Genomic DNA, 57671 nt, shown 5'->3' with positions numbered 1-57671 from the left:
GCGGGAGCCAGATCAGATTCCACGGCCGTCCAGCGTTGATGCCGGTCCTCCAGGGTCGCAGTGGTTGCCGCGTGCGCGTCCTCCACGGTAGCGTCCCGTTCCGCCAGCCGAAGTCGGTTGGCATCGACCCAATAATAGCCGAGCCATCGGGACAGGCGTTCGCCCAGTGCGGCGCGGAAACCCGGATATTTAGCCGCATCCGCGAACGCAGTAATGAAGATGTTCTCGTCGCGGAGAGACCCATTGTAGCGCAGCCAGATCTGCTCGGCGAAATCCAGAAACAGCTCAGGCGCTCCTGGTATCAACCGCTCCAGTGTAGCAAAATCGCGCCGCCCGAAATTCTGCTGGAAGAACCAGTCGCGCAGCAACAGCATGAAGGTGTCGCTGGAAGCGCTCTGGCGCACGAGAGAGGCCGTGACTGCCCAGCGCAGGATATCGACGCCCCTGTCGGTGCCGCGCAGCGGCTCCATGAACTGCGCCAGTCGGTCTGCGCGTCCGGCCCCGGCCTGATCCAGATCGGTGATAAGCGCGAGGGCCAGCGCCAAAGGCACGCGGTCCTTCCTGAGGCGAAAGCGATGAGCGCTCCCGGGAACCCGATCGACCCAATTGCCTGAAATGATCTCGCTGAGCGCCGTTCGGAGGGCGGGCTCGCCGGCTCCACTTTCCGACCCAAGCGCCTCGATCATGTCCTTGCGGGTCAGGTGCAGTTCGGCATCGGCGCCGTCCTCGATAGCCGAGCGGAGCCTGCTACCTTCCTGAGCAAGGAATTGATGGAAATCGTCAGAACTCGGCGCGAGATTTGAACCATGGAGGTTAAGCCGGTGTCGCCAGTCTTCGTAGATCAGGCGCTCGATCGTTATATCGCCGCTTGCCTGAAGATGTTCGCGCTGCTGGATGGCCAACTGGCAATAGCGTGGAATCGCCATCAGCTTGAGGAGCTCTTCACTCAGCTCCGAGCGGGGAACGCGGTGGCGCGCCAGCATTTCGTCGAGTTCGGTCTCCGTGAAATCCTCGACCGTCACCGGCCATGCCTGGGGAAGTAGGTTGGCGAGGGACTTGAGGTCATCCTCCCAATATTCTGTCCGACAGGTAAGGGCGATCGCGACATGGCCCTCAAGGCCACCCGCCTGCAACGGCTGTATGACCTTCTGCCAGTCGGTAAAATTGACCTCCTGGTTGAGGCCATCGATCACCAGCAGAATGCGCGGCGCCTGAGCCGGTGCGCGGGTCCAGAGCTGTATCCTGCGCTCCCAAAAATCTTCGTCATGGCCCGGGACGCGCTGCGCGATGAGTTTGGCGAGGAACCGGTGCGGGGGCATGAGGGGCGGGGCGACAAGACCACGCGCAGGGACCACGATCGTGAGCGGAAGCGCATCAGGCGACGCCGCCATTTTCTCCTGCCACCAGGCGAGGAAACTCCAGGTCTTGCCAACGCCCTCGGCACCCAGCACTGCGAGGGGGAGGGGGGGCCGCATCGCCCACCACTGCTCGAATGCGGCACTGGGACCTGCGCGCGCGACGCGGATCGTGCCAGGTGCATCGAGACCGCCGTAGCATTGAAGCTGCGCGATCGCGACGCGATCATCCTCGAAAGCATCCTTGAGCCAGCGCGCGCCCGCGATCCTCGTCGACGCATAGCCGACGTCGTCCCGCCGGAACGGCTCGAAGACGCGGGCGCAGTCTGCCGCGAAGTCATCGTCCCCCGCGACCGCGGCAAGATAGCCGGTGATCGCCGGATCATCGCCGAGATGCGCTTCGACCGCCTTGGGGGCGGACGCAGCCAAGAGCGCGAGCGAACTGGGTCGATCCTCGCGACCCGACGGGTCGAGAACCTCGACCTGTATGCCGCGCTCGGCGCCGACTTCGCGAAACTTGACGAGGTCCGTCCGGGTGATGTGGGTCGTCGTCGCGAGGATCCAGAGGTCCAATGCATCGATATTCACGGCAGCGTCTGAAATCTTGCGCTGGACCTCGGCGACCGAAACGTCGCTTCTGGAGCCGTATTTCTTGCCTTCAAAGCCGATCGCCAGGCCATTGGCGGGTGCGTCGTTCGCACCATCCATCCCATGCTGGTGTCCCGACTTCATGAGGCGGAAGCTCTGGCCCAGCAATTCCTCGAGGCAGTCGCGAACGAAGCCCTCAAACCCTTTGTTTCCGGTATCCGGTAGTTTGAGCATCGCTGCGACAAAGGCGCTCGGATCGGGGGCGGCCGACGAGGAAGGCATACTCATATCAGCGAATGACCGTCACTTTCACCTTGGCGGCGTCGGCCACCGTCTTCCATGCCTGATCGGCGGTATACGCGGGAACGCCTTCGCGTTTGGCGAGGGCAAGACAGAAACGATCGCCCAGCGAAAGGCCCGCTTCCGCCGTCACTGCGCGCAACGCGCCGGCCTCCCAGGCAAGCGCCTCATCAGCGGCCACAACCCGCATCGGCAGGGCCCCAAGCATCTCCCGCACTTCCTCGATCGGCGCACCCAACCGGACAAAATGGCTGATCACCTCGGCCAGATTGAACGAACCTATTGCCGCGTCCGCCAAAACCCCAGCCACCTTCGCTCCTCCGCGCTCTCCCTTGAGCAACGCAAGCACGGCGGATGCATCGAGAACGACCTTGCTCATTCGCCGCTCTCGGCGCTTCGGTCGGCGAGGAACGCCGCGACGCTCGCGTCGGGGTTTCCTTCGGTGTAGCGCTTGGCGATAGCCTGCGCCCGCGCCACCGCCTGCGTAACTGTGCGCAGAACGACGCCGGTATCTGTTTCCTCGACGATGACCGAGCCGCCATTCTCCAGGCCAAGCCGCTTGCGAATGTCGATGGGCAAACTCATGCGCCCGTTAGGAGTTATGTTAACCTGCACCATATTCGCACCATCAGAACACAGAATGACATCGTATTATTTTGATACCACAAAAGGCACCGGATGCCAATCAATCCAGACATGGCGCACCCTCGGAATCTGGACCGATCACGCGGCCAATGCCATGCACGTAATTAGCGATAAGACTGATTCCTGCTAAAAAGATTCTGGCTTTCGGAGAGGGGGTTGGATACCCTCAAAAGCATCCTCCAAGGACGGAATTGATGGACGCTCGGTACAGCCTGATACCCACTGTCGAGAAAGAGACGGATCCAGTGACCCTGATCGTTCACCGGACTGAGGATACGCATGAGCAATTGGAGCTGCTCTTGGCGGTCGAAGGCGCGAAGACCCTGAAGCTCGTTCCGGGTCGCGACCTGAACGGCGCAAAGATAATGATGCGCGCCGGCGCCTCGTTCAGTCGCCACAGCGGCGTGCGCTTGTCGAACGGCTTCAACGTCGTTGATCCGTCGGCCTGGCATCGGCAAGGGATTGGCACGGTTGCCCTGAACCTGATGATCGAATGGGCAAAGCGCCTTCACCCAGATGCCGATGTTCGTCCGGTCGAGCTCAAGCGCTACAAGCAGGGTATTGAAGGCGATGACCCGCGCCTTGCCTTCTATCGCCGGTTCAACCTGCAGTGGAATCTTGCGGATCAAGATCAGGACGCCGTAAACCTTCTATCTGTGCCCATGACAGTGCGCGACCTTCAGACAGCCCCGCTCTCGGCGCGGCTCACGCGATTGCCATGATGAACGGCGAAGACCCTTCCGCTTCCCCGCCTCCGGCTGAGGTAGCTGACGATCTCGAAGCTGTCCTTGCCGGCGCGATGGTCCTTCTCGATACCGTCGAGAGTCTCGAGCCTTATCTTCCGGATCTGACCGCCGACGACCGCGAGCGTGTCGATCGGTACGTAGGGCGTGCCTCGGCCGATGCCACGCTGCGGGCGTACAAGTCCGATTGGCGGCTGTTCTGCGCCTGGTGTCGCGAAAGTGGTTACCGGCCCCTGCCTGCCACACCTTCAACGGTGGCCGCGTTCCTCACATTGCTCGCCGAGACCGGCTTCGTCCCGCTCGAACCACGACGGACCAAGACCGGCAAGGTTCTCCCGCGCAAGGCACCATCACCGCTCGGCAAGGCGACCATCGGTCGACGGCTGGCCGCAATCGTGTTCGCCCATCGCGCCGCCGACCTGGAACCCCCGACATCGCAGCCGGACGCTGCCCGGCTCGAAAAGGCAATGCGCGCGATCCGGCGAGAAAAGCGTGACGACCTTCCGGATAAAAAGCGCGCGGCTGACGGCGACGTGATGCGGGACATGCTCAAGAGCATCACCGGGAATGACCTGCGAGCCTATCGCGACCGCGCATTACTCGCGATCGGGATGGCAGGCGCCTTCCGGCGCTCCGAGCTCGTTGAGGTAACTGTCGCTCGGGTAGCCGAAGATGCGCGCGGCCTTTTGATCCGGATTCCTGCTTCCAAGACCGACCAGGAGGGCGACGGCCAAACGGTCGCTATTCTGGATGGCCGCCGGCTCGAACCGGTCCAGCACTACAATGCATGGATTGAAAAGGCTGGGATTTGCAGCGGTCCGGTGTTTCGCAAGCTCACACCGCAGGGACGGCTTACCGATAAGGCCATGAGCGCGCAGGGGGTGGCTCTTGTGGTCAAGGCCGCAGCCGTAGCAGCTGGCTATCCGCCTGAGCTCTTCTCAGGCCATTCATTGAGGGCAGGCTTCCTGACCGAAGCGGGGCGGCAAAGCGCGAACCTGTTCAAGATGAAAGAGCATAGCCGCCACTCGTCACTCGAGATGGTGGCCGAGTATGTGCGCGACCATGAGCGGTTTCGCGAGCACGCGGGGGAAGGTTTTCTGTGACAGCACTCATTGTAACCGCCAACGGCCTGGTCGGTCGGGAGCGGGAATTGACCGAGCCCGAGCATCTGGCATTGCGCAGCTACGGGGCGGATTCGACCTTTTTTCATGCGATCGCGCAGGGGCGCACCGAAGCACTGTCGCACAATCCGGACTTCGGCGCGTTTTCATCGGTAGCGCGGACCAAACGCGACGCAATCGACGCCGTTTTCTCAATTTCGCGTTTGTTGACTGCGCAGACGCTCTGGTCGGGCCATGGCCATGGCTGGGGTGTTCGCGGTGCTCTGGAGGGGGCACCCGCCAACTTCGTAGGCCTGCAGTATCGTTATCCCGGATACATCTCGACATCGACGGACCGGAGTTGGTGTGACGCGTTTCTCGACAAGCGGAACCGCAGTCAGAGCCGCCCCACCATGCTGGAATTCCGACTGCCCGCCGGTACGCCAGCGATCGACATGCACGACGGCGGCGCACAGGGGGAGTTTGAAATCTTACTCCCGCGTGAAAGGCTTTTCTCGATCACCGACGCGAAAATGCTCCCCGGCGATCTTCTCCAGCTTGTCCTTGAGCCTGGCGAGGCGTCGGTATGAGCGAGGACGACTGGCCTGAAACCGACGATCATGCGGGACCAAGGCGAGCAGAGGATATCGGCCCCACCGAGCTTACGGCGGCCCTTAACTCCCTCGCAGGTTTCAGCGACAATCCTTGGTTGGTCATGCAGGGTCAGCAACTGGAGCTGATCGACAATGTCCTCAATGGCATGGAGCGCGAAGTTCTGCGCCATATGCTTGATGATGATCGCCCGGTTGAGACGATCGCACTTTTGACGGCTCTCTCGCCGATGTGGATCTATGCGGCCTATGAGCTTTTGCGGACATGGCGGCAGCGGTGCGACGAGGTGGTTCGACTTGCATCAAGCGGCGGCTTTGATCTGAAAGCAGCCCATCTGGAACGCGAGGTCAATTATCAGCACTATGATCGGGAGCTTCGCGCGCAACAGCTTCGGATCGCCCGCGACAATCCTGATCTTGTGCAGCGAATGCGCGATGATCTGGCTCGGACCGAAATGGGGTTCACGACGATCGAGTTTATCCGCGTCGCCCTTGCCAAGCATGAGGTCAGCGGCAGCAAGTCCAAAAACAAACCGATTGCCTTTGCGCCTGGCCTTGCGATGCCCAATCGCTACACCGGGAGCATGGAATATGAATTGAGCGTCGGCGGATCGATCATAGGCTACCATACGCGCCGCGACCTCGCTGAAACGATCCGCTTCCTGCCCACCACGCCGGTGCCCACTGCTGAAGAAATGGAGGGCTTCCGGGAGTATATGCGACCTCCAGAGGTCGGCTGATGCTTATGCAGCCGACCATCTGCCACTGCCCCCACCCGCCCGCATCCGTTACAACGCCCAACAGTCCGACAATGAGATAGGTCATCCGGGACAATGAGCTTGCCGGCAACATAGCTACCGATGGCGCAGACGGCGAATTCCGGCAGAGGCTGGCATCGGCAACGCGCGATCCGATGAAGGCTCTTCAAGATCCGCAATGATTGGGCAGTCTGGGCGATCATCTCCTGCGCAGCAGCTCACGAGACCCTGCAACGTGTCGACCATCTGGTTGAGCCCCTTGATGCGGTCCTGAAGCTCAAAAATATGCGACTGGGCAATGCGCTTGACGTCTGCACTGTGGCGCGACCGGTCGCGCCACAGGTTGAGAAGCTCGTTGATCTCGGTCACGGCGAACCCAAGGTCGCGCGCGCGCCGGATGAACCGGAGCATGTTGACGTCGCCCGGTGAGTAATCCCGATAGCCCGAATCCCGTCGATCCGCCTTTGGAATGAGGCCCGTTTGCTCATAGTAGCGGATCATCTTGGCGGAGACGCCGGACGCCTTTGCTGCCTGGCCGATGTTCATCGTCCTGCTCCCTTCGCCGGCGCGCCAGTCGATGCCTCCGGCGGCTGAAAGCCGCGGAGCCGGAGTGAATTGCCAAGAACGAACACGCTCGACATTGCCATCGCGCCGGCAGCAAACACCGGCGACAGGAGAATGCCCGAGATCGGCCATAGAGCGCCGGCAGCGACCGGGATCAGCGCGGTATTGTAGGCGAAAGCCCAGAAGAGGTTCTGGCGGATGTTGCCGATCGTGGCACGGGAGAGTGCGATCGCCGACGCCACACCGTTGAGGTGGCCCGACATAAGCACGACGTCGGCAGCCTCGATGGCAATGTCCGTGCCCGTACCGACCGCAATCCCGACGTCTGCTTCGGCGAGCGCCGGTGCATCGTTGATGCCATCACCGATAAAGGCGAGGCGTCCATATTCTGCTTTCAGGCGGCGCACCGCCTCGACCTTTCCGTCGGGCAGGACTTCAGCCACAACCTCGTCGATGCCCAGCTGGCGCGCGATCGCCTGCGCGGTATGCTGATTGTCGCCCGTAATCATCGCGACTTTCAGGCCGAGAGCATGGAGGGCGGCGATGGCCGCAGGGGTCGTTTCCTTGATCGGATCAGCCACGGCGACGACGGCTGCAAGCTTACCATTGATCGCGGCATAGAGTGGCGATTTGCCTTCAAGGGCCAAGCGCGATGCTGTCTTGGCGAACGCGGCGACATCCAGGCCGAGCTCGCGCATGAAGCGATCCGCCCCAATTTCGACCCGCTCGCCAAGCACCTCGGCGCGAACACCGCGCCCGGTCAGGGATTCGAAGTTGGAGACCTCGGGGAGGCTGAGCTTCTCGGCGAGGGCGGCATCGACGATGGCGCGGGCAATCGGGTGTTCGGACTTGTCCTCAACTGCCGCGATCCGGGCGAGAACGTCCGACCGATCGAAGCTAAGCGTAACCTGCAGCTCCGTCAACACGGGGCGGCCTTCGGTCAGCGTACCGGTCTTGTCGACGGCCACGACCTTGGCATCGCGCAGAAGCTGAAGCGCTTCGCCCTTGCGGAACAGAATGCCCAGTTCGGCTCCCCGGCCGGTGCCGACCATGATGGCGGTCGGCGTCGCCAGACCCATGGCACAGGGGCAGGCAATGATGAGAACCGCGACCGCATTGACCAGCGCGAAGCTCAAGGCCGGAGACGGACCGAATACCAGCCAGGCGCCGAAAGTGAGCGCAGCCACCACCATGACGGCGGGCACGAACCACATCGTCACCTTGTCCACGAGGGCCTGGATCGGCAGCTTCGATCCTTGCGCCTGTTCGACCATGCGGATGATCTGGGACAGCATGGTGGCATCGCCGACTGCCGTCGCGCGAAATGCCAGCGCCCCCTTCTGGTTGACCGTACCCCCGACGAGGCTTGCCCCTTCCGCCTTCTTGGCCGGAATTGGCTCACCGGTGATCATGGATTCATCGACGTAGCTTTCGCCCTCGATAACCTCGCCATCGACGGGGATCCGTTCACCAGGCCGAACTTCGATGATGTCGCCGGCAACTACTTCAGCGACGGCGACTTCGACGGTACTGTCGGCGCGGCGCACGCGCGCGGTCTTGGCCTGAAGGCCGACGAGACGCTTGATCGCCTCGGACGTGCGCCCTTTTGCCCTTGCCTCCAGATAGCGGCCGAGCAGGATCAACGCGATGATGACCGCAGCCGCTTCAAAATAGACGTTCACGGTCCCGGGTGGGAGAAGCGCCGGGGCGAAGGTTGCAACAAGGGAATAGCCGTAGGCCGCCAGGGTGCCGACCGCGACGAGCGAATTCATGTCGGGAGCCAGCCGGATCAGGGCGGGGAGGCCCTTCTGGTAGAAACGGAAGCCTGGGATCGCGAGGACAAGGGTCGTCAGCGCGAACTGGATGTACCAGCTCGTCTGCATGCCGATCGACATCGCGATATACATATGAACGCTGGGGATGAGGTGAGACCCCATCTCCATGAGAAAGACAGGGAGCGCCAGGAGCACGGCAATGGTCAGATCGCGCTTGAGCAGCTTGCGCTCCTCTTCCTTGCGATCCTCGCCATCGTCCGCATCGGCAGCCTTGACGGCCACGGGTTTCGCTTCATACCCGGCACCAGCGATCGCGGCGATCAGCGACTTCGCGTCAGCCGCGCCGCGGATCGTAGCGCGTTCGGTCGCCAGATTGACGCTGGCCTCCATCACACCCGACACGGCCCTGAGCGCACGCTCGACACGCCCGACACATGACGCACAGGTCATGCCGAGCACGGTAAGCTCTGTGGTTTCGACCGGCACCGCATAACCCGCCGACTCGACCGCCTTCACGAGCTCGGTCCGATCGACCGGACCTCCCGCCGTGATGCTCGCCCGTTCGGTCGCGAGATTGACGTTGACCGCGCTCACGCCTTCGATCTTGCCGAGTGCGCGCTCAACGCGGCCGACGCACGACGCGCAGGTCATGCCCTCGATGGGCAAGGTGATTGTCGAAACGTCTGTTTCGATGGGGGATTTTTCGGTCAGCATGTTCCGCTTCCTCGATTCTCGCGAACTTGACCAACCCCATGTGAGGCTTCCCATCATTGGAAGGTCAAGGTTCAAGTTTTTTTCGGCGGACGGCTTGACCTTCCAACGATGGCAAGCCCCATTTCTTGCGGGACGAACTCGAATTTTGAGGAGAATCCCGATGCAGTTCCACGTCCAGGACATGACCTGCGGTTCGTGCGTCCGGCACATCAACGAGGCGATCGGCAAGGTCGACCCTGAGGCCACTATCGAGGCCGATACCGTGTCCCGCACCATTTCCGTGACCACCACTGCAAGCCAGGAGGATATCCAGAAGGCGCTGGCGGATGATGGCTATCCCACCACTTTGATTGAAGGCACCGAGGCGGTGCAGTCGTGAATCACGAAGGCCATGGCGAGCATCAGGCCGAAGGCCTGTCTGACAATCCCGTCATTCGCGATTATCAGGTCGCGAACAACCGCATGCACGCCGACATGGCGATCGAGTTCAGCGGCGACGCAGATCTCGATTTCCTGCGCGGCATGATCCCGCACCATCAAGGCGCGATCGACATGGCGCGCGTTGTTCTCGATCACGGCTCGGATCCTGAAGTGGGCAAATTGGCGCAGGCCATCATCGAGGCGCAGGAAAAGGAAATCGCGCAGATGAAGAAGTGGCTCTCTGATCGGAGCCAGTAAGCCGCGCATCCCTATGGCCGGCCCCCTCTGGGCTGCCCCCCAGTCCCCCTGAGCCCTTGGGTCGGCCAGGCGGCTGGGTGTTGATTAACGCAACACCCAGCCTTGGGTGCGCCTCGGTATCCAACAATGGAGCCGAGGCGCATTTGCATCCGCCACAGGTGATGGGTTGCAACGAACATATTGCTGAAAGGGCGTTTGATGAATGCGACATTGGAAGCCATCATGTCTTTTACCAGCTAAACCTGCCCGCTGTGACAAATGCTTGTTCGGGGCTAGCTGCTCTCACGTGCTCCAGCATCGACGACGCGCGAAGGCGTTTAACCTCGAGGCTACGCCCCAAGGCCGGAGTTATGGCGTGCTTGGGGACTGAGACGACACTCAGACGACTAGGAACGAACGTTGCCTTACGGATGAGCGGACATACTAAACGCGTCGGACAAGCGCCAAAAACCGAGCAAGGCTAGCCAAGCGCGACCAGCCTGTTCCCATCGATCTCCGCAGGTATTGGCTCGTCAATAATGGTCAGGATTCTCGGATCGCAGTACTCCCCAGCCATCAGAGTGCTCTCGAACATCGGAACACTGGTCGTGATCGGCTTCGGAGTATCGCTAACCGGTATCTCGGCCTTGATCCGCAAGAAGCCGCATTCCTCTGATACGGACAGCGTGAGTTGCGCCCTCTTGCCATCGGCCATCTTCAACCGCGCGCCGTGCATGATATTCAGCGCGTATAGGCTCACGAAGGTTGAGACAGGTTCGAAGCTGTGTCTGCAATCATCCGCGAGCGACCCTTCCTCCACGAGCAGATCCACAAAGTCCCGCCACAGCGTCATGTCGCTGAACGCGAACTGCCACATCATGCTGAGACCAAACACTTTTAAAACCTTAAACTCCCGCTCTTTGAGTGTCCGGTCTGCTTTGAACTTCCTGATTGCCTTGTTGAAGGATTGCTCGGCAGTTTGGCGAGAGATGCCAAGCCTCTCCTTGATCCGGTCATCCGGAATAATCCTGAGGTTGGCGCGCCCTGCCTCCTCCAAGTGCTCAGCGTTAGGCTTGGCTCCGTTGAGTTGGAGGTGCCAGAGCCTAGCGCTTGTTTGGATGTCGTTTGCGCGCGCCAAGCTTATTCCCGCATCCCTCTCGTGGCGGTGGGCAGCGAAGTGTCCAATCTCCTGGACGCTTGCCCGTCCCGGCTGGTGCATGCGGAGGTCGGAGAAGAGGCTATGAAGGTCGGTAATCTTGCGCTCACCGCGGAGAAGCCGCGCGACCCGGCGCTTATGGTCTTCAAGAAGCATCGCTAATTCCACCTCTTCCGAATGTCCGCTAGCAAATCTAGAGGCTGTTATGGACTTGTGAGTCCGAATGGATTCAAAGGCTTGGATGGAGATTGTCCGCAAGCCTTATCCGTCTGACGTATCCGATGAAGAATGGTCGCTGATCGTGCCGTATCTGACGCTTCAGCGCGAGGATGCGGGGCAGCGCGAGCACAGCCTGCGCGAGGTGTTCAATGGCCTGCGCTACATCGTGAAGACGGGCGCGCCGTGGCGCTGGATGCCGAGAACGACCTGCCGCCCTGGGCTGCGGTCTATCAGCAGACGCAGCGCTGGCTGGCGGCGGGATGCTTCGAAGCGTTGGTGGACGATCTGCGCGCCGTGCTGCGTCTGGCGGCAGGTCGCACCGCTGAACCCAGCGCGGCCATCATCGACAGCCGGACGCTGCGGTCCACGCCCGAGAGCGGCGAGCGGGCCGGCTATGATGGCGGCAAACGCAAGAAGGGATCGAAGCTGCACATGGCGGTCGATACGCTGGGTCACCTGCTCGCGCTGCATGTGACACCGGCCAGTGCCGAGGATCGTGGCGAAGTCGAACGGCTCGCGCGGACCATGCAGACCGTCACCGGCGACAACGTCGATATTGCCTATGTCGATCAGGGTTATACCGGCGCGCGGGCTGCCAATGCGGCGGCTCACGGCATCACGCTGGAAGTCATCAAGCTGCCCGAGGCGAAGCGGGGCTTCGTTCTCCTGCCCCGCCGATGGGTCGTCGAACGATCATTCGCATGGGCAACCCGATTTCGCCGCCTCGTCAAGGACTACGAGCGATACGCCCAAACACTCGCCGGACTGCATGTCGTCGCGTTCGCTTGCATCATGATGAAGCAAGCTGCTGCCATCGCCGCTGGTTCATAACAGCCTCTAGGGTAAGGTCTCCCTCCTAAGATGGACCTATTTCTTGGTCTTTTTCTTTCGACGCTTCGGCAGCTCCGGAAACCGCGCTTCCACATCGCGCTGGAAGTCGCAATAGACGTTCCAGGCCCGATCGTTGGTCCGCAGGATGTTGATCTCGATATAGTCGGCGCGCAGCCGCTCCAAAATTGTGGTGATGCCTTCAGCCATCTCGTGGCGACCGGCATCGATCTCATCCCATGCCTTTTGGCGCGAGGCGGTCAGCGGCATGTCGCCTGGACTGCTGAAGACGTGAGATTTCCCGCTTGGGGTCGAATGATATTGTTCGTCGTGGGACAAGGCCCTAAGCCAGCCACGATACAGCTTGTCTACCGCCTCGCGTAGCACGGGGTCGTAGACGCTAAACAACGAATTGCCGGCGACGCCGCGGAAATTTTCGAAAAACCAGATTGCCTTGTCGGTGAGCAGATACGGCATCTCTTCAAGGTGTTGCTGCAGCGTCGGGATATGGAGCGTATCCATCAGCCAGCGCATATTCTCGACGTCATGGTCGTGCTCGATCTTCTCGCGGGACAGCCCCTTGAGCTCGGCCGGTCGCTTCGGATTCTTGTCGATTATCGCCTTCACAGCGAACTCGAGCCGCTTGCTCAAGTCTTCGCGTTTCGAGGGGGGATCGCTCGGGGCATAGCCGTATTTCATCGCACGGTTCTGAGCGAAATCGAACGGCAGATCGGCGGGAAAATTGCCGATTGCAGTGTTAAATAGAAGAACAACACGGTCCCAGCCCAGCGTCGCGACGGCGTAGCCGAGCTCGAAGCCAACATTAGGATTGGGGCACGGCCTGTCCGCGCCGGGCGGCGTAACGGTGGTGATATCGGCGATGAAGATTGCCGCCGCCTCGATTTTCTCGATGATCTTATCGGTGATCTTGGGGCTGCCGCTAGTATCGCGAGTCGCTTCGTCCGCGACCAGCTTCAGTTTGGGGTTCGCCGCCTCCAAGCGCTTGCAGGCATCGGCAAGTGCCTTGCCGATAGCATTGAAATTCGTCTTCTTTGGCGAGTCGCTTTGCCATGAATAGAAAACATGAAATGTGGTCTTTTTCTTAGCCATAAGGCGAGATAGCAGCGTAGGATGGTCCCGTCATTTGCAATGAAGCCTCCGTTAGCGATCCTCCGTAACGAAGTGAGCACAGCTATTGATGCTCGCCGGCGCCGATCGCTCCTCGTCAACTCCATGACAGATAACGGCTGATCCCCGCTTGAGGGCCAGCAGCTGGATTGCGAAGGCCAGGTGCCACTGCTGGAGGTCCGAAAGCGCTGTGAATGCGGGGGCATTACGGAGGCATCAGGCGTCCAGGATCAAAACCTCACCAGATTTGCCCCTCTACCTACCCTTGCCACAAGAGCGCCCTGAACCGGCTTGGGTTTGCCGCTTTCGGGTGCTCAACCGGTCTGCCTGGAAGCGCGCGAAAAAGAACTTGACCTTGCCATGATGGGAAGGTGGAAAAGGCATGTCGTTCCATCCCCTTTGAGGGACTTGAGAGGCGACATGACTGATTTAATCGACCGCCGCGCCCTTCTACGGGGTAGCGCGGCCCTGGGAGGAACGGCGGCGCTCGCCAGCTGGTTTCCCGCATGGGCCCAACCCGTGTCCGCCGGAATCGTGCGGGCGCTCCCGACTGTGTCCGGCGATGAAATCCATCTGAAGATCGCTGCGCAAATGATGACGATCGACGGCCGGATGAGCCATGCGATCGGCATCAACGGAACAGTGCCCGCGCCGCTCATTCGGCTGCGGGAAGGACAGAAAGTCCGCCTTCATGTTGAAAATGCACTGGACGAGGACAGCTCGATCCACTGGCACGGGCTGATCCTGCCCTTCCAGATGGACGGCGTTCCAGGCGTGAGCTTCCCGGGGATCAAGCCTCGGTCGACCTTTACCTACGAGTTCCCGATCGTTCAGTCGGGGACCTACTGGTATCACAGCCATTCGGGCCTGCAGGAGCAGCTGGGCCATTATGGGCCGATCGTGATCGACCCCGCCGGCGAGGACCCGATCAATTCCGACCGCGAGCACGTTCTTGTCCTGTCCGACCACAGCCCGCTTCATCCGCATACGATTTTCCGCAAGCTCAAGCAGCAGGGAGGCTACTTCAATTTCCAGAAGCAGACGCTGGCTGGCCAGCTGGCTGGCCGTGACCAGACTGGTAAGGAACGACTGTCCTGGGGTGCGATGCGCATGGACCCGACCGATGTTTCGGACGTAACGGGCAGCACCTACACCTATCTCGTCAACGGCCATGGCCCTCGGGATAATTGGACGGGGCTTTTTCGTCCGGGCGAACGCGTCCGCCTGCGCATCATCAACGCCTCGGCGATGACGACGTTCAACTTCCGCATTCCCGGCCTGAAGCTGACAGTGGTGCAGGCAGACGGTCTCCCGGTCCGTCCGGTGAGCGTCGACGAAATTCAGGTCGCCGTTGCCGAGACCTACGACGTGATCGTCGAGCCGGCAGACGACCGCGCCTATACGATCGTTGGCGAGAGTGTCGATCGCTCGGGCATGGCGCGCGCCACCCTCGCGCCGCGCGAGGGCATGGCCGCTGTTGTTCCCCCGCTGCGCAAGCGTCCGTTAGCCGACATGAAGGACATGGGCATGGGTGATATGCCTGGCATGTCCGGCATGGATCATTCCGCGATGCCACCGAGCGGCGCAGCTGCTGCTTGCCCGCCCGAACATGCGGCGATGGGACATTGCAAACCCGCCGGCGACGCTGGTGCGATGGACCAACCGACCATGAGCCACGGCGCCGGCGGCATGAAGCACTCGATGCGCGACATGTCCATGGCACCCGAGGTCAAGGACACACCCACGGTCCAGACGATATCGCCGATGCCGATCGACCGAACGGGCGAGCCCGGCCAGGGGCTCAAGGACGTCGGTCACAAGGTGCTGGTCTACCGCGACCTCATGGCGGTCGAGCGCAACCCTGACGTAAGAGCGCCGGACCGGTCGATGCGGATCCATCTGACCGGCAATATGGAACGCTATATGTGGGCGTTCGACGGGCTCAAACTGAGCGAAGTGAAGAAGCCCATCCCGTTTCTCAAGGACGAACGGGTCCGCATCACTTTGGTCAACGATACGATGATGGGTCACCCTATCCATCTGCACGGGCATTTCTTCGAACTGGTCACCGGCCACGGTGCCTATGCCCCGCGCAAACACACCGTCCAGGTGCAACCCGGCGGGACCGTGACCTTCGACGTCACGACTGACGCCCTGGGTGACTGGGCGTTCCATTGTCACATGCTCTATCACATGCACGCAGGGATGATGCAGATCGTCTCCGTGCGCCCCCGCGAAGGAACGGCCGCATGAAAAGCCTTATCTCCCTGCTTGCTACCTCCCTTCTGGCCCTGAGCGCCCCGCTTGCTGCCCAAACGATGGATCACAGCCAGCATGGCAACGCGCAGGCAGGCGCCAGGAAAGCGGCCCCCCGGCCCGCGGCCAAGCCCACGGCGAAGCCTGCGCCGAAGGCGCGCAAAGCGCCTGCGCCATCGCGCCCGGTGCCCGCGCAGAGCGATCCGTCCTGCCCGCCCGAGCACGCAGCCATGGGTCATTGCACACCCAAGCCAGCAAGCTCTCCCAAGGGAAAGCCAACCGCCCTCCTCAGTCAGACGGGCGAGCTGCCGGCATGAAGACCCTGGCATTTCTGAGTGCAGCGTCGGTTCTGGCGCTCGCCAGCCCGGCGGCCGCTCAGTCCATGGATCATTCTCAGCATCAGAGCGCTCCCGTGTCGGCGCCGGACAACCCGGCCGCCAAGAACAGGGCGGGGGCGACGGCATGTTCCCCGGAACATGCGGCCATGGGGCACTGCAAACCCGCGGCGCCCGAGGTCAAGGTTCGCAAGGAGGCGGCCTGCGCCCCGGAGCACGCTGCGATGGGCCACTGTACCCCGGCTCCCGACACACAGGAAAGTGAAGAGCATTCGTCGGCTGAACCAGCACAACCAGCGACATCTTCAGACCCCTCCTGCCCGCCCGAACATGCGGCAATGGGACATTGCACGCCGAAGGCGGCCGCTCCCACCTCGCCGTCGATGGAACAGTCGGGGACCGCCCTTCCCGCCGGAAATGCACCTGCTCCAGCAGCGCCCGACGCCGACTATGCGGATCGGGTCTGGGGACGCGATGCGATGAAGCCCGTACGAGACGCCATGATGAAAGAGCATGGCGGAATGTCCTATTCGCAGGTCATGCTCAATCTCGCCGAGGTCCAGATCCGCGATGGCAAGGAGGGTTATCATTGGGATGGAGAGGCCTGGTTCGGCGGGGACATCAACCGGCTGACGGTAAAATCTGAAGGCGAAGGGAATTTCGGCGGCGGTCTGGAGGGCGCCGAGGTTCAGGCTCTCTACAGTCGCGCGATTGGCCCCTACTTCAATCTGCAAGCCGGCGTGCGGCAGGACATCCGACCAGAGCCTACGCGCACATACGCGGTCATCGGCTTCGAAGGCCTGGCTCCATACTGGTTCGAGATCGAAGGCGCCGCCTTCGTTTCGGACAAAGGCGACTTACTCGGCAGGATCGAGGGTTATTATGATCAGCGTATCACGCAGCGCCTGGTCGCGCAGCCGCGCGCCGAGGTGAACCTTTCCGCGCAGGACATGCGCGCGGAAAGGATCGGGGCAGGTCTGGTCAATGCCGAGCTCGGGCTGCGGGTTCGATACGAGGTAGTCCGCGAGTTTGCACCCTATGTGGGTGTGGCGTGGGAACGAAAATTCGGCGAGACGGCTCGAATAGCTCGCGCCGCCGGCGAGGACACCGGAGGTTTTAATCTCGTCGCCGGTGTTCGGGTCTGGTTCTGACAGAGATACGCGCGGACCTGCTATGGTCCTCGCAGCGATGCTCTTGAGGTTGCCCCCGGACTTTCAGGACTGTGTTCGGGAAGGCTTCAGGAGCGGCCCAGACGCGCGTCGGCTAGAAAGCTCGAGTTGACGCGCGTTTGGGCCATTCAAACGGCAGGTTCAGTCCTCGCTGTGATCCTCACCGATATGGGATGCCATATCGATCAGCATGTCACTGACGTGCGCATCGGCTACCTGATAGAAAACCTGGCGAGACTGTCGCTCACCCCGCACAAGCCGGGCACCACGCAGCAGCCGAAGATGGTGGCTTACGAGAGTCTGGGAAAGCCCAAGGCTTTCCGCGATGTCGCCAACCGCCTTGGGCACATTCAGGCAGAACAGCAATATCCGCAAACGGGTTGGATCGCCGAGCAAACGAAAGGTCTCGGCCAGAATGGTCATCTCATGGCTCGATAGGCGGAGATGCGCATCGCCCACGTCCGGGCCGGTATGTTCATGGACGTCAGACATTTCGATCTCACTCTTGGTAGCATGCATTCGACATATGTGGACATGTTCATATGCACGAGATGAGGGCCCTCTCCAAGGACGACAAGATCAGGGGGCGACTTTCGTTCGCGAGGCCTGCCAGACCAATGGCACCAGCATCAGCGCCAGCGCGGGCAGGATGGCCCAATTGATCGTGACCCAGCCCGCGCTGTGCATCACCGAGCCAGCAAGGAAGGACACGATCGCGGTCACCCCAAAAACGAGAAAGTCATTCGCGCCCTGCGCCTTGCTTCGTTCCGCAGGGGTGTGACAGTCGGTGACCATAGCGGTCGCTCCAATGAAGCTGAAGTTCCAGCCGATACCCAAGAGCGCGAGCGAGCCCCAGAAGTTCGACAACGCCACGCCGCTCAAGGCGACGGCACCCGAACCCGCCAGCAGCACAAGGCCGAACGCGGTCACCCGCTCCTTCCCGAACCGGGCCATCAGACGTCCAGTGAAAAAGCTCGGCCCGAACATGGCGAGAAGATGCCACTGGATCCCCAGCGTCGCATTATCGACCCCGTATCCCTGCTTGACCATCGCGACGGGCGCGGCGGTCATCACGAACGCCATAACGCCGTATGATACGACGCCGGTCGCGACCGCCAGAATGTAGCGGGGCATCTTCAGTATCTCGAGCAACGGTCGTCCGGTTTCGCTCCCTCGCGCAGCCTGCTCAGCGCGCGGTGTCCGAAGCATGAGGAGGACGGGGATCGCGATCATCGGCAGGATCGCCTGGCTGAGAAAGCTGCCCACAAAAGGAGGTGGCAGGGCGTCGCGCGTCCAGATCACGAGCTGCGGACCGACGATCGCGCCTACGAGTCCGCCGACCATGACCCGCGATATCGCGCGAGCCTTCATCTCGCCTTCCGCCGCATCGGCCGCCGCGAAGCGATAGCTCTGCACGTAGGAGCTGTAGAGCCCCGCGATGAAGGTTCCGAAGCAGAAGATCGCAAAGGAGCTGGAGAAGATTCCAAAGGCTGCCACGGCGCCGCCGAGAATTCCCGTCACGGCTCCCAGAACATATCCCGCTCGCCTGCCCCACCTTCGCATCAGGGCTGCAGCGGGAAGTGTGCCAAAAGCCAGACCAAGGCCGAACAGGCTGACTGGAAACGTGGCCCAGGCCGGATTCGAGGCAAGTTGCAGCCCGACCAGACCGCCGAGCGACATCACGATCGGCGGGCTGGCACCGCCAAGGGCTTGCGCCGCTGCGAGAACAGCGATGTTGCGCCGGGCCGTCTGCTTGCTATTCATGAAAACCTCTCATCGGGCGGAAATCGGTTGGTCGGCGGCCGCTCCAAATGCCCAGTGCTTGCCGACGCGTTATGTACCCGTCCCGGGTAGGGGTATTGCAGTGGATCCAGGCGACATCAATGACATAAGCGCGGCCCTCAACCGGATCGCTGGCCAGGTCAAAGGTGTCGGCCAGATGGTCGAAGATCAAAGGTACTGCATCGACATTCTTCATCAGGTTCATGCCGTTAAAGCCGCGCTATCCAAGGTTGAGACGCAAATCCTGAAATCCCATGCGGCCTGCTGCGTCGAACAGGCGATCGCGTCGGGTGATGCCGAACAGCAGCGTGCCAAGTTCAACGAACTGGTGGAGATTTTTGCGAAGGCGAAGCTGTAGAAGGCTGCGCTTCGGGCGTCGCATCTGATTGTCCTTGTTCGAAGACGGTCTGCCACCCACCGCCGAGCGCCTTTGCAAGAGCGATAAGGTTGACGGCTTGAGCCGCATTGCTTTGCGCGAAGGAATCCTGTGCGGCGAACAGGGAGCGCTGGGCTATCAGCAGGTCGAGATAATCCAGGGTGCCGGCGCGACGCTCGCGCAGTGCCCGATCGAGGGCTGTCTGGCTGTCGACAGTTGCGGCGCCGAGTGCATCGCGTCGCGTCGCCTCTGTCTCAATCCCGGTCAGCGCATCCTCGACATCCCTGAAGGCGACGCGGACAGTCTGTTCATACTGAAGCCGCTGCGTCGCCGTGATCGCCTCCGCGGCGCGGATGCGAGCCTTGCGCTGACCGTCGTCGAACAAGGTCTGGCTACCGTTGGCCGCGACACTCCAGATGGTGCTGGCTGCGGAGAAGAGCGAGCTGAAACCGCTTGCCGCGGTGCCTAAGGTGAGCGGGATGCGAAAGCGCGGGAAGAGGTCGGCCACAGCGACATTCTGCCGCGCGGTAGCCACAGCTATTCGTCGCTCGGCCGCACGCACATCGGGCCGGTCTCGCAACACCTGAGAGGGCACGGACACGGGAAGCGCTGGCGCAGACGGTAGAACATGCGGCGTGCGTTCAAATTCCAGGCCGAGATCGCCAGGAAATCCTCCTGTCAGAACGCCAATGGCGTGCGAATGCCGGGCGATGCGGCCACGCCACAAGGGAAGCTGAGCGAGAGCCGACTGCCATTCCGCCCTCGCCTGAGCAACGCTCGAACCGCTCGCGAGCCCGGCCTTCTGGAGGCGTGTCAGGGTATCGAATGTAGCCTTGAGACGGTCGACATTGCGCCCTGCGATCCCAAGGCGCTCCTGCGCAGAGCGAAGTTCCACATAGTTTGTCGCGATTTCCGCAAGCATGCTGAGCAGGACCGACCTTCTGTCTTCCTCGGCTACACCAAGCTCGGCATCGGCGGCCTCGACGCTTTGCCGAAGTCTGCCGAACAGGTCGATCTCCCAGCTGGCCTCAAGTTGGACAGATTGAGTGTCGGTGAAGCCGATGCCGCGCGGCCATTCGACCTTTCGGCTTGTCTGTTGCTGCAGGCTGTTGGCACTGATCCCGATCCTTGGCTTAAGGGTGCCGGAGAGCGCATCACGTTCCGCCCGCGCGACAATGAGTCGCTGAGCCGCTACCTTGAGATCAAGGTTGTTCGACAAGGCCTGATCGACAAGCCGGTCGAGAAGCGGGTCCTTGAACCCTCGCCACCAGGTCTTGAGGTCGGTGACAGCTGCCGCGCTCGCCGTAGCGGGCAAGGGCTCGCTCCAGTTAGATGGCAGCGTTGGAACAGGCTCTTCATACCGTACCATTCTGGGTGTGGCGCAAGCTGAAAGCAGCAGCACGGATATCAGCGCGAAATGGGGACGCATGGTCTGCCTCACAGGAATTGACGGGTCCAGGCGAGGAGACGGCCATCGTTATTGGCTTTGCCGATCGCGATGCTGCAGCTCATGCCTGCCGACAGGCTGATCCCATGGGGAACCTTGTCGATCTGGACACGCACAGGGATACGTTGAGCAAGGCGGATCCACGTGAAGACGGGATTGACTGCCGGTAGGCCGCGCTGGTCAGCCTTTTCGTTGGTGTCGGTAACGCCTCGTCCGATGCTCACGACATGGCCTTCGATGGGCTGCTCGAACCCCATGAGGCGGATCCGCGCTTTCATGCCGGGCGCAATGCCCGCCAGCTTCGTTTCTTCGAAATAGCCCGTGACCCAGAAACTGCTGGAATCGACGACAGCGACCTTCGTATTGCCAGCCTCGGCATAGTCGCCCGGGCGCAGGCGCAGGTTCGTCACATAACCATCAATCGGCGCGCGAACGACGGAGCGCTCGAGATTGAGGCGCGCCACATCAAGCGCCGCTACCGACCCGGAGTAAGCCGCATTGGCGATGCGAGCTTCACCATTTGCCTGGTCGATGGTCTCGGTCGCGATGATTTCGCCGCCCAGTGCCGTGCGACGACGGGCGATCGCCGATTTCACCGAAGCCTCGGCGCGGCGCCCCTCCAGATCGGCGTTCGCGCTTTGCACCGCGAGCGCGAAGCGCTTGGGATCGAGGCGATACAGCACATCACCGCGTCGGACGAACTGATTATCCTTCACGGCCACCTCGGCGATCGTCCCGGACACCTCCGGCGCGATCTGAACGACGTCTGCGCTGACTCGGCCGTCCCTGGTCCAGGGGGAGCGCACATAAGTCTGCCAGAGCGTGGAGATCAAAATGCCGGCGGCCAGGACGATCAGCAGGGTGATCCCGACCCGCAGAATGGGCTTGATATAGGTTGGCATCGGCAAATCTCACAAAAGGAAAAACAGGGCAGCCAGGATCGCGAGATAGATCGCGCATTCCATCAGGCCCGGGTGCCAGACGAACCGCAGGACGCCTGTTCGGGTCAGCACCGCCCGTGTGCCAATGAAGATTGGCAGGGCTGCGATGAGGTAGAGAAGCAGCGGCGGTAGATAGACGCCGGCGAAATTGACTTCGGTCATGTGATTTTCCTCGTCCCGGCGATCCACGGACCGTGCGATTGCTTGAGGATGCTGAGGTTACGGATGCATGCAGCGACCCTGTGCGTAATCGCCTGATCTTCGCCGCATTGGTGATCCGATTGTTGCGCGGCTTCGAACAAGGTATCGAGCGTCACGCTTGCCGTCGGATCATCGAGCGCCGCCGCCTCGAGGGCAGCGTTCCCGAAATGGAGCGTGCGCTCGGAAATCCTGACATCCTGTAATGCCGCTCTGAGCCGAAGCGCGGTCCGCCCATAGTGCAGTGCCCCGAGCGCTTCGGTCAGTATCGCTGCAGGAATTGCTGGCCTCGCCTTAAGGCTGATGGCGATGTTTACGAGACGGTGGTGCTGAAGATGCTCCCAGGCGTGCCGACGCCCGGTCCATCCTTTGCGGATGGCCATCGTAACAGCTCGCCTGAATGCCGTTTCGTAGCGATGGGCCCTCGCGACAGAGTTGAAGGGCAGGATAAGCTTGAGGACCAACAGAGTGGCGATCACGGCGACCATCCAGCCCAGCGCCTCGTTCAGGAAAAATGTGCCGTCGAACAGCATCTGGTTCTGCGCATAGACCAGCGTGTTGAAAGCCACGAGGAAGCCCATGCCGTCGAACACGTAGCGTGGCACCGTCGTCGCGTAGAAGCCGGCAAGCCAGAAAGGCAGCATCGAAGCGATCAACAACGGAAAGCCATTGACCGACGGAAGGAGAACGAAAACGCAGATGAATGCGGCTGGCAGGGCGACCAGCGTCCCCCTCACAAAGGACCACGCGCCTCCCACAGGATCACCGGTCATTGCCATGAGGATGCTGTAGGGCGCCAGCAGAAGCAGCATGAGAGGCCATTGCTGTAGCCCCACCCCTATACCGATCCCGCCAGCGATGACGATCGATAAAAGGGCACGTACGCCGTTCTCAATCGCTGCAGTCCAGTCACGGTGAAAGTGGAAACCCCGGGTCGGATGCGCATGGGCGCCGTTCAGGCCAAGCAACCCCGAGATTCCACTCTCCCAGTCCTCGATCACCTCCAGTAGCTGATCGAGAGCAATGATCACGTCAGCGCGGTCGTGAGCGACTTCAAGCTCCGCAATGATATGATGAAGGCTCAGGTGCAGCCCCCGAATTTCTGAGAGCGCGCGTTGGAGCCCGGCTCGCTCGCCTGTCTCGATATGCCCGATAGCGACCGGCAACTGGGCGCAGACGAGTTCCCGCGCCCTGAGAAAGGACGGATCCCGGGCGACAGGTGCAAATGTGAGTTCTCTCGCGCCGAGCAAGGCCGCGAACATCCCCGCCAACCCCTCTCTTACCGATCCGACGCGCACCGCGACGTCCGTTGATTCGGCCCGGCTCAGTTCAAGCAGATCGTCGATCGCGAACATGTCGGCGATGTGAGCGGCGCCAACATCTCCAGCATTCGCCGCTTCACTCTCGACGCGATCGAGCACCAGGCGGCCGATCATCGTCAATTGCCGCGTAATCGCGCCTTCAAGCTTGTCGCGCGCGGCACGCCTGGAGAAAATCGCCGTCACAAGTCCGAGGCAAACTACGCCGACCGCAACACTTGCCACCCGTCCCAGGACGATACTCAGCGCATTTTCAGGTGCCTCGAGCGCGCCATATGTTGCGAATCCCAAAGTATAGCCGGCAACCGCAGGTCCAGTTGATCGAAAACCGCGAATGAGGGTCGCCGCGCCGCTGCAGATGCCGAGCCAGAGCCCGAAGAATATGAGGAACAGCGCGGGAGCCTGAATGAACAGGCCCATGACAATGATGGCAGCAATGCCGCCAACGACCGTGCCCGCCAGCCGCCAGCTTCCTTTTGCCAGCACGGCACCCTGGTTCATGTTTGCGACGAGCATCACGGTCGAAGCGGCCGAGTAAGGCTTGTCCATCTGCAGGGTATAGGCGACCCAATAGGCCAAGCCCGCCGCGGCTACGGAGCGAAATATATAGGCCCAGCGCGGTGTGAGCAGGTCGAAAGCCTTCAGCCGCTGCGCTGCGTGTCCGAGGGCAAATGCTGTTGCGCCGCCGAGCCGACCTTTGATCGCCTGCGCACTCATCTCTTGGCGCTCAAAGCGCAGCCGGCGGCTTTGCGCACATCCATATTGATCGAGACTGACATGGGCAGGGTTGTCCTGAATTTTGCGAACGTCGGGACCGAAGACTCCAAGCCTAAACAGCCTCTAACATCCAATCATCCTACCTTTCTCTTTTCAAAATTTCAAGCTGTGGTAAGCTCGTCACCAGCCAGGTCACTAGGCGCCACACGTTGCAATGCCCGTCAAATCCCGGAGAAAGCTCGGCTTTTGACCCCTGATGGCGGTGCCAAATTGATGGGATGACAGGATGAAATCGGCTAGGAGAGATGGATGACTCGCAATGCAACCTTGACCCAAGCGCCCCGTCGGTCGCTCGTCGATTCGGCTATCGAACAGATCCGTACCCAGATCGAGAGCGGTGTATGGCGTGTCGGCGAGCGCATCCCCAAGGAGCAGGAGCTGGCGGACCTGTTGGGTGTCAGCCGCAACACGACACGTGAGGCGATCCGAGTTTTGTCGCACGCCGAAGTGCTGGAAGTTCGCCAGGGGGATGGCACCTATGTCCGACTGAACGTCGATCCGACCGAGGTCATGCGCAGGGTGAGCCGGTCGAGCCTCCATGATCATTTCGAGTTGCGCGCCATGCTCGAGGCCGAAGCTGCAAGGCGCGCGGCCAGCCAGCGCTCCGACGCGGATGTTGTTAAATTGCGGCGGCTCCTCAAGGTCCGCGGAAATCAGGAAGACCACAGCCGCGTTGAGAAATTCGTCGATGCAGACATCGCTTTTCACAGCGCGCTTGCGTCCGTTTCTGGCAATACGGCCCTGATCGAGCTCTATCGGTATTTCTCGCAGGCAATCCGCTCCGGAGTCTGGTCGGTCCTTGATGAATTGGACCTGCCCGAACCAGCGCTCGAAGCGCATGAAGCCATCGTGGACGCCATCGAGCGTAGGGATCCCGAAGGCGCTGCGCTCGCAGTGCGTGAGGTTGTCGGCCCGCTCATCGAGGCGCTTGCCGACAGGAGCTGAAAAGCGAGGTAATAGGCAAGTACCCCCGAGCGGAGGAGAAGAGGAATGAACATAGGGCAAGCCGCAAAGGCGTCAGGCGTATCCGCCAAGATGATCCGCTACTATGAACAGACTGGCCTCATTCCCAAGGCCGACCGGCGCGATTCCGGGTACCGAGATTATTCGGATGCTGACGTTCATAACCTGCGTTTCATTCGCCGGGCGCGGGACATGGGATTTGCGGTTGCTGAGATCAACGATCTGTTGAGCCTGTGGCGCGACCGTTCGCGGCAGAGCGCGGATGTGAAGAAAATTGCCCAATCCCACATTGATGAACTGAGCGCCCGGATCACGGCATTAGAACAAATGCGCGGGACGCTTCAGGCCCTCGTAACGGGCTGCGGCGGCGATGCACGACCAGACTGCCCTATAATCGCGGATTTGGAAGATCCGACCGAAGAACGACAGAGCCTCTTCAAGCCCGATGGCGCCGCGCGGTTGAGGCACCAATCGATATCCAACAGGCGGGCCACCTGACGATGCCGGCAGCCGGCCACCCAAGCTCACGCATACGTCAAGCCTCAGCTCACGACAGACTTGGTTTACCCGCGATCACGGAAGCCTTGATCATCAAAAACTTCATCGCGGAAAAGCCTGAACCGTAGACCTGGCGGTGCTTGTATCATTCAGTCCCAAATCGTTCTTCCCACACTGCCTCGAGTTTTTCATGACAACACAGCGTAACTCTGTTCCCTATGGTGCCAAAAAGGCCGGAGCCATGCGTGAGATGGCACAGTCGGAACGGCTCGACTTCATCGCCGAAGGCCTGACAATCATTTTGTCGAGCGCCCGTGGCTTCTGGAGCGCCGCTGAGAAGCTCGTCGACAATCCGCGAGAAGCCTCGGTTCTGGAGGGTTTCGCCGAGGAAGAGTCCGCCAAAGCGCTGATCCTGCTCGACCTGGTTCGATGTCCGCCTTCCAAGGTCGATGGCCGCATCGGACGCATCGTCAAGAATTTCTACAGCCATCTTGCCAGGCTCATTTATGCCAACGCCCAGAGCTGGAAACCCGTCAACGTCGAGCAGCTGCAGGAGTATGTCGATAGTGAACGTCAAGGTCATTATCTTGAAGGTGGGATGAGCGAGTATATCCTGCCGAATTGGGCGATCTACAGCCGCGAGAGCACGCTTTATGCCGACATCGAGCAGCACGAAGACGGCCTGCCGCAATGGAGTGACCCGACGCTCTTCTCAAGCTCGGGCATTCACACGCGCCCGTTCGCGCTGACCCTGATTGAGGCGCTGGATGCAGTGGGTGTATTTTCGAGAGCGGGATTAGAGGCAACGAGTGAAATCTGGGGCACGGTCGATTTCCTCGCCAAGGAACATTCTGGCCATGTTCGGGACCTGACGCGCCAGTTGGCCAAGCGGCTCGAAGACGAAGAGCTGGTATCCGAACAGGCGACCAGCGAACACGCGCGCTGGTTTCACCAATTTTGGCAGATGCCGATGTACAATCTCGATTTTACGATGATACCAGCCTCGCTGAACCAGCTGAAGGCGGATCGTGAAGCTGCCTACTGGTCCGAAGTCGGCTATGAGCATCATGGCGATTATTAGGATCGGATCGGATTACGCCGATGCGGATTTTGGGCTGCTTGTCAGGCACTTAAAGCTTCTGGACATTGAGATTAGTCAGATCAATGCCTCGATCGCGTCATCCCATGATCCGGAGTCCGATGGGCTCTGTGACGCCGGCGAATATTTTATAGGCCACGGGTTCATAGCGATCCAGCGGTACATTACCGCTACCCGAACGGGTCTGGGCATCAGTCTGACAGATGCTTTGAAGGTGCCGCCAATCATGGAGGGCGGCCTGTCGTTTGCCGCGGCGCTCAACGCGGCGGCAAATTACTGGAAGCACATGGAAGAGTGGATCGAGACCCTTAATGGGCCCGATGGCGGTGATTTGAAAGGCAATGCGTTGCGGACGCTTCAGCAGATTGAGGCTGTCACCCCTTGGCAAGACTATACATGCGCGAACTTATTGGCTGTGCTTCTGGACGGCCAAGCGTTGGAACTCTCGCACCTCTTGCCTGTAATCGCAGACTGGCGGGACAACATAATCACCAAGTCGGTGGCTAATAGAGGAGCCTGACAGTCTATGGCGCTTGACTTCAGCTGCATCTCCCGCGCCTGTAACCCAGAGCGTAGGGCGGAAACGTCACCGAGTAGTCCCACCTCGGATCACCGACAGAAACCGTCGCCCCCGCTCTGGGGTGGCAGGGGCGACGGAACCGAGCGGGCGGCTCGGATCGGTTAGTGGGCGTGAGCGTGCTTTCCGCCGCCCCCGCCGCACGTGGACTTCTTGGCAGAGCCGTGGCCATGATCGTGACCACTATGATCGTGGTGCGCTTTGACAGCCGCAGCGGCGGTCCGTTTGGGCGACAGGCTGCAACCGTCCGAGCCGCTCCAATCTACGGCAACCGTCGGGTGCTCGATCTCAAAGCGGTCAACAAGTTCCCGCTCGACGGCCTGTACGACTGTGCGAGGATCAGATCCTTCGGCCAGACGGACGTGCATCGTCGCAAGGGTTCGCTTGGAGGTGATCGACCATACGTGGATGTGGCTGAGCGATACAACGCCCGGCACAGTATCCTGGATATGGTGCTCGATCTCTTCAGGCGAGACGCCATCGGGAGCACCTTCCAGCAGAATGTGCAGCGACTTGCCTAGAAGCTTCCAGGCGCTTCGCAGGACGAGCAGCGAAACAACCACGGAAAGGATCGGATCGATCGGAGTCCAGGCAGTGAAGTAGATCACCACGGCCGCTGCTACAGCGCCGACGGACCCAAGCAGGTCGCCCATGACGTGGAGCGCTGCGCCCTTGATGTTGACGTGCTCGCTATCGCCGCGGGTGAGGATCCAGAAGACAAGAATGTTGACCAGAAGGCCGGCAATCGCAACGGCGAACATCGGCGCGGCCATGACTGGCTGCGGCTGATTGAAACGCTCCCAGGCTTCATAGACGATGAAGGCAACGATTGCGAACAGGGTAACGGCGTTGATCAGTCCAGCAACGACCTCAAAGCGCAGATAGCCGAAGGTGCGCTTGGCGTCGGGCGAGCGCTGGCCGAAGCGGAACGCGGCGTATGCAAGAGCAAGTGCCGCCGCATCCGTCATCATATGGCCAGCGTCCGCCAGCAGTGCCAGCGAGCCAGACCAGAGGCCGCCCACCACTTCGACGACCATGAAGGAAGCAATCAGACCAAACGAAAGGAGGACCTTGCGCTCGTTATCCTTGGTGATCGTCGGGGTATGAGAATGGTCGTGATCATGACCATGGCCGTGGCCATGATCGGCGTGTGCGTGTGCTGACATGCGAGACTCGCGAATGAACAATGATGATGTATGAATACATGTTCATATGTTATGCGTCAACACCCTTGCCCCTCTCCGGGAATCTCGGTCCCATATTGCCCTGTTTGACCGCGTCTCACCCTCAAGGGGTCAGTATCGCAGCGTTAGCGCGAGCATCGCGTTTCTCGGCTCGCCAAACAGGACCTGATTGAAAAAGCCGTTCACGACGGTGTAGCGGCGATCGGTGAGGTTATTGACCTTCAGGCTAAGGTCAGCCCGGGCCGACAAATCATAGCGCGCCATAAGGGACACGAGAGCATAAGGCGCCTGACGCGCTTGAACCGGTCCCAGGGGACTAGCGGCGGGCTCAAAGGAGGCGCTGCGCCAGTTCACGCCGCCACCAACGGTCAACGCTCGCAATGGCCCAGGTAAGCGGTAGGTCGAAAAGATCCGTCCCGAGGTCCGAGGAAGCTCTGCATTCAAACGGCCGCCGCCAACGCTCTCCGCGACGAAATGGGCAAAGCCGGCATAGGTGTTCCAACCGGGAAGAATTTCGCCCTGCAGATCGATCTCGACGCCTCGCGAAGTGGTCCCGTTCGCGGCGAAATAGGCCTGCGTTCCATCCGGGAGAAGCCGGCCAGGGTCGATCTGGCCGACATTGTCCAGCCATGATTTGAAGACGGCGATAGACGCATTGACCCGTCCGTCGAAATAGGTCCCCTTGACGCCGAACTCGACGTTTCGCCCGCTGGTCGGCGCCAGCATCCTTCCGTCCCGGTCTCGGTTTGTCTGCGGATTGAAGATTTCCGTATAGCTGACATAGGCCGAATGGTGGGAATCGAGATCAAGTACAGCGCCGGCATAAGGCGTGATCCTGCCACTTTTTGAGAACTCGAACGATGTAAGCGCCGTCTTTTGCTCCAGGTCGTAGAATGTCACACGCGCGCCAACGATCACCTTGAGCTGATCGACGATGTCGAGCTTGGCCGCACCATAGAATGCCCCCTGCCGCGTAACGGTTCGGGTCCGCGAAGAAGGCGCCGCATCAAAATCGGGCTCCGGATACGCGCCGGTCCAATCGAAGATGCTTCCGAACGGCGTAGATGGCAGCACGAAGCCGCTGCTGAACTCGTTTGCGACCCGCCGGTTCGCCATGATGCCGAACACAAGATCATGTTTCCGTCCCAGGAGGCTGACCGGCCCTGATAGCGTCGCATCGATACTATTCTGTCGGCTGCGCGTGTAGTTCGCCAGGGCAAATGGCTGAAGACCTTCGCCAGTCACGCGATCGGGATAGCCAAGCCCGGAAAACAGGCGTGCGTCCGACGAGGACCGCTGATGCATCACGGCTGCACGCGCGACCCATCCTCCTGCGAACTGATGCTCTAGCGTCAGGAAAGCCGAATCCAATGTGTTGTCCCAGCGGCTCCAGTCGGCCGTCATGGATTTGGATCGGGGCCATCGCGTTGGCGTTCCGTCCGAGAACCAGAGCGGCATGCCGCTCCAGGTCGTGCCTTCTGGACGGATCGCCTGATGGTCATAGCCGATACTGACAAGCGTCTGGGGACCGAGGTCCGCCTCGATGATGCCGTAGACACTCCGCTTTGTCTGGCTGTATCTGTCAACATGACCTTCACGATCTTGCAGGACGCCGACCAGGCGGGCGCGTAGATGCCCGTCACGAGACAATGGCGCCGAGATATCGGCCATGCCGCGATAATTGTCCCACGATCCCGCGCTCAGGGTAGCCGAGGCTGCGAACTGACGACCGGGGCGCTTGCGCACCAGATTGATCGACGCCGATGGATTGCCAGTGCCTGTCAGCAGGCCGGTCGCCCCGCGCACGACCTCGAACCGCTCGAAGAAGGCGGTATCGAGAAAGCTTGCGCCATTGACGAACGCTGTCGGGATCCCATCATATTGGAAGCTGTCGATCGCAAACCCACGCGCATAAAATGTCACGCGCTCGCTATCGAGGGTTCTCGATGACACGCCCGCCGTTGCTTCGAGGGCATTCTGAACCGAGTTCAGTTGCTGATCATCCAGGTTTTGGCGCGTCATGACCGTGACAGCCTGCGGCGTTTCCCGCAACGTCAGCGGGAGCCGCGTAGCAGCTGCCACGACAGGGACAGTATAGACAGAAGGCGATTCCCGCTCTCCCTGTCCGATGACGATGATCTCGTCCCGCCTGCCTCGCTGCTCATCATTCGCAGACAGATCGGCGGGAATCGGCGACTGCGCCATGGCAGGCGGCGAGCCAAATGCGATGCCAGCAAGAGCGCTGGCGGCGCAAAGAAGGCGCGCGCGCTGACATGCGCCCCTCTTTGAGGGGCGGGTGAAGAATGTCATCAGGAAATCCTTGCTAGGTTTTCGCCACTCGGCTCAGCGCGCGAGTTGCCTCTCGAGGGTGGCGTGGTTGTAGTAGTCGCCGATCCAGACGATGCGTCCTTGCTCAATGCGAAAGAAGCTGGCGCCCCTGAAGGTAACCGGCCCCTGCCCTTTGACTCCGCTCGGATGTGTCGCCTTGAAGCTCCATTGGACGGCGACCTGGTCGCCGTTGGCAACCGGAGCGCCAAGCAAGGTCAGCTTGCGATCAGGCATCATTCCGCTGAGCAGCACCGGAACTTCGGTCACCGCATCAACACCGGCTTTGACCGTTTCATTGCTGGTGTTGAAATACTCGACCGACGGCGCCAGCGTCGCCCTCAGGGCTGCTATGTCCCCGCTGTTCCAGGCGTCGAAATAGCGCTGCACCACCGCGACCTTGGCATTGTCCACCGTCTGCGCTTTGGCCGAGACTGCGGAGAATGCGAGTAGCAGCAGACTGAGAAGCGCCGCCCAGATCGGCCACACGGAGTTTCTCTCGCCCGATACAGCACCGAGGCGAAGCGGTGGGAACGTCACGGGATACCCCGTTGGTCCGGTGATGGGCAACACATCGCCAGGATCTGCGCACAGCGGATTGGCTAGGCATTTGCACCTGTCGCTCTGAACAGGGGAACGAGGCGTGATGGAGCGCGGCATAGGGTCGCCCTTGTCTTGGTTGATGATCGGAGAACGGCGACCCCAGATCCGCCATTCATCCTAACATCCTACCTTTGTCACGAATGGTTCGCAATAGCGCCTGACCTCCCGCCTTCTATTTTTTTAGTCCGGCAATTTCGCTCTTGACCTTCCAACGATGGGAAGTGGCACGCCGTCAGCATGTGAGGAACTGCCTTCGTCGTCGGCGGCTCAGCGCCGCCGCGCGGCAAGCGCGTCCAAACAGCTTTTCTTCCCGGCCTAGTGGTCCGGCTGGCTGAACCCACAGCATGATCGCGAAGCCATCGTCAAATGAAGGATATTCGAATTGAACAACCATGATCACATGCAGGACTGGAATGGTTATCGTGACGTGCTGATGGCGCGCGTCGGCGAGTTTGCCAAGCTGAGCCCGGATTCGATGAAGGGCCTCATGATGGTCGAGCACAGCGTGACCAAGTCGGGTCTGCTTGACCCTAAGGTCATGGAACTGATCGCCCTTGCTGTAGCCGTCACGACGCGCTGCGATGGTTGCATTTCGGTTCACGCCAAGAAGGCTATCGAACTTGGATTGAGCCGCGAGGAAATTGCGCAGGCCATGGCGTTCACGATCTTCATGAACTCCGGGGCCGCCCTGACCTACACCGCCCGTGTCTTCGACGTGATCGACGCGCTCCCGCAATCCTGATTTTGCCGGGGCGGTTCAGCGCCCCGGATCAGTGCAACGCGTTAAGCCACGCAGGTGGGAGACGACCCGATGGCGCAGAGGAATTTTGACTTTACCGGAAGCAACGGGGCGTGCCTGTCAGGCCGAATTGAATTGCCGGAAACGCCCCCGCGCGGGTGGGCTATCTTTGCGCACTGCTTCACCTGCGGCAAGGATAGTCTGGCGGCAACGCGGGTTTCACGCGCCCTTGCCCTGGTCGGCATAGGCGTATTGCGGTTTGACTTTGCGGGGCTCGGCGCCAGTGAGGGCGAGCCTGGCGAGTTCGGGTTCGCCAATGACATTGCCGATCTGGCAAATGCGGCGCAGGCCATGGAGTCGGCCGGCATGCCGGTCACTTTGCTCGTGGGTCACAGTCTCGGCGGGGCCGCCGTCCTCCTGAGCGCAAGGGCGATCTCCACGGTTCGCGCTATCGCAACGATCGCCGCCCCGGCCGATGTCTCCCACATTCTGAAATCCATCGATCCTGCATTGGTGAGCAGGATCGAGAAGGATGGAAGCGCCGAGGTCTCCCTGCCGGGGCGACGATTCGTCCTCGGACGCAAGTTTCTCAACGATGCCAGGGCACAGGCACTTGAGGAAAGGGTCGCCGGTTTGCGGTTGCCCCTTCTCGTCCTGCATGCCCCCGGAGACACTATCGTCGGGATCGAAAACGCCTCACGGATATTCCAGGCCGCTAAGCATCCCAAGAGTTTCATTTCACTCGACCAGGCCGACCACCTGCTGCGCGAGCGCGTGGACGCCGACTATGCGGCCATGGTGATCAGTGCATGGGCCTCTCGCTATCTTCCTGTGACCGAGGTCGAAATGCGACCGTTGGAACCTAGTGAAGGGGTCATCGCGCAGGAAACCGGACGAGGAAAGTTTCAGGTCGCGATCACTGCAGGTTCCCACCAGTTTCTGGCCGATGAGCCCCTCGCAATCGGCGGCCTTGCGAGCGGGCCGACGCCCTACGAGCTTGTTGCGGCAGGCCTAGCGGCCTGCACGGTCATGACCATGCGGCTCTATGCTGATCGGGTCGCAATGCCTCTCGAAAAGGCGCGTGTCGGCGTCCGGCACGACCGCGATAAGGATCGAACCCCGCCAGATCGATTCACGAGGGAAATCACGCTGTCCGGAGCGCTTGAAGAAGAACAGCGCGAAAAACTGCTCTCGATAGCAGACAGGTGTCCAGTCGATCTGACGCTCGTCCGCGGATCGGACGTCGTGACCGAATTGTTTGAGGCCAGCGCGCTCGCCCCGGGGAAAGGCGACCAAATGGCGCCCGACTGATGCCCAAGCTCAGAGGAAAGAAGGGACAGCAGCGGAGCAGAGCGTTGATGGCCTGCCCACAATCAAGGGAAGGATCGGAAATGGTCGACGATCATGTACAGCGCTTGGGGTCCGGTAGCGTTGAGATGGCGATGATCCGGCATGCGGCGACCCGGATCGCGCCCGCATTTATCCGGCGGTTCGCGCAAATCCGTCCGGACATCGAAATGGTTGTCGAGGAATTCTCTACATCCGCCCAGATCGAAGCGTTGCTCTCGGCGGAAATCGACGTCGGGTTCGTCCTGCTTCCTGCGTCCCACTCCGCTCTGACGATCGAACAAATCCACAGCGAACGGATGATGCTGGCTGTATCCGACGGGCATCCATGCGCCGATTCAGCTCTCGCCTTCCCGCTCCCACTGTCGGCGTTCGCGCATGATCGCTTCATCGTGCCCCATGGACAGGGCAGTTCCGCAAACCATGATGAGATTATCTCGATCTGCAGGCAGGCCGGCTTTCGCCCCAAGACGCTTGAGAGCTGCGACGATCAGACCTGCATGGGTCTCGTGCGGGCAGGAATGGGCGTACTTTTCGCGCCAGTGGCCACACAACCAGTTTCTACTGAAGGGATAAGGCTGATCGAAATCGAGGATCCTGTCCCGACGCTTAAGATCGGATTGGCGTGGCGCAAGGACGACCCATCAGCGTCCCTCCGGTTATTTCGCGACCAGACCCGCCAAACTGACGCGCCAGTGGAGCAGGCACCTATTTGATTAGGGCGGATCCGGATCCGGACCGTGGCAATCTCGCATGATCGCTCAAAGCGTGAACGTTCGGTCATTGGCCGATCTGGGACGGAACCATATCGTGACGCGGTATGAGGAACCAAAATGGGCGTTACGTAATTTATTAGATACCCCTGCGGGGTAGGGGTAGGTCGTGATTGACTTTCGGCCTGCGATTCAAGCGTCGCCGCGGCGCGCGTCAGGCACCTACTAAAGCCGTAGATAATCGAGAGGATGCAGGCATGACGGACCGTAAAACCGCAGAAATCCACCGTATGGTCATGCCCACCCACACCTGCCCTTATGGCTTGAAGGCGCTCTATTTGTTGAAGCGCAAGGGTTATGCTGTCGACGATCACCACCTCACGACCCGTGAGCAAACAGACGCCTTTAAGGCGCAGCATCAGGTCGAGACCACGCCGCAGGTCTTCATCGAGGGCAAGCGCATCGGCGGCTATGATGATCTGCGCCGATATTTCGGCATGACGGTTCGCGACAAGAACGCGGTGACCTACCGGCCAGTCATCGCGTTGTTCGCGATGGCTGCAGGCATGGCGCTTGCGGCGAGCTGGGCCGCTTATGGCGCTTTGACCACGGTGGCCGCAGCAGAGTGGTTCATCGCCATCGCCATGTGTCTCCTGGCCCTACAGAAGCTGAAGGATGTCGACAGCTTCGCGACGATGTTCCTGAATTACGACCTCTTGGCCAAGCGGTGGGTGCCCTATGCCTATGCGTACCCCTTTGCTGAAGGGCTAGCCGGCGTTCTGATGATGTCCGGAGCACTGATGTGGATCTCGATACCGGTTGCCGCATTCATCGGCACGATCGGGGCCGCGTCTGTCTTCAAGGCTGTCTACATCGGCAAGCGCGAGCTTAAATGCGCCTGTGTGGGCGGGGACAGCAATGTGCCGCTGGGCTTCGTATCCCTGACAGAGAACGTCATGATGGTCGCGATGGCCGTGTGGATGCTGGTAAAGCCGATGGGGATCGGGCTTGGGCACTAAGGGGCGCCTGCGACAGAAGCCTGATGATCTTTTCAGATTGACCGGGGTCCGAGCGAAGCCAGCGGTTATATTCCCATTTCCGCGATCCCCTCGATCAGATCCTCGTAATGCCTCATGGTAAAGCCTGCTGCCAGGAACCGATCCATCTCCTTGGTCGGCAACTCGGTCACGCCATGCCACAGGTAAATGGATGCGCGTCTTAAGGCCTCAAGGCGTTCGCTTTCCTGGGGCCTGGGCTGGTCCCAACCGAACAGAGCGCGGAACAGCCTCTGGGAGCGGCCTGGCTCACGCAACGAGCGCATGGATGCGCGGCGCGCGCCAACAACTACGATCCATTCATCTGAGCTGAGGCTCGGCGAGCCAATCCGCAGGCCGTGCTTGCGTTGCATTTAACGTGCCGTTCGCAGCGCGCGACGCACACTCGCTGCCCCGCTCAGCCGCTTGATCAGTGTGCAAAGCCCCGCGGGACTGGAGTAGCCGCAACTTGCGGCAACCAAGCCCAAACTATCTCCTTTGGCCAGTCGTACCATAGCGATAGCGAAGCAGGCTTGTCGAACCCACGCTTTGAAAGCGACCCCGGTCTCGCGACGAAAGAAAGATGTGAACCGCCGTCGGCTCATCGAAAGGTCCGCCGCCCATCGATCGATCGACATGTCCGAATGCGGCATGGACGCAAAATCAGTGCATTTGCGCGCGAGATGCGGATCGGCCGGCATCGGCAGGCCAATCGGGAGGCTGGCGGCCCGCGCAATCTCCAAGGGGAGGAGGTCGAGCACAAGTCGATCCCTCCCCTTTTCCGGTCCGTCCAGCGGCAGCTTTGCCGCCGCATCCAGAAGCTCCCGCACAAGGTCCGATATCCCGATGACCCTGCAGGTCCCATCGGCGTTCTCACTGTCGCTCCTGGGGATGAGCGCGCAGGTGACGCAGCCTGCGCTCGAGAGCTCAAGTGTGTGTGCGACGCCTGCCGGAACGAAAATGCCGCAGGCTGCTGGCGCGATCCAGCGCCCTCCAACGGTCCCCAACGAGAGAACGCTCGATGATGCGTAGAGGATGTCATACTCCGGCTGTACCTGCTCGAGCCCGGACCAGGCCGACGCATGGCTTTCTTCAGCGACGATGACGGCGAACTTTGCACTGGGTGCCATGTCGGCGCCCTGTCCAGGAGAGGGAGCCATACAGACCTGCCGTTCAGGCAAGTGCATGGACATGGCCGGGCTGCGCTCCGTTCTTGCAGCATGAAGCTTGCGCCTTGGATCGGTGTATCCTGCTGATCACTGCTTCAAACTGCTGCTCGGAAAAGCCCACGTTCAAAAAGCGGTCGAGTTCAGCTTCCGGAATGGCGAACCCCCGGTGCCAGGCAAGCACCGACACCCTGCGCAACGCTTCGAGCCGCTTGTCTGCAAAGGCAGGACTGGGGCGCTCTCCCTCAAAGAGCCTCTTCAAGAAGGTGCTGAACTTGCCTGGTGCCTGAAGGGATGAAAGGCGATCTCCCCGCGCCAGGGCGACGACAGACCATTCAAGCGCACTCAGCTTGTCGTTCATGACGCCCTGCCCGGGATTCGCAGCAGCTGGCACGGTTCGCCAGGTGCCGAGATCGTACGGCGTGCCGCGCCTTGAGACGACCACCCATCGTTGACGCCTTCATCTTCGATGAATGCCAGTTCGTAAACGTGCGACCGCTCGCCGTGGGTTAACGTCAGGCGCGCAAAGAAAGAATGGGGATGCGCCACAATCTGAGCTGACTCGAGATACCCCTCCTGCTGGGTGAAGCTAAATGTCTCGTTTGCGCCATCCCATCTTTCAGTCACGACGCTCACATCGCTCGCAGGCCAGGGCTCGCCCTGCTCGGACCAGACCCGAAACCGGGAGACCCCGTTCGTCTCCGCAATCTCCAGCGCGATAAGATCGTGCCCGGTCTTGATGAGACGCCACTTTCCGGCACGCGTCTCGCTTTGCTGGCCGCGATCGTAAAAATTCCGATGGACGTGCGCGGCAGAGCTCGGCGCGCGCGTCGCTTCGCTCTTTGCCGCGACACGGCGTCGGCGGGCTCGCGTGAAGCGAAGCGCCACTACTGGCGCAGCCGCCAGTAACGCGAGGGTTCCAGCGATCGCAAGACCGCGCGCGCGCTTCAACATAGGCTCATAAGTCTGCATGGATGCCTCGCTTATCGCTGGGTCGATTGGCCGGGCCCGACGGCAGTCCAGCCACCTCCGAGCGCCTTATAGAGGTTGATCAGGTTCGAGAGGCGGGCGAGCCTCGCCCTGACGAGCGCCTGCTGCGACCCGTAATGGGCTCGCTGCGCGTCTAGCAGGGCGAGATTGTTGTCCTCACCTTCCTTGAAGCGTTGCTCCGAGAGCTTGAAGGCTGCTCCGCTTGCCGCTTCTCGCGATTGTTCAGCCTTGATCTGATCGTCGAAGGTCCGCTGTCCCGCAAGACCATCGGAGACCTCCCGGAACGCCGTCTGGATCGCCTTTTCGTAGGTGGCGATCTCGATGCTTTTCTGGACCTTCGCCTGGTCAAGGTTGGCGCGCAGAGCGCCAGCGTTGAAGATCGGCAAATTGATGCGGGGCATGAAGCTCCAGGCCCCCGATCCACTCGAGAACAGATCGTCGAGACTTGAGCTGGCTGTCCCGCCTGATCCGGTCAGCGTGATGGTCGGGAAGAAGGCAGCCCGCGCCGCGCCGATCGAGGCGTTGGCGCCCTTTAGATCGTGCTCGGCAGCCCTGATGTCGGGCCTTCTCGTGAGCAAATCAGAGGGCAATCCAGCCGGCACGTCCGACGGGACGATCCCGTCAGGAAGCGTCGTGGCAGCACCGAGTTGCGCTGCAAGGTCAGCTGAAAGCGGTGCGCCGAGCAGCAGCGCCAGCGCGTTGCGATCCTGAGCAGCAAGGCGGGTATACGTCGCAACATCCGCCTCGGCGGTGCGCAGGGCGACCTCCGTCCTGCGCAAATCGAGCTTGGCAATGTTACCTACCTCGACGAGCTGGTTCGTCAGGTCGTACGACTTCTTCTGGGCCGCCAGGGTATCCTGCGAAAGGCGCAACATGGCCTGGTCAGCGCGCAGCGTCAGATAGGCATTAGCCACTTCGGCGACGAGACTGAGTTGGGCAGCGGTCCGGTTTTCCTCGACGGCGAAATAGGCTTCTCTTGCCTGATCGCTCAGACTGCGAATGCGACCCCACAGATCAAGTTCCCAAGCTGAAACGGCAGCGCCGACCTGATACTGCCGCCGGTTGTAGAATAGATCCGACGGGAGCTTTTGCGCCGTTCCCTCTGCCCCCACGCTCAGGTTGGGCAGGAGTTCGGATCGCTGCACGCGATAGCGTGCGCGCGCCGCTTCGACGTTCAACGCTGCGACCCGAAGGTCGCGATTGTTGGTGAGCGACTGGTCTATAAGCTGATGTAGCAGCGGATCGGCGAAGAACTCCTTCCATCCGATGTCAGCCGCCGTCCCTTTGCTTGCTGCTGCGGCATCGCCATAGGCAGCGCCGACAGGGAAGCTTTCGCTCACCGGCGCGACGGGTCGCTCATATTTCGGGGCCATGGTTGCGCACCCTGCGAGCGCGACCGAGGCGAGGAGTGCGGCAACTCTTGCGCCGCGTTGTTTGTTCTGCGCGATCATGCGCTTTGCTCCACGATAGGGGGAACGGCCTTCCGCGTCTCGCGGCGCAGCGCGAAGCGCCGGACGGCGACGTAGAAGACGGGGGTCAGAAGGAGACCGAAAAGTGTCACCCCAAGCATGCCAGCGAACACCGCGATGCCCATGGCGTGACGCATTTCAGCGCCGGCGCCGCTTGCAATCACCAGAGGAACGACGCCTGCGATGAAGGCAATCGAGGTCATCAGGATCGGCCGCAGGCGCAGCTTGGCTGCCTCGAGTACCGCCGGCAGCGGTTCGAGCCCTTCCTTCTCCTTCTCCCGGGCAAACTCCACGATGAGGATCGCGTTCTTGGCGGCCAGGCCGACGAGGACGACGAACCCGATCTGCGTGAAGATGTTGTTGTCGCCGCCCGATACCCAGACCCCGCCGATGGCCGAGAGGAGCGCCATTGGCGCAATCAGCAGCACTGCGAAGGGGAGCGACCAGCTGTTGTACTGGGCAGCGAGGATCAGGAACGCGAGCAGCACGGAAAGGGGGAAGACGAAGAGCGCGGTGTTGCCGGCGGCCTTCTCCTGGTAGGTGAGATCGGTCCATTCGTAGGTCATGCCCGGGGGCAGCGTCTCCTTGAGAATCTTCTCGATGGCCGCAGTTGCCTGCCCGGACGAGTAGCCCGGGGCTGGACCGCCGCTGATATCGGCTGACGGATAGCCATTATAGTGCATCACACGATCAGGACCGGTGCTGCGCTTGATCGTGACCAGGGAGGACAGCGGGATCATCTCCCCGCTGGCATTGCGCACCTTCAACTGGCCAATATCCTCAGCCTGCTGACGGAAGGGTGCATCGGCCTGGACCATCACCCGGTAGGTTCGCCCGAACCGGTTGAAGTCGTTCACATAGAGCGAGCCGAGATTGACCTGCATAGTATCGAAAATTGCGGTGAGCGGAACGCCTTGAGCCTTGGCCTTGGTGCGATCGACATCGACCTGGATCTGCGGGGCGTTGGTCTGGAAGCTCAACAGCATGTTCGCCAGTTCCGGCGTCTGCATGGCTTTGCCCATCACCTGGCCTTGCGCCTGCGCCAGTGCATTGAAGCCAAGCCCGGCCCGATCCTCGATCTGCAGTTTGAAGCCGCCCATGGCGCCGAGGCCAGGAACCGGCGGCGAGGGAAACACGCCGATAAAGCCGTCAGGGATCTGGCCCATCTTGCCCATGAGCTTGCCGGCGATCGCAAACGAAGAGAGGTCCCGTGTTTTCCGGTTCTCGAACTTGTCGAGCATGATGAACATCAGCGCCGAGTTCGGCAGGTTCGCAGCGCCGTTCACCGAAAGCCCCGGGAAGGCGACGACGCTTTCCACGCCAGGCTCGGCCAACGCGATCTTCGACATCTGCTTCACGACGGATTCCGTGCGATCAAGCGATGCCCCGGTAGGCAGCTGAGCAATGCCGACAAGGAAATACTTGTCCTGCATCGGCACGAATCCGGGAGGTGTCTTGTTGAAACCAAGCCAGGTTAGACCGACAAGACCCGCATATAGGATCAGGACGATGCCGGTTCCGCGTACAGCGCGGCGCACCGACCAGACATAGCGCTCCGACGAACGGTCGAAGAAGCGGTTGAAGGCGCCAAAGAAGCGACCAAACACCTTGTCCATGACCCGCGTAACCTTGTCGCGCGGCGTGTCGTCGCCATGCGGCCGCAGCAGCACGCCAGCGAGGGCCGGGGAAAGGGTGAGCGAGTTGATGGCCGACAGGATCGTCGAGATGGCGATCGTGAGGGCAAACTGGCGATAGAACTCGCCCTGAAGGCCCGACAGGAATGCCGACGGGATGAAAACGGCCGCCAGCACCGAGGTGATAGCCAGAATAGGACCGGTGACCTCATCCATGGCGCGGCGTGCCGCTTCCCTTGGAGATTGGCCAAGCCCGATATGCCGCTCGACATTCTCGACCACGACGATCGCGTCATCGACCACGATACCGATGGATAGGACGAGTCCGAAGAGTGACAGGGTGTTCAACGAGAAGCCGAACAGGTGCATCAGGGCGAATGTGCCGACCAGCGACACCGGGACGGCGACGAGCGGGATGATCGATGCCCGCCAGGTTTGAAGGAAGAGGACAACGACGAGGACAACCAGCAGGGTCGCCTCGAACAGCGTGACAACGACCGACTTCAGCGACGCGCGAACGAAGATGGTCGGGTCATAGGCGATGCGGTATTCGATGCCGTCAGGAAATTCGCCTTTCAGCCTTTCCATCGTCGAACACACCGCGCTCGACACATCGAGGGCGTTGGCGCCCGGGCTCTGGAAGATCTGCAGCGCGAGGGCAGGTTCACCATCGAGAAGGCTGCGCATCGAATAGCCGTCGGCACCCATTTGAAGGCGTGCGACATCGCGCAGTCGGGTGACCTGACCATCCTCGCCCGTCTTGAGGATGATGTCGCCGAACTGTTCTTCCGTCGTCAGACGGCCAAGCGTATTCACGGTCACCTGATAGGCGGCCGACGCATTGGGTTGCTGGCCGACTGAACCGGCCGCCACCTGGATGTTCTGTTCCCGAATAGCGGCGACGACGTCGCTCGCAGTCAAGCCGCGCGCTGCGACCTTGGTCGGGTCGAGCCAGGCCCGCATGGCATATTCGCCCTCGCCGCCCAGCACCACGTCGCCGACACCAGCAACGCGAGCGAGTTCGTCGCGGACATGGAGGGTCGCATAGTTGGAGAGATAGAGGGGGTCATAGCGCTTGTTCGGCGAGACCAGATGGACGACCATGAGAACGTCTGGCGACGTTTTCTGGGTGGTGACGCCGATGCGCTGCACTTCTTCCGGTAGACGCGACAGGACGCGCGCGACACGGTTCTGGACCTGCACCTGCGCGAGGTCGGGATCCGTCCCTTGCTTGAACGAGATCGTCACCTGCATCCGACCGTCGGTCGAGGCCTGGGAGCTCATGTAGAGCATGTTCTCGACGCCGTTGATGGCCTGCTCGATCGGAGCGGCCACCGTTTCGGCGATGACTTCGGGGTTGGCCCCTGGATATTGAGCGGTGACCTGCACCGTTGGGGGCGTGACAGAGGGATATTCGCTGAGCGGAAGCTTCAGCAGCGCAAGGCCGCCTGCAATCAGCATCAGCACCGAGAGGACCACCGCGAATATCGGGCGGTCGACGAAGAAGCGTGGAAACTTCATCAGCGTGCCTCCGCAGCAGGCTTGGCGGCGGCCTGCGGATTACCGTTGCCCTGGCTCTGCTGCATCGGCCCCTTGCGCGGCACGACCTGCATGCCGGGACGCACGAGACCCTTGATGATGACGGTGTCCGAGGGCTGCAGGCCGGACTTGATCACGCGCAGGCCATCGACGATCGGACCGAGCTCGACCGGGCGGAAGTCGACCTTGTTGCCCTTGGCGAGAATGAGAACGAAGCTCTTGCCTTGATCGTTACCGACGGCCTGGTCGTCGATGAGGATCGACTGCTGGCGCTCGCCGGTAACAAGCCGGATTCTGGCGAACAGGCCAGGCGCAAGGGCACCGTCAGTATTCTGGACGAGCGCGCGAGCGCGAATGGTGCCCGCGCTGCGATCGATTCCATTGCCCAGGAAGTCCAGCGTCGCAGTGCGCGGGAACCCTTCGTCGGTCATGAGGCCGAACTCGACCGGCAGCTTAGTCGCGGTGCCCGCGCGCCGCGCCTTTTCCACGAAGCTCAGATAGGTGGCTTCGTCGATGTCGAACTCAGCGTACAGCGGATTGACGGACTTGATGGTCGTCAGCGGGGTCGCCTGCGCGCCGCCGGCAACCACATTGCCTTCCGTCACAAGAATGCGATCGACCCGGCCGCTGATGGGCGCTGTGACCCGTGTGAAAGACAGATCGAGGCGCGCTGCGGCAACAGCAGCCCTCGCCGCCTGAGTCGACGCAAGCCCGGCGCGGCGCTGGGCAACTGCGGCGTCATACTCCTTGCGGGAGATGGCACCCGTCGCGATCAGACGCTCGGCCCGCGCAAAGTCGGCCTGAGCCTGTGCCGCCTGGGCTTCCGCCTGCGCAAGATTGCCCGCGGCCTGATCGACAGCGACCTGGAAGGGACGAGGATCGATCCGGAAGAGGGTCTGGCCCTGACGGACCATGCCACCTTCAGGCACATCGACCCCGATGATCTGTCCGCTCACCCGTGGCCGTAGTTCCACCGACTTGGGCGCGGTAAGCGAACCGTTGAATTCGCTGGACGGTGCCAGTTCCCGGACGATGACCTGTGCGACGGGCACCTGAGGCGTCGGTGGGCCGCCCTGCCCTTGCTGGCCTCCCGAGGGGCCCCCGCAAGCTGCAAGAAGCAGTGCCATTCCAAGCGCCCCCGATGACAGCAGAGTCGCGACTGATTTTCGCATAATTTCTTTCCTTAATTCAGCCACTTCTGCCGGACCCCCGGACAATGGCTTCCCACCTGTTTTCCCGGGGATGCGGGTTCCAAGCATTGGAAGGTCAAGCGCAGATTCGCGGTGACCACTCGATTTTTCCGCCTCTGCGTCGTGACGAAGCTGGCTCGCAGAACGCACGGAAAACCGCACTTTTTTGCACCCATTTCGATCCTCAACGTCGCGGAATACGGCCCACCTCTTCATACTCATGTATGTTATATGAATATGTGTTGATATGTTAGTCGTCAAGGCGCGACCGAGATGCAATCGGCGCGCGCCAAGGCACGCTGCCGAAGCAGACGCTATCTTGAGATCGTGATTGTCAGGGCTTTCTGGCCGGCCTGCTCAGGCGCGGCCGGTTCCCGCCTCAATCTCGGACGAGATCAACTGGATTTGCAGGGTGTGGCGTTCCCGCAAGGATTGGACGATGAGCAAATCATGCTCGTCGCGGGCTTCGCTCGTGTCGAACAGCTCCGTGGTATAGCAACCGCGAGCCATAGAAAGGCCCTGCCCCACTGCTGCTGCTCGGTAGTCCTTGGGCCAGTAGAAGAGGCTGATCCAGGGCCATCCGGGTCGGGAGGGGGTATAGCGCGTGACGATCAACCTGTCCGAATGAAACGCCGTCGGCTGATGGTCGAGGAGATCCGGGGTCACCATGGCCGGGCGCTCCGCATCAAAAAAAGCATTCAGTTCTGCACGTTCATCCTCGTTCTCGATGATGATCGGATAGTAGCGACCGAGCGCCAGACCGGCGCCGCGGTTCTTTTCAGGCAGATCGAGGACTAGAACCACCGGGCACCCGATTAACGGCGAGGGATAGACGCACTGTTCTCGCGCCAAGTGATCTGCAAGGCGAACCATCAGATCGGGGGCGGTTCGTAGCGACCACGCCTTATCGCGCGCTCTACGTCGAACAGATATCCGCGCCACGGCAATTTCTGATCGGCCCTGGGGAGCGTCTCGCGCATCCGGGCCGCCTCGATGGATCGAATTTCCAGAGCCGCTTGACGCACCTCCGGGCCATCCCGAAACCAGGCATAGACACTGACCGACTTGACCAGCAGCCAGGGACCGAGCGCCACCACGGCGAACATCATGGCCGCATAATGCTTAGCGCCTAAGGTGAGTCCAGCCAGGATGTACACACCAATCGCGATGGCGCTGCCAATACCAAGCGTCGGCGCCCTGCGAGTCTCATACAGAAAGACGATCCGCCACAGGTCACGGGTGAGGCTAAGCAGCGCCACCCATATGAATGCGAGGAAGACCAAGGTCAGCAAGAGCCCGTAAAGACCTCCTGCGTCTTGTAGCAAGTTTGACGATCCGGCATTCACGCGAGCGGCACCTCCGGTTCGTCCGGCACTTCCTCGTCGATCTGCTCGAGCAGTTCATCCGCGATGCTGCGCACGACGATATTATTGATCACACGCGCATCCAGCGCGACCACGCCGCCGGCATAATCCTTTTCATGATGCCGAACGCCGCTATGAGGCTCCGCCTCCTCCGCGTCCCCGGGCAGCAGGCGCTCGATCCAGCTCTTTTTGGGTGGGTCGTCGTCGAACGTCCCCAGTTCGTAGAGAAACCGCTCAGGCCGCGCGAGAGCGATCGAGAGGATTTCGCCCTTGTCGCCTTGACGGATGTCGATGATCGGCCCTTTGTACGCGATGCCGTACTTCCCGCTCATCGTAGCGGTAAAGACATGTCCCACGGGCGTGTACCCATTCTCGGCCGGGCGCGTGATGTGCTCGAAGACCCAGCCTTGGCCGTTCAGGTCATATTCGTCGAAGGCCAGTTCGAAGGTTTCGCCGAGCACGAAATTCACGAGCGCGACCATTTCGGTAATGAGGACCATGCCAAGCGCGACCGCGCCGCTGAACGCCATCGGTTTGTTTCCTGCCACAGCGGCAAAGAAGCTGGTCAGCGGATTCTCGATTTTCGGGCCAAGATCAAGGACCGGATAGGCATCATGAAGTGCCGTCACGAAGGCGAGCGCGCCTTCGATTGCGGCCCATGCCACCAGATGGACGACAATCGAGACGGCTGCGGCCATGACCAGCGCGCTGATAGTCGTTAGGGCGAGTTCGGGGCGCCTGGCGCCTCCGCGCCTGGTCCGAAAATTGAACGCGGCTAGGACGGCGAGGCCGGGCAGTAGGACGAGCACGCTCGCCAGCAGGCCGAGCGTCAACGCCATCGATTATGAAGCGGGAGCGGTCTTCTTAGGCTGGAAGATGTAGCGTCCGGTCGAGGCTTCGAGCACAATCTTGCCCTGGCCCTTGGCCTTCCGGCGCTCGGTCTCGAGCCGAATAAGCTCGCCATACCCGCCGACCTTGCGCGCGGCGGTGCCGGCTTTACGCTGTTGTCCAAGGGTCAGAATGCTCGCCATATTCGAAAGCTAGTCTCTTTGTGATGCTGCGTAAATGGCGTGCTTCGGATTTTAGTTCCGCTGCGTGTCAGGCCCGGCGGAGCACCCGGCGCGCCGCCTCATTGACGATGTAGACCGCCTGTCGCTGGGCACCGCGGTTGGGATGGTCGACCCGGTAGCCCTGATAGTGTCGCCGAACCAGCCCCGCCCGCACAAGCTCGGACACGGCACGGCTGACATTGGTACGCCCCGAGAGACGGATCCGTTTGGCGACCTGGGCTTCGACGAGACTTTCAGCTTCGCGCGCATCAGCGGGCATCGCATTGCGCTCGGCCAGCTCACGCCGGACCCGATCCGCGATTGCGAGGCGACGAGGGTCACGCTGCGCCACCGGCATCAGGGCATCGCATAGCCAGTCCCGGACGGGAATCCGGCGATCCCCCTCCCGAATATAAGGCCCAGCAGATCCGTTCCGGTCGCTGGCTTGAGCGATGAGGTTGAGCACCATGAAACTATATCGTGGCCGCTGACACACCTCGGTCAGCCGCTCGAGAATAGCAGGCATGTCCAGCACCTCGCGATCAGCAGAAATGACCGGCGTTATCGAGGCTTCCATGGCGAAAAGATCGGGCTGGAACATGGGAACATTTCAAGCACATCCCACACCCAATGTGAATCCCTCTCAGAGAGCCAACGCCGTTTTGAACAGTCGTGGCACTTCACCGCAGCGCTGACGCAATCCCCATTTGTTTACACATCGTCCTTGCCGACCGGCCCTCCCTCGCCTTCGAGGCGATTGAGAGCGCGGACGTCACGCGCATTGAACCGCAACCGAACCCCGATACCGCCCTCCTTCCCTTCCGGAAGGAAAACAGCGCCACACTCTTCGAGATAATGTAGCAGGCGCAGTGTTGCATCCGGATCGAGCTCTCTGATCCCGTCTTCAAACGCAGCGAGGTCGTCCTCATCGACGGCGACAGCGAGCGCAGCGTGCGCGCGAGGCACTTCGACGAGGCTGCGCGCGGCAAGGGCGAGCTTGCCAACCAGCGGCGGGCGGGTCTCACGCATGATCAATTACTCCTGATTGTTGTTGAATTGGCGAGAGGCCTACGGCCATTCAGCTGCTCCCCATCGCCGGTTCGGTCGCAAAGAGTCGCCTCTGTCACTTTACCGCCTCGGGTAAAGTGACAGAAGTGGTCTCTCGCAGGAGCTCTGCTCAGACATCGGAGACGTCCTCGTTGGTAATCGCATCGGGACCAGCACCAAGATCGGCAAGTTTCCGCCCAAGGAGGTCCGCGTAGGCTGGCGGACAGAGGAGATAGAGCTCCGTACCAAAGCCGTACATGCTGCCCCAGTCGCTGCGGAATGTACGCCAACCATGCCGGGCCTCCCAGGCAGCCTGAACCTCGCTACGCATCGCAGCGCGTCCAGGATATGGCTGGGTTACCAGCACATAGGCCCGCGCCTCCGGATCGAACCAACAGCTGTCATGATCCGCAATGGGCGGCCGATTGTCCCAGTCGCCCTTGGGATAGCAGCGCCGCGATCGCGATGGTTTGAGGCCTGTCGCATCCATGAATTGAAGTGCGCGGGCGACCCTCGCTACATCCATTATGCTCGCCTCGCGGTCCCGCATGCTGCCATCGCTGATGAGCCGTGCCTCTCCATCGATGCGGCAGCCGCCCAGTGTTTCGACCAGCTGGTGGGGCTTCACCAGCTCGCACAACGCGTGCTTCAGGCTGATCGATGCTGCTACCTGCCCACCGGTTCGCTCCTTCCGGCTCCACCAGCCCTGGCTGATCTCGATCCGATTTGACCAGGGGGATGCGGGTGCCAGCTCCGGCAGCTCCTTGAGTGCATGAGCGAAGTTCTGAAATCCACCGCCGCGTGCGGCGGTGTCCAGCGCCTGGTAGCGAGGGATATCCTGCTCACGCGCGATCTTGCGCGCGCGCAGCTTAACATCCGAAATCTTCTGGAAACTATATGCCATCGCCATTCTCCGTCGGCTTCGGAAAACGTCGCCTGCTACCGTCGCCCAATGCCGCGAAAACGGGATGGGAATCAGAAATTCATACAGTGCCACGAAGGCTTCGCTTGAGCAGGCGGCCGGCCACTGCGATGACCGACGCCTTCATTTCATCTTGGTGTTCTTCTGTCAATTGGACAGGGTCATCGCGGCTCTACGATCTGGGCGATCAGATCGGTGAGATCATACCCCTCGCGCGCATAGAAGAGGCGCCAACCTTGCTTTCTGCATTTGCCCAGCTTGCGGCGATCACGCTCCTGCGTCCGGATGAAGGCGTCTTCTCCGCCAAAAAATGCGACAGGCAGATCATGCTGAGCGCCCTGGAACTCGATCGCGGTACGCAGCGAAGGAATGGCGATGTCGAGATGCTGTCGCCCTAGCCAATCTGGCCGGTGATGCTGAAGCACATCGAGCGCGGGAAACGCTGCCTTCAGCTCGTAGTAAAGTCTGGTTTCGGAAATCCACCCTTCGCCGACGCGTGGAAGATCGCTCTCCTCACGCCAGGTGTTCTCGGCGTCGCGGATCAACGCCATGCATTCGGCCTCCGCCCGCTTTGAATAGGAAAAATGCCAGCCGCCCGGCGGCTGAACCACGAGGTAGCTGGGATGACCGTTGAAGAGGCTATACCCTGCCTTGTGCTGGTGAGCGTCCTGCGTCCAGTGAACAATATCGACGGGGTTGCCATGTGCCGCGCGCTCATCCAGCTGGAGCTGGATAAATTGTTCGACCCTCAGCAGGTTCTCCCTGCCGAATTTCGTCACCTTCGGACCGAATAGCGCGGTGATGTCGCGCGCCGCCGGTGGCCTGCCCAGGCTGAGCTTGAGATCGAGGATATTGCTCGCGCGCAGGCTTGCACGGCCTCCAAGACCCGGTAGCGGCATGAGCGCCAGGCCGCGATCAAGGTCTTTTGCGCCTACGGCCGCATCGCTCGCCCAAATCTCAAAATACTCGGCAAGATCAGGTGCGACCTTCTGGCCGATGCCTATGAGCCGGTCGGCGGCGGCCCGCCACTTTGCGCGATCGCCATCAGAGCGCACCGCGGGCATGTCCCAGAAATCAATCACCTCACGCTGACAGGGAAGATCCGCGATCAGCTTGATCGCCTGATCGAATGCCTCCTCTCTGTTCAATGTCGTCCCCCGATGCCGTCCGATGCTCCAGCCGACAATTCGGCCCATTGCAGCGACAACGTCAATGAAAGTCCCGCGACTTTATTCTGACCATTGTCGCTTTCGGCCCATCGCGCGCATCCGGTCCGCCGCCACGCGTCGCGCCATCAGCGGGTGCAGCCAGATGCGGCAGTGACCCACTCCCGATCGAACGGAGCATGGGCGTGTAATCGATGATTTTGTCGATGATGATATGGGTGACGATACCTTCTCGCTGCAGACGCCCGCGCAAGCCGACCATTGCCGAAGACAGGACGGTGCGGCGCTGTGCTTCGAAGCGATCGGGCCATAAAATCCCGTTTGCGATCCCCGTCTCATCCTCGATTGTAATGAAAAGCACGCCTTTTGCCGAGCCGGGCTTCTGACGGACCAGGATGATGCCTGCCACTTCCACATGCCGGCCATCCTTGACCTGATCGAGATCGGCGGCAGCCTTGACGCCGCGGCGGCGCAGCTCCTCGCGCAAGAACTGGACAGGGTGCGCCCTTAGCGAAAGTTGAATGGTCCGGTAGTCCTCGACCACCTCGCGCCCCTCGCTGAGCGGTTCGAGCGTCACCATAGGCTCCTGGCTTTCCGGGCTGATCGCACCCTCACGTGCGTCGGCTGCCGCAAACAACGGGAGTGGAGCATCACCCAAACCCTTGACCTGCCAGAGTGCCTGACGACGATCATGCGCGAGACTATGAAAGGCGTCTGCTTCCGCTAGCCGCTCTATCGCCACCGGCGGTACGCCTGCCCGCCGCCATACGGCTTCGACGCTCTTGAAAGGCTCCTCGCCACGGGCCGACACGATCATCGCACCATGAAGGTTGGACAAACCGCGGGCCATTCGCAATCCAAGCCGCACCGCCAGAAACCGTCCCCTGCCCTGCTCGAGAGTGCAGTCCCAGCGACTGGCGTTCACGCAGGGCGGGCGGATTTCGACGCCATGCGCGCGCGCGTCACGGACAATCTGCGCCGGCGCATAGAACCCCATCGGCTGCGCATTCAGGAGTGCGGCGCAAAAGACATCGGGATGATGGCATTTCATCCAACTGGAGGCGTAGGCGATCTTCGCAAAACTTGCCGCATGGCTCTCTGGGAAGCCATAGGATCCAAAGCCCTCAATTTGCTTGAAAGTGCGTTCAGCGAAATCTCGCGGATAGCCCCTCCTCACCATGCCTTCGACGAGCTTGTCGTAAAAATGGCTGACGCCGCCGGTGAATTTGAAAGTAGCCATGGCCCGGCGCAGTTGATCGGCCTCAGCCGGTGTGAAACCCGCACCGACTATCGCGACTTTCATCGCTTGCTCCTGAAAAAGGGGCACGCCCAGCGTCTTTTCCAGGACGGCCCGAAGTTCGGGACGCGGATACTCAGCCTTTTCCGTCCCCTCGCGCCGACGCAGATAGGGATGAACCATATCGCCCTGGATCGGTCCCGGCCGGACAATCGCCACTTCGATCACCAGATCATAGAATTTCACAGGCTTGATCCGCGGCAGCATCGACATTTGCGCCCTGCTCTCGATCTGGAAAACGCCCAGCGTGTCAGCACGCTGGATCATCGCGAAGACAGCCGGATCATCGTGCTGGAGCGTCGGCGACGCCATTGTCATCGCTACTCCGCGATGTTCCTCGAGCAAGGCAAAGGCCCGGCGCATGCAGCCCAGCATGCCCAGTCCAAGAATGTCGACCTTCATGAACTTCATCGCATCGATGTCGTCCTTATCCCATTCTATCACCTGGCGGTCGTCCATGGCGGCCGGCTCAATGGGGACCAGTTCGTCCAGCCGGTCGGAGGTGAGGACGAAGCCGCCGGGATGCTGTGAGAGGTGCCGCGGCGCACCAATAAGCTCGCGCGCCAGCGAGAGGGTCATCGAAAGGCGTGGATCGCTGGTGTCGAGATTAAGTTCACGTGCCTGTTCGTCGCTTACACCCTCGATAGACCAGCCCCAGATCAAACCCGAGAGCGCCCCTGTCATGTCGGCGGGAAGCCCCAATGCCTTGCCGACATCGCGCAATGCGCCGCGCGCCCGATATCGGGTCACCACGGCCGTCAGGGCGGCACGGGTCCGGCCGTAGGTTTCATAGATCCATTGAATGATCTCTTCACGGCGCTCATGTTCAAAATCGACATCGATATCGGGCGGCTCCTTGCGCTCGCCCGAAACAAACCGCTCGAAAAGCAGCTCATGCTTGATCGGATCAATCGAGGTGATCCCAAGCACGAAGCAAACGCAGCTGTTCGCTGCCGAGCCCCGTCCCTGGCAAAGGATCTTCCGCCGGCGCGCCTCGGCAACGATGCTGTTTACCGTCAGGAAGTAGGGCGCATAGCTCAGCTGATCGATCAGCGTGAGCTCGTGTGCCAGCTGATCGCAATAGGCCTTCGGCACGCCTTGGGGGAACATGCGGGCTGCCGCAGCCGCAGTCAGCCGCTCGAGCAGCATCTGCGGGGTTTCCCCTGCGACTGCCTCCTGAGGATATTGATATTGAAGCTGGCCCAGATCGAACGCGCAGGCGCCTGCGATATCACGGGATGCGGTAATGGCGTCGGGATAAAGACTGAAGCGCCGCTCCATTTCGCTGCCGGTTTTTAGGTGTCGATCGGCGTATCGCTCACGCTTGAAACCCATGGCGTCGATGGTCGTTCGATGGCGGATCGCCGTGACGACGTCCTGCAAGAGCTCTCGCTCGACGCTATGATAGAGGACATCGCCAAGGGCGACACGCCGAACGCCGAATTCCCGCCCCTGTGCGTCCAGTTCGTATATTCTCAGCGCATCATCCGGCCGCCGCCTTAGCGACAGGCCCAGATAGCCTTGCTGGCCGAAGATCGAGACAAGGCGTTGCAGGGCGGCCGCATTGGTCTCATCAGGTAGATCAGGCAAAAGGATGGCGATCAGCCCTTCCGACCATGGTGGCAGATCATCCCAATGCAGCTCGCAGCGGCCCTTGCCAGCGCGGCCTTTCCCAAGAGTCAGTAGACGGCAGAGCCGGGTCCAGCCCAGACGGTCAGTGGGATAGAGCAGAAGGCTGGTCCCGCATGCGAGATCGACCCGCGTACCGGGAATAAGCCTGACACCTGTTTCCTTTGATGCTTCCCAGGCACGCACCAGTCCGGCGACCGAGTTGCGATCCACGATGCCAAGAGCAGACAGGCCCAGCGCAGCTGCCTGCCCAAACAGTTCCTCGCATGACGACACGCCGCGCAGGAAAGAGAAATGCGTGGCGACCTGCAGCTCGACATAGCCCGACGCACTCATCCGAAGATCCCGTGGATGTGCCATGAAAGGTCGCCCGAACAGGCATGCTCGCCATCCCCTCGACGGAAAACCCAGAACCGCTCGCCATGCTCGTTCTCGACCCGGAAATAATCTCGAACGGCGTGGCTTTCGGCGGGTCGACGCCACCATTCCCCACGGATACGCTCAGGCCCATCGGCGCAGATGATCGTATGGGTGACGCCGCGCCATTTGAATCGCTTGGGAGGGTGATCGGGCAACCCTGCCAGCACATTTTCGATGCGTTCAGGCCTCCGCAGCATCCTGGCAGGTCTCGGCCACAACGTGGACCAGCAATTGGCTACCTCCAGCGGGAAGACCCGCCCGATGCTACGCTCAGGAACATCGCTCTCACGTGCCGTTGGTCGATAAATCGCGGCTTGCCCCAGGCGCGTGACGATCTGATCGACCAGCGAAGCGAGGTCTGCAGGCGCATTCTCACCAAAATCGGCTGTCAGCGCAATCGGATCGAGCGGCTCGGATCGCAGGGCAATGAGCCGCATGCTGTCGATGCCGAAGCCCGGGTCGATCGTCTCGATCTTCATCGTCAAAAGGCGGAGCATATGGGCAATGTCACGCGTACCTCGCGCCGTTCCGACAACCACTGCCTGTTCCGCGCGATCGACCCGCTCACAGACGAGACGCAGAATCCTGACACCGAGCCCTCGCGACAGCAGGAGTCTTGCAAGGTCTTGCGTCAGATCGGCGATGACACGGGCGATCGTCTCGGCTGCGCCGATTGGCTCAGCAAAGCGCCTTACAACGTCCGGCATCTCGAAAGGGACGACCGGAACGAGCGGCTCTGCAAGCCGTCCGGTTGCCTGGTCCAGCCGGCGGAGCAAGCTACCACCCAAGCGCCGGCTCAGAGGCGCACGAGGCATCGCGACCAGATCGCCGATCCGTTCGATGCCCAGCCGCTGCGCGCCATCCCGCTGACGCTCGTCGAGTCTGAGGGCCGCTATCGGCATCGAACCCAGAGCAGTTAGTTCCTCATGCGTGCGGCAGATCGAGATCCGCTCCTTTCCAAAGCGGGCAAGGGCATGGGCAGCACCAACCGTATCGGCGATGGCGATCCGCCCAAACAGGCCGGCTCGGTGGCAAAAGCGAAGAATATGGCGCGCCATCCTCTGCTCTCCGTCGAACAGATGCGCCACGCCGCTGATATCCATGAGCAAGCCATCCAGTTCATCGACCTGCGCCGTCGGAGTCCAGCGTCGGACGGCAAACAAAGCCAAACGGTGCAGGAGCGCTCGATCGCCTTGCGGATCTGCATCCCGAACATCCAGATCCGGCATCAAGGCCCGGGCATGCGTCAGCGCCATCCCAGGGTGCAGACCGGCAGCGGCTGCAGCATCATCCACAGCCGCAAGGATCATCCGCTGCTTCTGAGCAATGGTCGTCACCATTGGCGGGAACATCTGCTCTACCCCGCTGGCAACCGGCTTGGCCTTTGTAGGAGAGGACATGGCGCGAAACGGATTGTCGGCAACTTCTGAGCGCCGACCAAGCTCGCGAGCGCTAGGACGCTGATGGACCGGGAGGCTTTCAATCTGCTGAGCGCGCATCTGCATCGCTGCGCCTGCACCTTGCGACTGCGCCCAACGCGCACCTGGCCTCCACCCGCCCCCACGCGGACAGGAGCAGGACGACCCGTCGTCGCTTTCCAGCGGCGGGACTGCCAATGGCGATCCGGAATTCCGTTCAGGCTGCCTGCCGCGCCTCGCCTCTTCGCGGCGGAGCCGGTCGACGGCGAGGCTCGGCAGGTACAGCGACGCGACCCTGCGCATCACACCCCTCCAGCAACCAGGTAAAAGGATCACCGCCACGCTGCCGCATGAGCGAAACCTGCCAGCGCGGTCGCCCGACACCCGCAACCGGGAGCGGAGAAGAAGGCGCACAGCCGATCCGCCAGCGCGTGACGGCCGAAGACGGCGTGGACAGGGGATCATCGCTTGCCTTGCACCACCGCCGCAGGAGCAGAGCGGTCGTGCCACCCTCCTCCGCCGCAAGCTGGAGGCGCCGCGTCGCCGTCATGCCAACCCGCGTAACCTCGCATACCACTGCGGCAAGCGCACCATGCCGGAGCGCCTCTTCCATTACCGCAAGCGCATCCTCGTCCTTGCCCGCCTCGACCTGAATGAGGCGATCGGCAGCGATTCCCGCGCTGGCAAGGCCAGGCGCAAAAAGATCGGGGCGTGCCATGATCCAGAGGATATCCGCCGTAGAAGCACGCGAGGCTATGCCGGCCGCGAACAGGCTCGCAGCCGCATCATCTCCCATACTGGCAGTCTGACCGGCGAACTCGTGCAAGGCTGCCGATGCGAGCCCTCCCCCGGCGAGCCGCTCGTCCAAGGCTGCGACCGCAAAAGGCAGATACTCCGCCTCAGGCCGAAGCACAGGCGAAATTGCCTGGATTTCAGCCATGAGGGCTTGAAGCCTTTCAGATTTGGACGCGATCGACATAGCAAAGACGGGGACTCGTTTGTTCGCTATATGTTCTCATCCTGCTTTCCGGGAGTCAATTGATTCGGTTCCAGCGATTGGAAGGTTTGCGACCAGCGGATCAGCTTGATCCGGGTTACCGAAAAGCGGCCCGCCAGCTTCGGGTGGCCGGGCGTTCCCGTCCTGATCGGCCGATCCGCACCACGTCAGCAAGAACCGGCGTTCGAGCGCGACCGCTATGCGCTCGACCATCTCGACGCGCGCGCCGCGGGCCTTGATAGGGTTGCGATCGGCAAGCGCTCTCCTCAGCCAGGCAGGCGCGAGGGAGATGGCAATCGAAATATCAACACGCATCTGGTGGGCAAGGCCAAGACGATCGCGCCCCTCCGGGACGATGATGTCGTCAGGCAAAAATTCCTCGGGGTCATTGGCATCCATCGCGCCATGGAACATAGTGTGAACATGAGTCGCAAGCGCTGAATCGGGTGGGGGTCTGATATCCACAGGAGAAGGTCCAGCGCTCTGCTGCGGAAGCGCGATTAGAACTCGGCAGCGCAACGACAGATCGCTAATAGTCCAGAGCGGACCGCACAGGGCACGCCTGATCGAATGAATTTGGGGTTTTCATGACTTTCGAGGAATATCAGCAGGACGGTCGTACCCGCTATCTGGCGCTTGTCGATGCAATCCAGAATATTCTTCAACACATGCTTATACAACACGGCTTGATGGCTCACACCATTACCGGTCGTGCGAAAGAGGTGGGGTCACTCGCCAAGAAGCTCAAGAACCGCGGCATCGACCCGGCCGATGCGATTGACGAGAGGCTCAAGGATCTGGCCGGATGTCGGGTCGTGTTCCTGACCAATTCGCAGGTCGAGGCGTTCAACCATACAGGGGCGCTGCACGAAAACTTCGAGGTCCTCGACGTTAACGTCCACCATCCCGTGCCGGGCACGGATACAGAGACCAAGCTCTTCGACAGTACCAATTACCTCGTCTGTCTTAAGCCCGAACGCCTGGCCCTGCCCGAATATCGCGCATTCGCGGGGCTGCGCGCTGAAATCCAGATCCAGACGCTGCTCAACCATGCCTGGGCGGAGATGGGGCATGACACAATTTACAAGGAGCCCAACCTCAAACATCTCGGCGCCGCGCGTATGGCCGATATTGGCGAACGGATGAACCGCGTGATGCAAGCGCACCTCGTGCCCGCCGGCCACGACTTCGACAAGATCGCCAGTGATTTTCGGCGCCTGGTTCAGGCGGATGGCGCCGTCGACGCTGTGACCGCAACGATCGTCGCGCCTCAAGATAACAACGCTCTCGAAGATGCCCTCGAGACCTATGCCGACCTGGTCCTGCCCCATTATGACGATCCGGCAGCGCATTTCCTAGAGATGTTCGAGGCACTGATCACAGCGGTTGAACGCTCGCGCGATTTCCCGGTAGTTCCCATTGAAACTTCGTTCGGTGCGCTGCCCGGGAATACGAGCATTCAGGTTGCCCGCCGGGTCAAGGACCTGATCAGCGCATACCGCCATTGCGATGCAGAGCGGACGTTCCAGGCATTGATATGCCTGTACATGGGAGCTTGGAGCGAGGAGGAGCGCCACCTCTGGATCGAGCTCGGCGAGAAGCTGACAAAACATGATCTCGCGATCTGGGAGAGGTTCGGCGCGGCAGCGCAACAGGTCGTTCTGGACGGCGTCGCTTCCCTGACGGCGGACGAAACGCAAGCATCCCGCCCGTTACTGGTTGCGATGCTCAAGGAAGTCCTCTCACCCGATCTTGGGGGCACAAGCTGGAAATCCGACGCCGTCATTTTTCACCAGGGCGTAGTGCCTGCCAGTGATCATGTCCGCGACCTGCGCACCAGCGTGATCGATTGGCTTGAAAAATGGCTTGACGAGAGCACCCAGGATAAGGACCGATTGAAAATTCTCTGTGGGTTGCGAGAAGCCTGCGCGGCGCCAGCGTACGGCAACTTCGATGCAGGTCTAGCGAAAATCCTTCTGGACGACACCTCGCGGGTCTGCAGTATCATGACTGCCCGAGCCGCAGCATGGGGCCTGGAGCTGCGGCGCTGGTGCGAGGTCGATGCGCTCCACACCCATTATCGCTATCACGTGCTGCGACCAGATCTGGCCGAAATGCCAGACTTGGTCGCAGCCCAGAAGGCTGCGGTGGATGCATTGCTGTCGCTGCGGGATCTGTTGAACGCAGACGCTGAGTTCTTTCTGTATAAGACCCTCATCGGCCATGACACGGTGCGTCCCGCAGCCTGGGATGGCGACCACTTCGACTATCAGGCGACCGATGCATGGCGCGCCGAGCGCTATGCCGTGATCGTCGAGGAGATTACCCCGCCGGCTGTGGCCGATTGGATGACGACCCTGTACCGGTTTATCGAAGCGGTAGGATCGGACGGCGGGCATCTGACGCCCTTGCGTAACTGCATGCATAAGCTCGCACGCGAGAAGCCGGACGTTGCCATTTTGATGCTTGATGGGATCGAGGCGACCGGAACGGCTTTTCTTGCCCAGCTTCTTGTCGGGCTTGACGAAGCGGGTCGGAATGATGCGGTCGATAGGCACTTTGACGCCTGGCTTGAGACAGGCGCGCAGTTACCAGGGATTGGCGACTATCTGCGGCTGCGGGCCGCGCCCGATCCCGAGCGGCTTGCGGCCTATGTTGCGCGCGCTGTCGCAGATGAAGATGAACAGTCGATCATCGCCGGGGCAACGACGGCCGCCGTCTGGTATGATCGCGAGGCCGATCAGCTTCTAATCGAGCGCGGGCTGATGCCGACCGTCGATTTCTTCACCGCGCGGACTAAGCCGTCCTGGATCAAGCAGTTCTGGACGCCGGGAAATGCCAAGATTGTTCAAGCGCTGAGCGCGGGCGAGGCAGAGCGCTTTCTCGCCTCGTTCGTTTCAATCGAGGGCGTGGGTCATCGGGACGTTCGCCTTCTGGCAGCCATCGCGCCGAACTTTCCGGACCAGGTGATCGATTTCTTCGGCACACGAATTCGGCACGGGAGGCAGACGAACCGACGGCGCTTCGACGCTGTTCCGTTCGACGCCCACGACCTGCCCGAAGTCCTTTCTCCCCATGTGGACCTGTTGATCCCCGCGATCCGCGACTGGCATGCGGAAAACTCTGACTGGCACGAGTACTGCGGCGGGCGCCTGTTCAGGCACGCCTTCCCCGAACTGTCAGCGGCCGTATCGGAAAAGCTGATCGAGATCGCTCGCGAGGGCAGCAACACCGATCTGGAGTTCATCCTCAAAACGCTTACGACCTATGAGGGCGATGAGGGTATCTATCCTGTCTGTATGGAGGTGGTCGATCGTCTGGAACCTGGCGCCAACCTGCTGGAAAATGTTTCGCGGGTGTTGGGGGCGACTGGGGTCCTGACGGGCGAGTTCGGGCACGTCCAGGCCTATGCCGAGCGCAAGCAGCGGATCGACCGATGGAAGGACGACCCGCGCCCCCGCTGTTGATTTCCACTGAGAAGTGACCCGGGTTTTCCATCGAGAAGTGACCCGTCTGCGGATTATGTTTCGGGTGTCACGGGTGGGTCAACC

53 protein-coding genes and 2 pseudogenes (1 of these 55 running past the window's edge) are annotated in these 57671 nt (G+C 61.2%); 21 read left to right on the top strand and 34 right to left on the bottom strand.

The window, feature by feature from the left end; translation table 11 throughout:
- The 3 genes in view from BGP17_RS10130 to BGP17_RS10120 are tightly spaced (at most 1 nt apart) and all read right to left on the bottom strand, a layout consistent with a single transcriptional unit that may run on beyond the window.
- On the bottom strand, positions 1-2231 hold the start of the coding sequence (locus BGP17_RS10130; RefSeq protein ID WP_228167503.1) for an NACHT domain-containing protein. 2308 nt of this gene lie to the left of the window's left edge; the window shows 2231 of its 4539 coding nt (coding positions 1-2231); the start codon lies at positions 2229-2231; its stop codon lies off the left edge, out of view.
- A 1-nt stretch (position 2232) separates the two neighbouring features.
- The gene (locus tag BGP17_RS10125; protein WP_017502530.1) at positions 2233-2622 is read right to left on the bottom strand and encodes a type II toxin-antitoxin system VapC family toxin; all 390 of its coding nucleotides are present in this window, start codon (positions 2620-2622) and stop codon (positions 2233-2235) included.
- Entirely contained in the window at positions 2619-2861 is a 243-nt protein-coding gene (locus BGP17_RS10120) for an AbrB/MazE/SpoVT family DNA-binding domain-containing protein (RefSeq protein WP_026109463.1), read from the bottom strand. Before BGP17_RS10120 ends, BGP17_RS10125 begins: the two co-directional genes overlap by 4 nt.
- A 272-nt stretch (positions 2862-3133) precedes the next feature.
- On the opposite strand from BGP17_RS10120, the gene BGP17_RS10115 reads away from it, so the two are divergent.
- The 4 genes from BGP17_RS10115 to BGP17_RS10100 are packed head-to-tail and all read left to right on the top strand — an operon-like array spanning position 3134 to position 6082.
- The gene (locus BGP17_RS10115; RefSeq protein WP_197209944.1) at positions 3134-3610 is read left to right on the top strand and encodes a hypothetical protein; all 477 of its coding nucleotides are present in this window, start codon (positions 3134-3136) and stop codon (positions 3608-3610) included.
- Entirely contained in the window at positions 3610-4734 is a 1125-nt protein-coding gene (locus BGP17_RS10110; protein WP_285139269.1) for a tyrosine-type recombinase/integrase, read from the top strand. Before BGP17_RS10115 ends, BGP17_RS10110 begins: the two co-directional genes overlap by 1 nt.
- Positions 4735-4781: 47 nt before the next feature.
- Complete coding sequence (locus BGP17_RS10105) at positions 4782-5321, top strand: ADP-ribosyltransferase (RefSeq protein ID WP_234792391.1); 540 nt, start codon at positions 4782-4784, stop codon at positions 5319-5321.
- Positions 5318-6082, top strand: coding sequence for a hypothetical protein (locus tag BGP17_RS10100; RefSeq protein WP_017502525.1), 765 nt, complete (start codon positions 5318-5320; stop codon positions 6080-6082). The genes BGP17_RS10105 and BGP17_RS10100 overlap by 4 nt, the downstream gene beginning before the upstream one ends.
- A gap of 114 nt (positions 6083-6196) precedes the next feature.
- Here BGP17_RS10100 and cueR (BGP17_RS10095) read toward each other — a convergent pair whose 3' ends face one another.
- Together cueR (BGP17_RS10095) and BGP17_RS10090 are read right to left on the bottom strand one after the other, a co-directional pair.
- A complete protein-coding gene (gene cueR / locus BGP17_RS10095) occupies positions 6197-6646 on the bottom strand; it encodes a Cu(I)-responsive transcriptional regulator (RefSeq protein ID WP_017502524.1) in 450 nt (149 codons plus the stop codon).
- The gene (locus BGP17_RS10090; protein WP_017502523.1) at positions 6643-9153 is read right to left on the bottom strand and encodes a heavy metal translocating P-type ATPase; all 2511 of its coding nucleotides are present in this window, start codon (positions 9151-9153) and stop codon (positions 6643-6645) included. The genes cueR (BGP17_RS10095) and BGP17_RS10090 overlap by 4 nt, the downstream gene beginning before the upstream one ends.
- Before the next feature lie 160 nt (positions 9154-9313).
- Here BGP17_RS10090 and BGP17_RS10085 point away from each other — a divergent pair, with 160 nt between their 5' ends.
- Together BGP17_RS10085 and copM are read left to right on the top strand one after the other, a co-directional pair.
- Positions 9314-9532, top strand: coding sequence for a heavy-metal-associated domain-containing protein (locus BGP17_RS10085; RefSeq protein ID WP_017502522.1), 219 nt, complete (start codon positions 9314-9316; stop codon positions 9530-9532).
- Complete coding sequence (copM, locus tag BGP17_RS10080) at positions 9529-9831, top strand: CopM family metallochaperone (RefSeq protein WP_017502521.1); 303 nt, start codon at positions 9529-9531, stop codon at positions 9829-9831. The genes BGP17_RS10085 and copM overlap by 4 nt, the downstream gene beginning before the upstream one ends.
- A 460-nt stretch (positions 9832-10291) precedes the next feature.
- On the opposite strand, the gene BGP17_RS10075 is transcribed toward copM, so the two are convergent.
- Positions 10292-11122 carry a hypothetical protein gene (locus BGP17_RS10075; protein ID WP_037521839.1) on the bottom strand — a complete coding sequence of 277 codons (831 nt, stop codon included), beginning with the start codon at positions 11120-11122 and terminating at the stop codon, positions 10292-10294.
- A 67-nt stretch (positions 11123-11189) separates the two neighbouring features.
- Between BGP17_RS10075 and BGP17_RS23870 the strand changes: the two are divergent.
- Together BGP17_RS23870 and BGP17_RS10070 are read left to right on the top strand one after the other, a co-directional pair.
- Positions 11190-11387, top strand: a pseudogene (locus tag BGP17_RS23870) (transposase); the annotation flags it as partial.
- Positions 11369-11941 (top strand): annotated as a pseudogene (locus BGP17_RS10070) (IS5 family transposase); the annotation flags it as partial. The pseudogenes BGP17_RS23870 and BGP17_RS10070, both read left to right, overlap by 19 nt.
- A gap of 111 nt (positions 11942-12052) precedes the next feature.
- Here BGP17_RS10070 and BGP17_RS10065 read toward each other — a convergent pair.
- Positions 12053-13123, bottom strand: a complete 1071-nt coding sequence (locus tag BGP17_RS10065) for a hypothetical protein (protein ID WP_017502080.1) — start codon at positions 13121-13123, stop codon at positions 12053-12055.
- 438 nt (positions 13124-13561) lie between these two features.
- Between BGP17_RS10065 and BGP17_RS10060 the strand changes: the two genes are divergently transcribed.
- Both BGP17_RS10060 and BGP17_RS10055 read left to right on the top strand, forming a co-directional pair.
- A complete protein-coding gene (locus BGP17_RS10060; RefSeq protein WP_026109365.1) occupies positions 13562-15394 on the top strand; it encodes a copper resistance system multicopper oxidase in 1833 nt (610 codons plus the stop codon).
- Positions 15395-15710: 316 nt separating this feature from the next.
- Entirely contained in the window at positions 15711-16883 is a 1173-nt protein-coding gene (locus BGP17_RS10055; RefSeq protein WP_026109366.1) for a copper resistance protein B, read from the top strand.
- Positions 16884-17042: 159 nt separating this feature from the next.
- On the opposite strand, the gene BGP17_RS10050 is transcribed toward BGP17_RS10055, so the two are convergent.
- Both BGP17_RS10050 and BGP17_RS10045 read right to left on the bottom strand, forming a co-directional pair.
- Positions 17043-17324 carry an ArsR/SmtB family transcription factor gene (locus BGP17_RS10050; protein WP_037445127.1) on the bottom strand — a complete coding sequence of 94 codons (282 nt, stop codon included), beginning with the start codon at positions 17322-17324 and terminating at the stop codon, positions 17043-17045.
- Positions 17325-17480: 156 nt separating this feature from the next.
- Complete coding sequence (locus tag BGP17_RS10045) at positions 17481-18665, bottom strand: MFS transporter (protein WP_017502084.1); 1185 nt, start codon at positions 18663-18665, stop codon at positions 17481-17483.
- 100 nt (positions 18666-18765) lie between these two features.
- Between BGP17_RS10045 and BGP17_RS10040 the strand changes: the two genes are divergently transcribed.
- Positions 18766-19041 (top strand): metal-sensitive transcriptional regulator, encoded by a 276-nt coding sequence (locus BGP17_RS10040; RefSeq protein WP_017502085.1) that lies wholly within the window; start codon positions 18766-18768, stop codon positions 19039-19041.
- Here the strand turns inward: BGP17_RS10040 and BGP17_RS10035 are convergent.
- From BGP17_RS10035 to BGP17_RS10020, 4 genes are read right to left on the bottom strand one after another with little or no spacing between them, the layout of a single operon-like run.
- A complete protein-coding gene (locus tag BGP17_RS10035; RefSeq protein WP_139150011.1) occupies positions 19001-20488 on the bottom strand; it encodes an efflux transporter outer membrane subunit in 1488 nt (495 codons plus the stop codon). The two genes, BGP17_RS10040 and BGP17_RS10035, sit on opposite strands and share 41 nt — an antisense overlap.
- Before the next feature lie 8 nt (positions 20489-20496).
- On the bottom strand, positions 20497-21408 hold the full coding sequence (locus BGP17_RS10030) for an efflux RND transporter periplasmic adaptor subunit (protein WP_017502087.1): 912 nt from the start codon (positions 21406-21408) through the stop codon (positions 20497-20499).
- A gap of 9 nt (positions 21409-21417) precedes the next feature.
- A complete protein-coding gene (locus BGP17_RS10025; protein WP_017502088.1) occupies positions 21418-21609 on the bottom strand; it encodes a DUF1656 domain-containing protein in 192 nt (63 codons plus the stop codon).
- Positions 21606-23681 carry an FUSC family protein gene (locus BGP17_RS10020; protein ID WP_017502089.1) on the bottom strand — a complete coding sequence of 692 codons (2076 nt, stop codon included), beginning with the start codon at positions 23679-23681 and terminating at the stop codon, positions 21606-21608. Before BGP17_RS10020 ends, BGP17_RS10025 begins: the two co-directional genes overlap by 4 nt.
- A 309-nt stretch (positions 23682-23990) precedes the next feature.
- On the opposite strand from BGP17_RS10020, the gene BGP17_RS10015 reads away from it, so the two are divergent.
- From BGP17_RS10015 to BGP17_RS10000, 4 genes are all read left to right on the top strand, one after another.
- Entirely contained in the window at positions 23991-24686 is a 696-nt protein-coding gene (locus BGP17_RS10015) for a FadR/GntR family transcriptional regulator (RefSeq protein WP_017502090.1), read from the top strand.
- A gap of 45 nt (positions 24687-24731) precedes the next feature.
- Complete coding sequence (gene cueR / locus BGP17_RS10010; RefSeq protein WP_017502091.1) at positions 24732-25202, top strand: Cu(I)-responsive transcriptional regulator; 471 nt, start codon at positions 24732-24734, stop codon at positions 25200-25202.
- Positions 25203-25443: 241 nt separating this feature from the next.
- Positions 25444-26283 (top strand): hypothetical protein, encoded by an 840-nt coding sequence (locus tag BGP17_RS10005; protein ID WP_037521835.1) that lies wholly within the window; start codon positions 25444-25446, stop codon positions 26281-26283.
- A complete protein-coding gene (locus BGP17_RS10000; RefSeq protein WP_017502093.1) occupies positions 26261-26821 on the top strand; it encodes a hypothetical protein in 561 nt (186 codons plus the stop codon). Before BGP17_RS10005 ends, BGP17_RS10000 begins: the two co-directional genes overlap by 23 nt.
- A 161-nt stretch (positions 26822-26982) precedes the next feature.
- Here BGP17_RS10000 and BGP17_RS09995 read toward each other — a convergent pair whose 3' ends face one another.
- The 3 genes from BGP17_RS09995 to BGP17_RS09985 form a co-directional block, all read right to left on the bottom strand.
- The gene (locus BGP17_RS09995; protein WP_017502094.1) at positions 26983-28044 is read right to left on the bottom strand and encodes a cation diffusion facilitator family transporter; all 1062 of its coding nucleotides are present in this window, start codon (positions 28042-28044) and stop codon (positions 26983-26985) included.
- A 129-nt stretch (positions 28045-28173) separates the two neighbouring features.
- Positions 28174-30372, bottom strand: coding sequence for a TonB-dependent siderophore receptor (locus tag BGP17_RS09990; RefSeq protein ID WP_037521833.1), 2199 nt, complete (start codon positions 30370-30372; stop codon positions 28174-28176).
- Between the two features lie 33 nt (positions 30373-30405).
- On the bottom strand, positions 30406-30876 hold the full coding sequence (locus BGP17_RS09985) for a nuclear transport factor 2 family protein (RefSeq protein WP_017502096.1): 471 nt from the start codon (positions 30874-30876) through the stop codon (positions 30406-30408).
- Positions 30877-31372: 496 nt separating this feature from the next.
- Between BGP17_RS09985 and BGP17_RS09980 the strand changes: the two genes are divergently transcribed.
- From BGP17_RS09980 to BGP17_RS09965, 4 genes are all read left to right on the top strand, one after another.
- On the top strand, positions 31373-31732 hold the full coding sequence (locus BGP17_RS09980; RefSeq protein ID WP_017502097.1) for a carboxymuconolactone decarboxylase family protein: 360 nt from the start codon (positions 31373-31375) through the stop codon (positions 31730-31732).
- 69 nt (positions 31733-31801) lie between these two features.
- Positions 31802-33040, top strand: a complete 1239-nt coding sequence (locus BGP17_RS09975) for a bifunctional alpha/beta hydrolase/OsmC family protein (protein WP_026109372.1) — start codon at positions 31802-31804, stop codon at positions 33038-33040.
- Between the two features lie 80 nt (positions 33041-33120).
- Positions 33121-33792, top strand: a complete 672-nt coding sequence (locus BGP17_RS09970; protein WP_017502099.1) for a LysR family substrate-binding domain-containing protein — start codon at positions 33121-33123, stop codon at positions 33790-33792.
- Between the two features lie 254 nt (positions 33793-34046).
- Positions 34047-34808: a glutaredoxin family protein gene (locus BGP17_RS09965; protein ID WP_026109374.1), complete on the top strand. Its 762-nt coding sequence runs from the start codon at positions 34047-34049 to the stop codon at positions 34806-34808.
- A gap of 65 nt (positions 34809-34873) precedes the next feature.
- Here BGP17_RS09965 and BGP17_RS09960 read toward each other — a convergent pair whose 3' ends face one another.
- From BGP17_RS09960 to BGP17_RS09875, 18 genes are all read right to left on the bottom strand, one after another.
- A complete protein-coding gene (locus BGP17_RS09960; RefSeq protein ID WP_037521832.1) occupies positions 34874-35197 on the bottom strand; it encodes a hypothetical protein in 324 nt (107 codons plus the stop codon).
- Positions 35198-35953: an AraC family transcriptional regulator gene (locus BGP17_RS09955; protein WP_157228531.1), complete on the bottom strand. Its 756-nt coding sequence runs from the start codon at positions 35951-35953 to the stop codon at positions 35198-35200. It lies immediately after the preceding gene.
- A 43-nt stretch (positions 35954-35996) separates the two neighbouring features.
- A complete protein-coding gene (locus tag BGP17_RS09950) occupies positions 35997-36350 on the bottom strand; it encodes a hypothetical protein (RefSeq protein ID WP_017502103.1) in 354 nt (117 codons plus the stop codon).
- Positions 36347-36961, bottom strand: coding sequence for a hypothetical protein (locus BGP17_RS09945; RefSeq protein WP_017502104.1), 615 nt, complete (start codon positions 36959-36961; stop codon positions 36347-36349). The genes BGP17_RS09950 and BGP17_RS09945 overlap by 4 nt, the downstream gene beginning before the upstream one ends.
- 11 nt (positions 36962-36972) lie before the next feature.
- The gene (locus tag BGP17_RS09940; protein ID WP_017502105.1) at positions 36973-38430 is read right to left on the bottom strand and encodes an efflux transporter outer membrane subunit; all 1458 of its coding nucleotides are present in this window, start codon (positions 38428-38430) and stop codon (positions 36973-36975) included.
- A complete protein-coding gene (locus tag BGP17_RS09935) occupies positions 38427-41603 on the bottom strand; it encodes an efflux RND transporter permease subunit (RefSeq protein ID WP_017502106.1) in 3177 nt (1058 codons plus the stop codon). The genes BGP17_RS09940 and BGP17_RS09935 overlap by 4 nt, the downstream gene beginning before the upstream one ends.
- The gene (locus BGP17_RS09930) at positions 41603-42748 is read right to left on the bottom strand and encodes an efflux RND transporter periplasmic adaptor subunit (RefSeq protein WP_228167505.1); all 1146 of its coding nucleotides are present in this window, start codon (positions 42746-42748) and stop codon (positions 41603-41605) included. Before BGP17_RS09930 ends, BGP17_RS09935 begins: the two co-directional genes overlap by 1 nt.
- A gap of 420 nt (positions 42749-43168) precedes the next feature.
- A complete protein-coding gene (locus BGP17_RS09925) occupies positions 43169-43684 on the bottom strand; it encodes a hypothetical protein (protein WP_017501898.1) in 516 nt (171 codons plus the stop codon).
- A complete protein-coding gene (locus tag BGP17_RS09920) occupies positions 43684-44103 on the bottom strand; it encodes a hypothetical protein (protein ID WP_051886928.1) in 420 nt (139 codons plus the stop codon). The genes BGP17_RS09925 and BGP17_RS09920 overlap by 1 nt, the downstream gene beginning before the upstream one ends.
- A 50-nt stretch (positions 44104-44153) precedes the next feature.
- The gene (locus BGP17_RS09915; RefSeq protein ID WP_017501900.1) at positions 44154-45014 is read right to left on the bottom strand and encodes a hypothetical protein; all 861 of its coding nucleotides are present in this window, start codon (positions 45012-45014) and stop codon (positions 44154-44156) included.
- Between the two features lie 3 nt (positions 45015-45017).
- Positions 45018-45206: a hypothetical protein gene (locus tag BGP17_RS09910; RefSeq protein WP_017501901.1), complete on the bottom strand. Its 189-nt coding sequence runs from the start codon at positions 45204-45206 to the stop codon at positions 45018-45020.
- A gap of 67 nt (positions 45207-45273) precedes the next feature.
- Positions 45274-45825, bottom strand: a complete 552-nt coding sequence (locus tag BGP17_RS09905) for a hypothetical protein (protein WP_017501902.1) — start codon at positions 45823-45825, stop codon at positions 45274-45276.
- 110 nt (positions 45826-45935) lie between these two features.
- Positions 45936-46253, bottom strand: a complete 318-nt coding sequence (locus BGP17_RS09900) for a hypothetical protein (protein WP_017501903.1) — start codon at positions 46251-46253, stop codon at positions 45936-45938.
- A 148-nt stretch (positions 46254-46401) separates the two neighbouring features.
- Positions 46402-47175: a hypothetical protein gene (locus BGP17_RS09895; protein ID WP_026109331.1), complete on the bottom strand. Its 774-nt coding sequence runs from the start codon at positions 47173-47175 to the stop codon at positions 46402-46404.
- Positions 47176-47354: 179 nt separating this feature from the next.
- A complete protein-coding gene (locus tag BGP17_RS09890) occupies positions 47355-48341 on the bottom strand; it encodes a putative endonuclease domain-containing protein (RefSeq protein WP_017501905.1) in 987 nt (328 codons plus the stop codon).
- Positions 48342-48402: 61 nt separating this feature from the next.
- Positions 48403-51621: an error-prone DNA polymerase gene (locus BGP17_RS09885; protein WP_017501906.1), complete on the bottom strand. Its 3219-nt coding sequence runs from the start codon at positions 51619-51621 to the stop codon at positions 48403-48405.
- Positions 51618-53210, bottom strand: coding sequence for a Y-family DNA polymerase (locus BGP17_RS09880; RefSeq protein ID WP_228167506.1), 1593 nt, complete (start codon positions 53208-53210; stop codon positions 51618-51620). The genes BGP17_RS09885 and BGP17_RS09880 overlap by 4 nt, the downstream gene beginning before the upstream one ends.
- A gap of 130 nt (positions 53211-53340) precedes the next feature.
- A complete protein-coding gene (locus tag BGP17_RS09875; RefSeq protein WP_017501909.1) occupies positions 53341-54102 on the bottom strand; it encodes an ImuA family protein in 762 nt (253 codons plus the stop codon).
- A gap of 105 nt (positions 54103-54207) precedes the next feature.
- On the opposite strand from BGP17_RS09875, the gene BGP17_RS09870 reads away from it, so the two are divergent.
- Complete coding sequence (locus BGP17_RS09870) at positions 54208-54561, top strand: hypothetical protein (protein WP_017501910.1); 354 nt, start codon at positions 54208-54210, stop codon at positions 54559-54561.
- Positions 54562-54707: 146 nt separating this feature from the next.
- Positions 54708-57587, top strand: coding sequence for a RelA/SpoT domain-containing protein (locus BGP17_RS09865; protein WP_286711866.1), 2880 nt, complete (start codon positions 54708-54710; stop codon positions 57585-57587).
- The last annotated feature ends 84 nt before the right edge of the window (positions 57588-57671 follow it).

Source organism: Sphingomonas sp. 67-41 (genome assembly GCF_001899725.1).
GTDB lineage: Bacteria > Pseudomonadota > Alphaproteobacteria > Sphingomonadales > Sphingomonadaceae > Sphingomonas > Sphingomonas leidyi.
Note: the sequence above shows the minus strand (reverse complement) of the source record. Positions and strands in the feature narration are given on the sequence as shown.

Coding starts and splice junctions, on each gene's coding strand:
- BGP17_RS10065 (WP_017502080.1), bottom strand. CDS start 13,123: ATGGCTAAGAAAAAGACCACATTTCATGTTTTCTATTCATGGCAAAGC.
- BGP17_RS09875 (WP_017501909.1), bottom strand. CDS start 54,102: ATGTCGATCGCGTCCAAATCTGAAAGGCTTCAAGCCCTCATGGCTGAA.
- BGP17_RS09995 (WP_017502094.1), bottom strand. CDS start 28,044: ATGTCAGCACACGCACACGCCGATCATGGCCACGGCCATGGTCATGAT.
- BGP17_RS10045 (WP_017502084.1), bottom strand. CDS start 18,665: ATGAATAGCAAGCAGACGGCCCGGCGCAACATCGCTGTTCTCGCAGCG.
- BGP17_RS10015 (WP_017502090.1), top strand. CDS start 23,991: ATGACTCGCAATGCAACCTTGACCCAAGCGCCCCGTCGGTCGCTCGTC.
- BGP17_RS10035 (WP_139150011.1), bottom strand. CDS start 20,488: ATGCGTCCCCATTTCGCGCTGATATCCGTGCTGCTGCTTTCAGCTTGC.
- BGP17_RS10005 (WP_037521835.1), top strand. CDS start 25,444: ATGCGTGAGATGGCACAGTCGGAACGGCTCGACTTCATCGCCGAAGGC.
- BGP17_RS09950 (WP_017502103.1), bottom strand. CDS start 36,350: ATGAACGACAAGCTGAGTGCGCTTGAATGGTCTGTCGTCGCCCTGGCG.
- BGP17_RS09910 (WP_017501901.1), bottom strand. CDS start 45,206: ATGGCGAGCATTCTGACCCTTGGACAACAGCGTAAAGCCGGCACCGCC.
- BGP17_RS09970 (WP_017502099.1), top strand. CDS start 33,121: ATGGTCGACGATCATGTACAGCGCTTGGGGTCCGGTAGCGTTGAGATG.
- BGP17_RS10000 (WP_017502093.1), top strand. CDS start 26,261: ATGAGCATCATGGCGATTATTAGGATCGGATCGGATTACGCCGATGCG.
- BGP17_RS10075 (WP_037521839.1), bottom strand. CDS start 11,122: ATGCTTCTTGAAGACCATAAGCGCCGGGTCGCGCGGCTTCTCCGCGGT.
- BGP17_RS09965 (WP_026109374.1), top strand. CDS start 34,047: ATGACGGACCGTAAAACCGCAGAAATCCACCGTATGGTCATGCCCACC.
- BGP17_RS10100 (WP_017502525.1), top strand. CDS start 5,318: ATGAGCGAGGACGACTGGCCTGAAACCGACGATCATGCGGGACCAAGG.
- BGP17_RS09955 (WP_157228531.1), bottom strand. CDS start 35,953: ATGGCACCCAGTGCAAAGTTCGCCGTCATCGTCGCTGAAGAAAGCCAT.
- BGP17_RS10085 (WP_017502522.1), top strand. CDS start 9,314: ATGCAGTTCCACGTCCAGGACATGACCTGCGGTTCGTGCGTCCGGCAC.
- BGP17_RS10125 (WP_017502530.1), bottom strand. CDS start 2,622: ATGAGCAAGGTCGTTCTCGATGCATCCGCCGTGCTTGCGTTGCTCAAG.
- cueR (WP_017502091.1), top strand. CDS start 24,732: ATGAACATAGGGCAAGCCGCAAAGGCGTCAGGCGTATCCGCCAAGATG.
- BGP17_RS09930 (WP_228167505.1), bottom strand. CDS start 42,748: ATGGCACTGCTTCTTGCAGCTTGCGGGGGCCCCTCGGGAGGCCAGCAA.
- BGP17_RS10030 (WP_017502087.1), bottom strand. CDS start 21,408: ATGCCAACCTATATCAAGCCCATTCTGCGGGTCGGGATCACCCTGCTG.
- BGP17_RS09960 (WP_037521832.1), bottom strand. CDS start 35,197: ATGCAACGCAAGCACGGCCTGCGGATTGGCTCGCCGAGCCTCAGCTCA.
- BGP17_RS09905 (WP_017501902.1), bottom strand. CDS start 45,825: ATGTTCCAGCCCGATCTTTTCGCCATGGAAGCCTCGATAACGCCGGTC.
- BGP17_RS09935 (WP_017502106.1), bottom strand. CDS start 41,603: ATGAAGTTTCCACGCTTCTTCGTCGACCGCCCGATATTCGCGGTGGTC.
- BGP17_RS09880 (WP_228167506.1), bottom strand. CDS start 53,210: ATGCAGATGCGCGCTCAGCAGATTGAAAGCCTCCCGGTCCATCAGCGT.
- BGP17_RS10090 (WP_017502523.1), bottom strand. CDS start 9,153: ATGCTGACCGAAAAATCCCCCATCGAAACAGACGTTTCGACAATCACC.
- BGP17_RS10055 (WP_026109366.1), top strand. CDS start 15,711: ATGAAGACCCTGGCATTTCTGAGTGCAGCGTCGGTTCTGGCGCTCGCC.
- BGP17_RS09900 (WP_017501903.1), bottom strand. CDS start 46,253: ATGCGTGAGACCCGCCCGCCGCTGGTTGGCAAGCTCGCCCTTGCCGCG.
- BGP17_RS09945 (WP_017502104.1), bottom strand. CDS start 36,961: ATGCAGACTTATGAGCCTATGTTGAAGCGCGCGCGCGGTCTTGCGATC.
- BGP17_RS10060 (WP_026109365.1), top strand. CDS start 13,562: ATGACTGATTTAATCGACCGCCGCGCCCTTCTACGGGGTAGCGCGGCC.
- BGP17_RS09895 (WP_026109331.1), bottom strand. CDS start 47,175: ATGGCATATAGTTTCCAGAAGATTTCGGATGTTAAGCTGCGCGCGCGC.
- BGP17_RS10050 (WP_037445127.1), bottom strand. CDS start 17,324: ATGACCATTCTGGCCGAGACCTTTCGTTTGCTCGGCGATCCAACCCGT.
- BGP17_RS10025 (WP_017502088.1), bottom strand. CDS start 21,609: ATGACCGAAGTCAATTTCGCCGGCGTCTATCTACCGCCGCTGCTTCTC.
- BGP17_RS10020 (WP_017502089.1), bottom strand. CDS start 23,681: ATGAGTGCGCAGGCGATCAAAGGTCGGCTCGGCGGCGCAACAGCATTT.
- BGP17_RS09990 (WP_037521833.1), bottom strand. CDS start 30,372: ATGACATTCTTCACCCGCCCCTCAAAGAGGGGCGCATGTCAGCGCGCG.
- BGP17_RS09865 (WP_286711866.1), top strand. CDS start 54,708: ATGACTTTCGAGGAATATCAGCAGGACGGTCGTACCCGCTATCTGGCG.
- BGP17_RS09925 (WP_017501898.1), bottom strand. CDS start 43,684: ATGGTTCGCCTTGCAGATCACTTGGCGCGAGAACAGTGCGTCTATCCC.
- BGP17_RS09885 (WP_017501906.1), bottom strand. CDS start 51,621: ATGAGTGCGTCGGGCTATGTCGAGCTGCAGGTCGCCACGCATTTCTCT.
- BGP17_RS10110 (WP_285139269.1), top strand. CDS start 3,610: ATGAACGGCGAAGACCCTTCCGCTTCCCCGCCTCCGGCTGAGGTAGCT.
- cueR (WP_017502524.1), bottom strand. CDS start 6,646: ATGAACATCGGCCAGGCAGCAAAGGCGTCCGGCGTCTCCGCCAAGATG.
- BGP17_RS09915 (WP_017501900.1), bottom strand. CDS start 45,014: ATGGCGTTGACGCTCGGCCTGCTGGCGAGCGTGCTCGTCCTACTGCCC.
- BGP17_RS10120 (WP_026109463.1), bottom strand. CDS start 2,861: ATGGTGCAGGTTAACATAACTCCTAACGGGCGCATGAGTTTGCCCATC.
- BGP17_RS09975 (WP_026109372.1), top strand. CDS start 31,802: ATGGCGCAGAGGAATTTTGACTTTACCGGAAGCAACGGGGCGTGCCTG.
- BGP17_RS09940 (WP_017502105.1), bottom strand. CDS start 38,430: ATGATCGCGCAGAACAAACAACGCGGCGCAAGAGTTGCCGCACTCCTC.